Origin of the sequence: Lysinibacillus sp. FSL K6-0102, assembly GCF_038003545.1 — a bacterium.
Classification (GTDB): domain Bacteria; phylum Bacillota; class Bacilli; order Bacillales_A; family Planococcaceae; genus Lysinibacillus; species Lysinibacillus capsici.
In genome coordinates, this window is the sequence record NZ_JBBOPH010000001.1 from 4380164 (window position 1) to 4437834 (window position 57671).

The 57671-nt window shown below is 36.6% G+C and carries 54 protein-coding genes and 1 riboswitch (2 of these 55 running past the window's edge); of the genes, 10 read left to right on the forward strand and 44 right to left on the reverse strand.

Annotated features, from left to right (window positions below):
* The 3 genes from thrC to NYE73_RS22250 form a co-directional block, all read left to right on the forward strand.
* Positions 1 to 760 carry the 3' portion of a threonine synthase gene (thrC, locus tag NYE73_RS22240; protein WP_004231969.1) on the forward strand. 293 nt of this gene lie to the left of the window's left edge, so the window shows 760 of its 1053 coding nt (coding positions 294–1053); its start codon lies off the left edge, out of view; it ends in the stop codon at positions 758 to 760.
* Entirely contained in the window at positions 757 to 1671 is a 915-nt protein-coding gene (gene thrB, locus NYE73_RS22245; RefSeq protein WP_259950578.1) for a homoserine kinase, read from the forward strand. Before thrC ends, thrB begins: the two co-directional genes overlap by 4 nt.
* Positions 1672 to 1770: 99 nt before the next feature.
* Positions 1771 to 2457, forward strand: a complete 687-nt coding sequence (locus NYE73_RS22250) for an MtnX-like HAD-IB family phosphatase (RefSeq protein WP_048394218.1) — start codon at positions 1771 to 1773, stop codon at positions 2455 to 2457.
* Between the two features lie 55 nt (positions 2458 to 2512).
* On the opposite strand, the gene zupT is transcribed toward NYE73_RS22250, so the two are convergent.
* The 8 genes from zupT to NYE73_RS22290 form a co-directional block, all read right to left on the reverse strand.
* Positions 2513 to 3322: a zinc transporter ZupT gene (gene zupT, locus NYE73_RS22255; RefSeq protein WP_016992734.1), complete on the reverse strand. Its 810-nt coding sequence runs from the start codon at positions 3320 to 3322 to the stop codon at positions 2513 to 2515.
* Between the two features lie 158 nt (positions 3323 to 3480).
* Positions 3481 to 4089 carry a phosphatase PAP2 family protein gene (locus NYE73_RS22260; RefSeq protein ID WP_048394216.1) on the reverse strand — a complete coding sequence of 203 codons (609 nt, stop codon included), beginning with the start codon at positions 4087 to 4089 and terminating at the stop codon, positions 3481 to 3483.
* Between the two features lie 85 nt (positions 4090 to 4174).
* Positions 4175 to 4306, reverse strand: a complete 132-nt coding sequence (locus tag NYE73_RS22265; RefSeq protein WP_255349868.1) for a hypothetical protein — start codon at positions 4304 to 4306, stop codon at positions 4175 to 4177.
* Between the two features lie 39 nt (positions 4307 to 4345).
* The gene (locus tag NYE73_RS22270; RefSeq protein ID WP_048394215.1) at positions 4346 to 5245 is read right to left on the reverse strand and encodes a hypothetical protein; all 900 of its coding nucleotides are present in this window, start codon (positions 5243 to 5245) and stop codon (positions 4346 to 4348) included.
* A 422-nt stretch (positions 5246 to 5667) separates the two neighbouring features.
* Positions 5668 to 6297: a response regulator transcription factor gene (locus NYE73_RS22275; RefSeq protein ID WP_254660053.1), complete on the reverse strand. Its 630-nt coding sequence runs from the start codon at positions 6295 to 6297 to the stop codon at positions 5668 to 5670.
* A complete protein-coding gene (locus tag NYE73_RS22280; protein ID WP_254660052.1) occupies positions 6263 to 8566 on the reverse strand; it encodes a sensor histidine kinase in 2304 nt (767 codons plus the stop codon). Before NYE73_RS22280 ends, NYE73_RS22275 begins: the two co-directional genes overlap by 35 nt.
* Positions 8557 to 8715, reverse strand: a complete 159-nt coding sequence (comX, locus tag NYE73_RS22285) for a competence pheromone ComX (RefSeq protein WP_054549612.1) — start codon at positions 8713 to 8715, stop codon at positions 8557 to 8559. The genes NYE73_RS22280 and comX overlap by 10 nt, the downstream gene beginning before the upstream one ends.
* A gap of 12 nt (positions 8716 to 8727) precedes the next feature.
* A complete protein-coding gene (locus tag NYE73_RS22290) occupies positions 8728 to 9630 on the reverse strand; it encodes a polyprenyl synthetase family protein (protein ID WP_066038010.1) in 903 nt (300 codons plus the stop codon).
* A gap of 340 nt (positions 9631 to 9970) precedes the next feature.
* Between NYE73_RS22290 and NYE73_RS22295 the strand changes: the two genes are divergently transcribed.
* Entirely contained in the window at positions 9971 to 10516 is a 546-nt protein-coding gene (locus NYE73_RS22295) for a hypothetical protein (protein ID WP_048394207.1), read from the forward strand.
* Positions 10517 to 10824: 308 nt separating this feature from the next.
* Here the strand turns inward: NYE73_RS22295 and NYE73_RS22300 are convergent, their stop codons facing one another.
* From NYE73_RS22300 to putP, 12 genes are all read right to left on the reverse strand, one after another.
* The gene (locus NYE73_RS22300; protein WP_054549614.1) at positions 10825 to 11139 is read right to left on the reverse strand and encodes an antibiotic biosynthesis monooxygenase family protein; all 315 of its coding nucleotides are present in this window, start codon (positions 11137 to 11139) and stop codon (positions 10825 to 10827) included.
* A gap of 1 nt (position 11140) precedes the next feature.
* Positions 11141 to 12166: a siderophore ABC transporter substrate-binding protein gene (locus tag NYE73_RS22305; RefSeq protein WP_048394203.1), complete on the reverse strand. Its 1026-nt coding sequence runs from the start codon at positions 12164 to 12166 to the stop codon at positions 11141 to 11143.
* A gap of 62 nt (positions 12167 to 12228) precedes the next feature.
* Positions 12229 to 12990 carry an iron ABC transporter ATP-binding protein gene (locus tag NYE73_RS22310; RefSeq protein WP_048394201.1) on the reverse strand — a complete coding sequence of 254 codons (762 nt, stop codon included), beginning with the start codon at positions 12988 to 12990 and terminating at the stop codon, positions 12229 to 12231.
* Entirely contained in the window at positions 12987 to 13940 is a 954-nt protein-coding gene (locus NYE73_RS22315) for an iron chelate uptake ABC transporter family permease subunit (RefSeq protein ID WP_004231949.1), read from the reverse strand. Before NYE73_RS22315 ends, NYE73_RS22310 begins: the two co-directional genes overlap by 4 nt.
* The gene (locus NYE73_RS22320; RefSeq protein WP_048394199.1) at positions 13933 to 14883 is read right to left on the reverse strand and encodes an ABC transporter permease; all 951 of its coding nucleotides are present in this window, start codon (positions 14881 to 14883) and stop codon (positions 13933 to 13935) included. The genes NYE73_RS22315 and NYE73_RS22320 overlap by 8 nt, the downstream gene beginning before the upstream one ends.
* 284 nt (positions 14884 to 15167) lie before the next feature.
* Positions 15168 to 16220 carry a YkvI family membrane protein gene (locus tag NYE73_RS22325; protein WP_259950564.1) on the reverse strand — a complete coding sequence of 351 codons (1053 nt, stop codon included), beginning with the start codon at positions 16218 to 16220 and terminating at the stop codon, positions 15168 to 15170.
* A gap of 50 nt (positions 16221 to 16270) precedes the next feature.
* Positions 16271 to 17377: an o-succinylbenzoate synthase gene (gene menC, locus NYE73_RS22330; protein ID WP_259950563.1), complete on the reverse strand. Its 1107-nt coding sequence runs from the start codon at positions 17375 to 17377 to the stop codon at positions 16271 to 16273.
* A gap of 21 nt (positions 17378 to 17398) precedes the next feature.
* Positions 17399 to 18223 carry a GNAT family N-acetyltransferase gene (locus NYE73_RS22335; RefSeq protein ID WP_048394192.1) on the reverse strand — a complete coding sequence of 275 codons (825 nt, stop codon included), beginning with the start codon at positions 18221 to 18223 and terminating at the stop codon, positions 17399 to 17401.
* A complete protein-coding gene (locus tag NYE73_RS22340) occupies positions 18223 to 19368 on the reverse strand; it encodes a M20 peptidase aminoacylase family protein (RefSeq protein ID WP_259950561.1) in 1146 nt (381 codons plus the stop codon). Before NYE73_RS22340 ends, NYE73_RS22335 begins: the two co-directional genes overlap by 1 nt.
* A 204-nt stretch (positions 19369 to 19572) precedes the next feature.
* The gene (locus NYE73_RS22345) at positions 19573 to 21060 is read right to left on the reverse strand and encodes a peptide MFS transporter (RefSeq protein ID WP_048394189.1); all 1488 of its coding nucleotides are present in this window, start codon (positions 21058 to 21060) and stop codon (positions 19573 to 19575) included.
* 400 nt (positions 21061 to 21460) lie between these two features.
* Complete coding sequence (gene hflX / locus NYE73_RS22350) at positions 21461 to 22747, reverse strand: GTPase HflX (protein ID WP_259950558.1); 1287 nt, start codon at positions 22745 to 22747, stop codon at positions 21461 to 21463.
* Positions 22748 to 22880: 133 nt separating this feature from the next.
* The gene (gene putP, locus NYE73_RS22355; protein ID WP_066038005.1) at positions 22881 to 24368 is read right to left on the reverse strand and encodes a sodium/proline symporter PutP; all 1488 of its coding nucleotides are present in this window, start codon (positions 24366 to 24368) and stop codon (positions 22881 to 22883) included.
* A gap of 198 nt (positions 24369 to 24566) precedes the next feature.
* On the opposite strand from putP, the gene NYE73_RS22360 reads away from it, so the two are divergent.
* On the forward strand, positions 24567 to 25727 hold the full coding sequence (locus tag NYE73_RS22360) for a class I SAM-dependent methyltransferase (protein WP_048394183.1): 1161 nt from the start codon (positions 24567 to 24569) through the stop codon (positions 25725 to 25727).
* 62 nt (positions 25728 to 25789) lie between these two features.
* Here NYE73_RS22360 and NYE73_RS22365 read toward each other — a convergent pair whose 3' ends face one another.
* Positions 25790 to 27109: an ABC transporter permease gene (locus tag NYE73_RS22365; protein ID WP_115673148.1), complete on the reverse strand. Its 1320-nt coding sequence runs from the start codon at positions 27107 to 27109 to the stop codon at positions 25790 to 25792.
* Position 27110: 1 nt separating this feature from the next.
* Positions 27111 to 27797, reverse strand: coding sequence for an ABC transporter ATP-binding protein (locus NYE73_RS22370; protein ID WP_048394180.1), 687 nt, complete (start codon positions 27795 to 27797; stop codon positions 27111 to 27113).
* Positions 27798 to 28222: 425 nt separating this feature from the next.
* Between NYE73_RS22370 and NYE73_RS22375 the strand changes: the two genes are divergently transcribed.
* From NYE73_RS22375 to NYE73_RS22385, 3 genes are all read left to right on the forward strand, one after another.
* Positions 28223 to 28843 carry a DUF47 domain-containing protein gene (locus tag NYE73_RS22375; protein WP_004231927.1) on the forward strand — a complete coding sequence of 207 codons (621 nt, stop codon included), beginning with the start codon at positions 28223 to 28225 and terminating at the stop codon, positions 28841 to 28843.
* A 21-nt stretch (positions 28844 to 28864) separates the two neighbouring features.
* Positions 28865 to 29881 (forward strand): inorganic phosphate transporter, encoded by a 1017-nt coding sequence (locus tag NYE73_RS22380; RefSeq protein ID WP_004231925.1) that lies wholly within the window; start codon positions 28865 to 28867, stop codon positions 29879 to 29881.
* A 105-nt stretch (positions 29882 to 29986) separates the two neighbouring features.
* Positions 29987 to 32098: an MMPL family transporter gene (locus NYE73_RS22385; RefSeq protein ID WP_259950553.1), complete on the forward strand. Its 2112-nt coding sequence runs from the start codon at positions 29987 to 29989 to the stop codon at positions 32096 to 32098.
* A gap of 46 nt (positions 32099 to 32144) precedes the next feature.
* On the opposite strand, the gene NYE73_RS22390 is transcribed toward NYE73_RS22385, so the two are convergent.
* The 20 genes from NYE73_RS22390 to NYE73_RS22485 all read right to left on the reverse strand — a co-directional run bounded on the left by NYE73_RS22390 (position 32145) and on the right by NYE73_RS22485 (position 51644).
* Positions 32145 to 32753, reverse strand: a complete 609-nt coding sequence (locus NYE73_RS22390; protein ID WP_259950552.1) for an alpha/beta hydrolase — start codon at positions 32751 to 32753, stop codon at positions 32145 to 32147.
* Between the two features lie 17 nt (positions 32754 to 32770).
* On the reverse strand, positions 32771 to 32962 hold the full coding sequence (locus NYE73_RS22395; protein WP_004231917.1) for a hypothetical protein: 192 nt from the start codon (positions 32960 to 32962) through the stop codon (positions 32771 to 32773).
* A 22-nt stretch (positions 32963 to 32984) separates the two neighbouring features.
* Positions 32985 to 33449 carry a hypothetical protein gene (locus NYE73_RS22400; RefSeq protein WP_004231915.1) on the reverse strand — a complete coding sequence of 155 codons (465 nt, stop codon included), beginning with the start codon at positions 33447 to 33449 and terminating at the stop codon, positions 32985 to 32987.
* Between the two features lie 134 nt (positions 33450 to 33583).
* Positions 33584 to 34207, reverse strand: coding sequence for an NUDIX hydrolase (locus tag NYE73_RS22405; RefSeq protein WP_036079462.1), 624 nt, complete (start codon positions 34205 to 34207; stop codon positions 33584 to 33586).
* Between the two features lie 11 nt (positions 34208 to 34218).
* Positions 34219 to 35310 carry an AI-2E family transporter gene (locus tag NYE73_RS22410; RefSeq protein WP_048394176.1) on the reverse strand — a complete coding sequence of 364 codons (1092 nt, stop codon included), beginning with the start codon at positions 35308 to 35310 and terminating at the stop codon, positions 34219 to 34221.
* 165 nt (positions 35311 to 35475) lie between these two features.
* Complete coding sequence (locus NYE73_RS22415; RefSeq protein ID WP_048394174.1) at positions 35476 to 37173, reverse strand: M3 family oligoendopeptidase; 1698 nt, start codon at positions 37171 to 37173, stop codon at positions 35476 to 35478.
* Between the two features lie 140 nt (positions 37174 to 37313).
* Complete coding sequence (locus NYE73_RS22420) at positions 37314 to 37889, reverse strand: YdcF family protein (protein WP_259950545.1); 576 nt, start codon at positions 37887 to 37889, stop codon at positions 37314 to 37316.
* A gap of 77 nt (positions 37890 to 37966) precedes the next feature.
* Positions 37967 to 39709: a methyl-accepting chemotaxis protein gene (locus NYE73_RS22425; protein WP_259950543.1), complete on the reverse strand. Its 1743-nt coding sequence runs from the start codon at positions 39707 to 39709 to the stop codon at positions 37967 to 37969.
* Positions 39710 to 39924: 215 nt separating this feature from the next.
* The gene (locus NYE73_RS22430) at positions 39925 to 41673 is read right to left on the reverse strand and encodes a methyl-accepting chemotaxis protein (protein ID WP_054549626.1); all 1749 of its coding nucleotides are present in this window, start codon (positions 41671 to 41673) and stop codon (positions 39925 to 39927) included.
* 82 nt (positions 41674 to 41755) lie between these two features.
* A complete protein-coding gene (locus NYE73_RS22435; RefSeq protein WP_259950541.1) occupies positions 41756 to 43051 on the reverse strand; it encodes an arsenic transporter in 1296 nt (431 codons plus the stop codon).
* Between the two features lie 64 nt (positions 43052 to 43115).
* Positions 43116 to 43835, reverse strand: a complete 720-nt coding sequence (locus tag NYE73_RS22440; protein WP_004231899.1) for a YebC/PmpR family DNA-binding transcriptional regulator — start codon at positions 43833 to 43835, stop codon at positions 43116 to 43118.
* A 201-nt stretch (positions 43836 to 44036) separates the two neighbouring features.
* The gene (locus NYE73_RS22445; RefSeq protein ID WP_066037998.1) at positions 44037 to 44498 is read right to left on the reverse strand and encodes a low molecular weight protein-tyrosine-phosphatase; all 462 of its coding nucleotides are present in this window, start codon (positions 44496 to 44498) and stop codon (positions 44037 to 44039) included.
* Between the two features lie 60 nt (positions 44499 to 44558).
* Positions 44559 to 45161, reverse strand: a complete 603-nt coding sequence (locus NYE73_RS22450) for a lysophospholipid acyltransferase family protein (protein WP_048394163.1) — start codon at positions 45159 to 45161, stop codon at positions 44559 to 44561.
* Positions 45162 to 45240: 79 nt separating this feature from the next.
* A complete protein-coding gene (locus NYE73_RS22455) occupies positions 45241 to 46074 on the reverse strand; it encodes a putative RNA methyltransferase (protein WP_259950540.1) in 834 nt (277 codons plus the stop codon).
* A gap of 2 nt (positions 46075 to 46076) precedes the next feature.
* On the reverse strand, positions 46077 to 47444 hold the full coding sequence (locus NYE73_RS22460; RefSeq protein WP_048394160.1) for an MATE family efflux transporter: 1368 nt from the start codon (positions 47442 to 47444) through the stop codon (positions 46077 to 46079).
* Positions 47445 to 47578: 134 nt separating this feature from the next.
* Positions 47579 to 48346: a tyrosine-protein phosphatase gene (locus tag NYE73_RS22465; protein ID WP_257961895.1), complete on the reverse strand. Its 768-nt coding sequence runs from the start codon at positions 48344 to 48346 to the stop codon at positions 47579 to 47581.
* A gap of 145 nt (positions 48347 to 48491) precedes the next feature.
* The gene (locus NYE73_RS22470) at positions 48492 to 49442 is read right to left on the reverse strand and encodes an ABC transporter substrate-binding protein (protein WP_259950539.1); all 951 of its coding nucleotides are present in this window, start codon (positions 49440 to 49442) and stop codon (positions 48492 to 48494) included.
* Positions 49426 to 49983, reverse strand: coding sequence for a hypothetical protein (locus tag NYE73_RS22475; protein WP_004231886.1), 558 nt, complete (start codon positions 49981 to 49983; stop codon positions 49426 to 49428). The genes NYE73_RS22470 and NYE73_RS22475 overlap by 17 nt, the downstream gene beginning before the upstream one ends.
* Before the next feature lie 158 nt (positions 49984 to 50141).
* Positions 50142 to 50339, reverse strand: a riboswitch (cobalamin riboswitch).
* 124 nt (positions 50340 to 50463) lie between these two features.
* Entirely contained in the window at positions 50464 to 51009 is a 546-nt protein-coding gene (locus NYE73_RS22480; RefSeq protein WP_103118917.1) for a glutathione peroxidase, read from the reverse strand.
* 80 nt (positions 51010 to 51089) lie between these two features.
* Positions 51090 to 51644: a hypothetical protein gene (locus NYE73_RS22485; RefSeq protein WP_054549633.1), complete on the reverse strand. Its 555-nt coding sequence runs from the start codon at positions 51642 to 51644 to the stop codon at positions 51090 to 51092.
* Positions 51645 to 51734: 90 nt separating this feature from the next.
* Here NYE73_RS22485 and ytvI point away from each other — a divergent pair, with 90 nt between their 5' ends.
* Positions 51735 to 52793, forward strand: coding sequence for a sporulation integral membrane protein YtvI (gene ytvI / locus NYE73_RS22490; protein WP_048394150.1), 1059 nt, complete (start codon positions 51735 to 51737; stop codon positions 52791 to 52793).
* A gap of 161 nt (positions 52794 to 52954) precedes the next feature.
* Here the strand turns inward: ytvI and NYE73_RS22495 are convergent, their stop codons facing one another.
* Together NYE73_RS22495 and NYE73_RS22500 are read right to left on the reverse strand one after the other, a co-directional pair.
* On the reverse strand, positions 52955 to 54088 hold the full coding sequence (locus NYE73_RS22495) for a C40 family peptidase (RefSeq protein WP_311199887.1): 1134 nt from the start codon (positions 54086 to 54088) through the stop codon (positions 52955 to 52957).
* A 342-nt stretch (positions 54089 to 54430) separates the two neighbouring features.
* The gene (locus tag NYE73_RS22500) at positions 54431 to 56419 is read right to left on the reverse strand and encodes an ABC1 kinase family protein (RefSeq protein ID WP_259950536.1); all 1989 of its coding nucleotides are present in this window, start codon (positions 56417 to 56419) and stop codon (positions 54431 to 54433) included.
* Positions 56420 to 56668: 249 nt separating this feature from the next.
* Here NYE73_RS22500 and NYE73_RS22505 point away from each other — a divergent pair, with 249 nt between their 5' ends.
* A protein-coding gene (locus tag NYE73_RS22505; RefSeq protein WP_259950535.1) for an FAD-dependent oxidoreductase crosses the window boundary here: on the forward strand, positions 56669 to 57671 show its 5' portion. The gene runs 692 nt beyond the window's last position; the window shows 1003 of its 1695 coding nt (coding positions 1–1003); the start codon lies at positions 56669 to 56671; its stop codon lies off the right edge, out of view.

The window sequence follows — 57671 nt, forward strand, 5'->3', positions numbered from 1 at the left end:
CATCCAATCAATCGTTGTTATTCCAAAAGGTAAAGTTGCTCTTGGAAAGCTAGCACAGGCAACAATGTATGGGGCAAAGATCATTGAAATTGATGGAAACTTTGATGATGCACTCAATATCGTTCGCCAAGTAAGTGAAACGACACCAGTTGCACTTGTTAACTCTGTAAACCCATACCGTATCGAAGGTCAAAAAACGGCTTCGTTTGAAATCGTAGATGCCTTAGGTTCAGCACCTGATTATTTGTGTATTCCAGTTGGGAACGCAGGTAATATTACTGCATATTGGAAAGGGTTTAAAGAATATCACGCTGCAAAAAATTGTGGTCTACCAAAAATGTATGGCTTTGAAGCTGAAGGTGCTGCAGCAATCGTTAAAGGTGAGCCAATTGCTAATCCTGAGACAGTGGCAACTGCCATTCGTATTGGCAATCCTGCGAGCTGGACATTGGCAGAAGCTGCTCGAGATGAATCTGGTGGTATCATTGATTCTGTTACAGATGAAGAAATTGTAGCAGCCTACAAATTAATCGCAAGTACAGAAGGCATTTTTGTTGAGCCTGGCTCTGCTGCTTCTTTAGCTGGTGTTATGAAATCTGTTGCAAATGGAAAAATCCCTCAAGGCGCCAAAGTTGTAACAATCTTTACAGGGAATGGCCTGAAAGATCCTGATACAGCCATGAATGTATCCACTGTAGAGGTCGTATCCCTTAAAAACGATGAAGAAGAAATTCGTGCATATATTGAGGGTGTACTATGAGTAAAATGTGGCAAATCTCAGTTCCTGGAAGCACAGCCAACTTAGGTCCAGGCTTTGATTCAATAGGACTTGGCTTGTCTCTTTACTTACAGCTTTCTGTTACCTTGCAAGAACAATGGGAAATTATTCATCTTGATGATAATGGTCCTAAAGAGTTTGAGCTTGAAGAACACTTACTATACGTCATTGCTAAAAAAACTGCAGATCTAAATGGTCAACAGCTACCGGCTTGTCGTGTGGAGATGGCTAGTGAACTTCCATTGGCACGTGGACTTGGCAGCAGTGCAGCAGTTATTGTTGCAGGTATTGAGCTTGCTAACCAAGTCTGCGAGCTGGAATTAACAATTCAAGATAAACTCAATCTATCTTCACAAATTGAAGGACATCCAGATAACGCAACTGCTTCAGTTTTAGGAGGATTAACGATTTCTTCGATGGATGACAATGGCATAGTCGATACATTCCACATCAATGATATCGATGCCTCCTTTGTGGTATATGTACCAGATGTTGAATTAAAAACAAGCGAATCCCGTTCTGTTTTACCAGAGCAATTTAACCGTTCCTATGCTGTTCATGCCTCAGCAAATGCAAATATGTTAGCCGCTTCTTTAATGACGCGAGATTTTGAACGTGCTGGGCGTTATATGGAGGAAGATTTATTTCATGAACCGTTTCGTGCAAAGCTAATTCCTGCTTATGAAGAAATTCGTATGGCTGCAAAATCGAACGGTGCATACGGTACTGCTCTAAGTGGCGCTGGACCAACAATGATTTCTATTATTCCTTCTGCTATTGCCTCTGACTTCGTTGAATTAATGAAAAAGCAATTCCCAGAGCATCAAATTATTTTAACAAATGCTGATGAACATGGTGTACAAGTCAATGAATGTGTGAAACGTCTACTTTAATAGTAGGCGTTTTTTCTTGAAAGCAAGATTGGATAAAACTAATATTATAGAAGTATAGAATTAAACTTTTTATACGCGCTTTCCTAAGGAGGAATTATTTTGAAACCCATTATATTCTGTGATTTCGATGGCACGATAACAGAAACAGATAACATCTTTTCACTTATGACTGAATTTGTACCAGAAGAATCTGAGAAAATTGCTCAAGCGATGATGGAACAAACCATTTCATTTAAAGATGGGCTATCAGCAATGTTTCACCTACTTTCTACTCATCAAAAAGATGAAGTCATTCAATACCTGATGGAGTCGGCAGTCATACGTGAGGGATTTGGTGATTTTGCCCGCTATGCTCAAAACAACGATATTCCATTTTATATTGTAAGTGGCGGAGTTGATTTTTTCATCGAGCCTTTAGTTGAAAAATTTGGTCCTTTTTCAGGCATTTACTGTAATAGAGCAGATTTCTCTGGTAAACAAATAGAATTGATCTACCCAAATAGCTGCGATGAGGAATGCGCTAAATACAACACACAAGGATGCGGCTGCTGTAAACCAAGCGTAATGCGGAAGGTTGCCAAGGAGGATCATTATAAAATTGTAATTGGTGATTCTCTATCAGATTTTGAGGCAGCTAAACTAGCAGATATTGTTTTAGCTAGAGATCATCTTATCCAACGCTGTGAAGAGCTTCATGTTCCATATAGACCTTTTACCACATTTCATGATTGTCTAAAAATAGTACAAGAGCTAGTGGAGTCAAAAGAAGCTGTTGTTACACGCTAATAGAAAAAAGAAAAAGGAGCCACTTTTACAAAGATGTCTCCCTTTTCCTACTTACTTATGCTAATAATACTAAGCTAATGGCCATGACTGCCATTCCCCCTACTAGACCATACATCGACAAATGTGTTTCATCATATCTTTGTGCAGCCGGTAGCAATTCATCTAGTGAAATAAAGACCATTATCCCTGCAACCCCAGCGAAAACGATCCCAAACATGACATCTGTTAAAAAGGGCATAAGAAGCAAAAAAGCTACTAATGCGCCTACAGGCTCTGCCAATCCTGATAAAAAGGATAATTTAAAGGCTTTCCTTCGATTACCTGTTGCAAAGAAAATAGGAACAGATACAGCAATGCCTTCTGGAATATTATGAATAGCAACTGCAATGGCAATAGCAATTCCTACATTCGGATCATTAATAGCTGACATAAATGTAGCGATCCCCTCAGGAAAATTATGAATGCCAATCGCCAGGGCTGTAAAAACGCCCATCTTCATCAAATGTTCTTCATTAACCTGTGGTTTGATGGCATTAACATCCTCTACCAGCTTTACTTCATGAGGATTAGTTGCCTTCGGAATGAATTTATCAATTAAGGCAATAAACAACATCCCACCGAAAAATCCAAGGATTGTCATCCAATAGCCATTAGTTGTACCTAATGCATTGGTTAAAGCATCTTTAGCTTTCACAAATATTTCTACAAGGGATACATAAATCATCACCCCTGCTGAAAACCCCAATGCTAATGATAAAAATTTTGTATTTGTTCTTGATGTAAAAAATGCTATTAAACTACCTACACCTGTTGCAAGTCCAGCAAACAGAGTTAATCCTAATGCCAGTAAAACATTTCCGTCCATACCCTTCTTCCTTTGCTCTTTTTCTTATTGTACTCATCTTAACGTAGAAGTTTCCTATACGCAATTCTTTTTTATGAGGCAAATATCATTCTTTACAATGTCTCGGTAAAATGTAAAAAAGCAGTATCTATCATAAGAAATAGATACTGCCTGTCTTTTTATTTATGATTAGATTGAAATAAACGTTTACGCCGTTCGTACCAAATGACACAGATGATAAACCAAGTATAGCCGATGCTCCAACCAGCAAGTACATCTGTAGCAAAATGTCGAGCTCCTGCAATACGTGATAAACCAATAAGCACCATTAAAATTGTTGCCCCAAGCCACAGAAGGATTTTACGTCCTTTACTACTATTCTCCGCTAAAATATAAGCAAGTGTAAATAAATAAAGTATACCAGTCATCGAATGTCCAGATGGAAAACTAAAGGATGTCAGTTGATCCTCAATTTCAGGTCGTGGACGCTGCTCCCATTTTTTTAGCAATTGGTTCAGAACATTGCCTGCCGCAAAAGTTAGGACAACAAATAGCATACCTCGATAATTTTTTTCCTTCCAAGCTAAATACACCATTAAAACTACTGCAACAGCAACAACAAATTTAGGCTCACCTATATAATGAAAAATCTCAATAAATCGATTACCAAAAAAAAGCTCTGCCATCTTTGCATCAAATGTATTCATCAGCTGACTTTGATAGGTGGCTCTTAATACAATAAAGACAATTAACGTTAAGACTGCTAATGGATATGCCCATTTTTTCATTTTTTCACCTCAAAAAACATTCATGCTATGTCCTTCACATCATAACACAAATAAATCTTTTCTGAATGAAATATAGGCCATCATTTTAAGAAAGGTATACACCATTGACCTCTTGATAAATAGTGACTGATTCTTCTTCTGGTTTGTTAAAGTAATTGGAAACGGCCAATGCAACAATGAATAAAATGGCTACTATAGGTAGTATTCTTCTAAACATCCTAAACACTCCCTTATTCTTTTACTAGTCCAAATTTGACTACTTAATTAGCACTGGATCAAAAAGCCAATCTTTTGGACCAAAGTTTGCATCCTTTTCTCCTCTAACCTCACGTGAAATACCATATTTTATAATAGTTTCTCTAAATCTTTTACTAAACAAAGTCTTTCTATATAGATATCTTCCATCATGACTACACTCGGCTGAGTAGAAAACATCCCCTTTTAAGTTTTCCAAATCTTCATGATGATAAATATCAGGACCATTAATGACACCATTTAAACCACAACTGCACGGAGGTTGCTCAGTTGCAAAGTATAATTTAACCCTGTCCTTACTACACTCAGGGAGCATTTGTATAGGAATAATTTGATAAGCTGGCTGTTTGCCTTCTTCCGGACCTTGATGGATCACCTCTAAAAGCTCATAGCCTTCTAGTTTTTCTCTTTTCATTAATGATACTAGTTCCTCAGAAGCTACCCAATAACCATTTACATGCACTAAATGACGATCTTTCATCTGCGTAGTATCGATAACTATTGGTGATAACTGCTCTTTATCCATGAGCCCACAACACTTACAATGTGTACTCAAAGAAAATAGTGTCCCCTTATCTTCTAAGAACATTTCTGGTGAATTACCTGTTGAATTTAAAGTAAATAATGGTGCTCGTTCATACTCTAAATCTGAAAATTCAAAATAAAAACGTTCTCCAATTGAAACGATTCCAAATTCACGCTCTAATGACTCATATAAAGCTGTTACCTGCTCGTATGTTACATCTTCATTTAATGTAAAAATAGGATTAAATTTAGTTTTTAAGTTTCTTTTTCTCAATTCAGGCGCACCAATAGCAATACCATGACGATTATAAACGTTAATAACTTGATCTTGACTAGTTTCATCTATGGAAAACAAATTTTCAAGTTCTACTTTCACAATACACGCCTACCTTTATAAAGTTTTATGGTGAAGTATATTGACTAGCTAGTAACATTCTACAATCTACTAACGCTACTTTATTCATAGATAGTCAGGCTGCTTATTTAATAAAATGATTTATATATTACTCACTAAAGCAAATCTACTTAACCACTGTTAATTTAAGCGTACCAGTAGTTATACCGTTATTTCAACTTCGGGTTTACGCCAATTTTCTGGCGTGATTCAGACAAGTTTTTGGCGTGATTTGGCGGTTACAAAAAAACACCGCCACTTTTTTGGCGGTGTCTATCATATTTTATAGGTAATTTAGTACAGGGATATGGTTTTATTTTACTAAGGAAATATATAGGATATTTAATTCCCATAATGCCCCCTATTAATTGAAAAATATACCAACAGTATAACATAGAAATAGTTTAGAGTAAATTCATTCTCTCTGCAAGATTTACAGCTTCTGTTCGTGAATCTACATTTAACAAAGAAAAGAGTTGAGTTAAATATCTTTCCGTTGTACGTTGAGGAATATTTAATTCAATAGCGATAGCTTTATTTGTATGGCCCTCTGCAATGAGTCTTAGAATTTTCTTTTCCTTTTCATTTAAGTGAATATCTTTAGCACCTTGCAGTTTAAATTTATCATCCAGAAAATCTAAGAAATTTTTAGGTAAAACAATTTCACCGTTTGCAATTGCCCTTACTGTTCTTAATATTTGCTCTTTCGAAGCTGTTTTAGCTAAAATACCTTCTATTTTTCTTTCTAAAATGAGTGGATAATAATCCGTAATATCATCACCTGTGTAAAGAATAACTGAAGCATTTGACTGAATAGCCTTGATATTACGGGCTAGGTTAATTCCATTTTCTAATGGCATATTGATATCTATTAGATAGATATCGTACGGTTTATTCTTTATCCTTTGAATGACACAAGTTGCATCACTTTCCGTATCGATGATAATATCTTCATTCTCTTGAAATAAATTTTTAGTTCCCTCTAACACTATAGGGTGATCATCCACTATGAGCATCGTAATCAAGTGTTTCACTCCCTTCTTTCACCATGATTCTAATAAACATCCCTTCATTGATATTCGAGTCAATAGTAAATTGTCCGTTAAACGCTTTTACACGCTCCTGCATACCTTGAATGCCCATTGATTCGGCTACTATAATGTCCTCTACATTACAGCCTACACCATCATCTTTATAAATAATTTCGAAACCATCGTTCATTTCTTTTAAATGAATTTCAACTGATGCTGCATAAGAATGCTTCAACGCATTATTAAGTAACTCTTGGAATAAACGATAAATCATTAAATTCATACGCTCATCCTCTAAATAAAGGCGGTCAATGGTGTAAATAAGCACGAAGTTAGCTCTTTCTTGAACTTTCCGAATCAATTTTTCCAAAGCTGCATTTAAACCTAATGTATCTAATAACGGTGGTTTTAGGTTTTCACAATAAGTACGTAATTCATGTAAGGATGCAACCATTTGTTTATGAATTTTCGCAAGCTTTTCTTGAATATCCGTTGTATTTTTTGCATTTACTAGGACATCCACCTCGCGGGCTATATGAAGTTGCTCCTGTAAATTGGTGTCATGTAACTCTTGAGCTAACTGGTATTTTTCTTCTTCAAATCTTAGCCATAATAGCTTATTCAGCCATGGTAACTGACCATCATCAGCTTGCTTCATATGCTTTAGTTCCTCTAGCAGTTCTTCCACCATCTTGGTATTTTCAATAAAATTATTTACATATAATAAGAGCAGTTCAAGCCATAAAAGCTCCTCATCTTTTAAATGAATCGTATTATTATGCCCTAGCACTAAAGCTCTTTTAAAATGTGCATCCTGATGGAGGAATGCTATATAAACTTTGTCAATTTTGCGTATTTCACCTAATCTGATATCTTCCATTATGTCAGGATCTATCGTAATACTTTCACCAGCTATTGGTATGAATTCATTTTTGTCATAGTTATATGTTAAGACAAAAACATCCTCTAACTCCAGATGCATGGAAACCTCATAAGCAAACTTTTCTAAAAGTTCGTCAATTTTAATTGTTTTCCCAATTTTATCTACGGCTGTATATAGCTGATGAATATAGTCACCCTTTGTGGAAAATAATATTTTCCGCTTGCGATAATCGACCTTCTCTTTTACGTAAAAAAGTATGACTAATGAAGAAAATGTAAAGAAAGATACCCCTGACATAACCGTCATGGTTAAATAACGCCCTGCAATAAAATATAGTCCCACTGTAAACCATACAGTAAAGATTAAAGAGAATATAACATAATAACGTAATCTTGTAATATGGTACTCAATATCAAATAATCTCTCTGCTAATTGCGTAAAAATAAAGCTAAAGGGTATAAGCAATAAAAATAATGAGCTTATCTCAGATGAAAGTATATACGTATGAAAAAAAATTTTAGGGAGTGCATATAAAAAAAGAAATGGTAGAAACGGAATTAATATACTATTTAATAAAATCTTCAACTGAGGTGAGCTGTACTTAAAATAGCTTATTAATAAAATACTAAGGATGATCACTAGGAGAATAAAGAAAATAGCCAATATAACATTGGAAAGAATATCATTTGAAGCAGGATAAATAGTACCCATACATCCTAATACAAAAGCTATGAAAGGAAGTATATAAAAGAGCTTGATATTATTTGTAAACACCCAATTTGTTTTCACAAATGAATAATAATTTCTCAAAAAATGTAACAGTATAACTAAACATAACAGCATACTACTTCGATTTACGATAATGCCAATCGTATCCATTCTACCAGAGACACCACTACTTACATAGGCCAAAGAAACCGTTAACATAAAAAGAATTAGTAAGTCAGCTAATTTTGTATTCCTTTGTTTGAAATGTAAATAAAACGCTATAAATAATGTTAATAAATAATAACAAGCTGGAATGATTAATACATAGATAAATTGTTGAGGGATATCCAAATGCTTAATATGTATATTGATTAGATCTCCATCGGGCTTCAGTATTGTTATTTCATTAGCAGATAAAATTTTAGATTTATATCTCAGTTGATTTAATTCATTGATGGGTTCATGATCTACAGTTAAAATTGCATCACCAACAGAAATATTTTGACCCTCTGCCCAGTCTTTATAATAAAGTTGAGAAATGACCCATTTGTCATTCTCTTCTTCTACACCAATCTGTATATAAGGCTCGCTATAATTCACATAATTTAAATAAAAACCAATAATTAAATAGAAAATTATAGCGGGCCAAAACAACTTACTTCGCAACTTTCTTAGTTCCAAATATCACTTTCTGTATTCATTTCACCGTTAAATGCTTCTAAAATTGCTGTTTGCTCTACAGATGAAACTCCAACTAATGAGGCTTTTTGATCTTTTAATAGTGCAACTAGGCTTGGATTTTGCTCTAAATATTGGATTACATTAATCATTCTTATCTCTCCTCATTTCAATAGTTTTTGTAGGTATTCTCTACCTACCTGATTTATAGCTACATTTTCCAGGTAATTCAATGCTTTAAATTTATAGACGTTTTTTATGGTAATGGCATAACGTATCGCCCCACCATTTGTCAACGCGTCTTCTGTTGCATTATTATCCAAATCTGTAACTATATCATTATTATAATAGCTAGAAACAGATTTTGAAACATCATTTTTCTGTGATAATAGATAAATAATAGGAAGAGAATACCTTTTATTTAGCAGATCATTTTTAGGACCCCACGCCTTTAAGCTTTGAATATCATTTTTAATTTGTTGGATGATCCCTATGTATTTCCCATATTCCTCTACTTCTTGAGATATTTCTCCTTTTGCAAGTACTTCGCCAACCAAGCAACCCATCGCTGTTAATGAGCCGGATTTCAAGGTAATCATTTTTACATAGGAATCTTCATCGCGACAACTATTTAATAAGTCTAATTGCTGTCCATTTATACTTTTTAATGCGTATTCATCAACTAGCTTTATAGCCGCTCTTTTATGTTCAAAAGAGGTTTCATCTATTGTTTTAGATGCCATGACCAGCATAGCTAAAGCAACATTTAATGATAATTCAGGTGTTTTGTTCCAACTATAGTCTGAATCTTTATCCTGCAGATCATCAATAATATCAAAAGACAGTATTAAAAGTTCAATTGCAGCAGCTACCTTGTAGATATCTGGATTTATACTACTTGAAAATGCTTCATAATGCCAAAAACACATTTTACCAAAGGAAAAACCTACTGTTGTTTTTTCTTCTTTAAAGCTTTTTAGCATTAATTTTAGCTCTGGTCCAAGTAATAGCTCATTTTCTATAAGGATGTCTAATGATTCATTGATGCGCACATCTAAATCCTTCAATAGTCCTCTCTCCTATCTAGTGTATTACTAGATATTATATAGATTAGTGGGAATTAATACTAGTCACGCAATTATATAATACATTAAATACCATTAATTCCTTTATAAAGAGAGAGACCGCCAAAAAATGGCGTTATTCATACAAACCACGCCAGATTTTTGCTAATTATTACTAAAAAAATGGCGGTAGAGAACCAAGTACCGCCATTAAAGTGGCGTAAACTTACCATTGAAATGGCGCTCTAACAGATGTTACGCTTAGATTAGCAATAAAATATATTTATAAAGTCAGGATAGATTGATGAACATGAAATCTTTTTGTACTGGGAGTGACTTAAAATTGAATGAAAATGTTTTCATACTTACGGCTACTTTTTCATGTAATATCTCTGTCTCAGCTGAAGAAATTACAATTAAACAGCCTAGCAATGATCAACGACGAATTGAACAAATTATTATTCAATCTGAAGTAAAAGCATATCAAGATACACTGGCTGCATATAAAAATATTTCACCCTATTCAAAATATATTAGTGATATTCCTGGATTTGAGGATACATTTCAACAAAAACGAGATTATTATATTGAGCAATATGGCATTATTAGAATATCAAACGAAAGTATTTCTACTATGTCATTAGTCAATCCTTTCACTTTTGGATTAAATATAGATTCCCCTATAGTATATGTAACGCCACATGACACAATTATTAATGCAAGAGGGCTAGCAATGGCGGCTAATGCATCTAATAATAACAATCATTCTGATAGTTTGGATGAGCTCTGTAATACCAGCATCTCAGGCTTGTCCATTAATGAGAACACCATATCCTTTAATATGGATTCGACATTTAGTAAATGGAGAAAACCATCTATTACACATTAACCTATACACCTAGCTAAGCAGGTCACACTGATTGTGACCTGCTTTTTGAGTAATAAAACGACTTCTTTACATAGTGTTGATAAACAAAGCGATCAATAGCATTTTTATAAAAGATGAAAATGCATTTCCGTTGCAGGCTACTTGCTTTCCTGTAGGAGAGCACCGAATCGCTTCCTCCGCTACTGCTCCGTATAAAGTTTTGCCTGTCTTGCTATTCTATGGTAGTCCAGTAGCCCACCACTATAAGTGACATTCTTTTTTCAACAACAAGAAAAGGTGTCTCAATCTCTTGAGACACCTTTAGATGATTAACCTTTTACATAATAAACTTCTTGTCCGCTTTCAATGATATGATCAGGCTTCGGTTTACCTGCACTTGCCTTATGGCCTGCAATATGCTCAGGACTCTTCTCCCAATTTTTCCATGCTTCTTCTGATTCCCAACGAACCATCACTAGCACTTCTTCATCACCGCGGCGAACTTTCTTTACAAGTACCTGCTTATCAATAAAGCCAGGTTGTTGTTCAAGTAATGAGGGACCGTTTGGCTTAGCACCAAAACGTTCCACAACCTTATCCGAATTCCCTTCCGTCACAACAATACGTTTAATTTGTACAAACATATTAGTTGAACGCCTTTAATACATCTTCAGCTTTTTGTGTTTCTGATTGTAAACCGCCACCTGAAAGGTACCAAATTTCTGGATCTAAGTAGAATACTTTACCGTTTTTCACAGCGTTTGTTGCACTTACAATTTCGTTTTCAATTGCAGCTTTAGTACCTGATTCACCGTTTTCATTTACAACAGCGTCACGGTCAATAACGAATAAGATATCTGGGTTTTTCTCACGCACAAATTCAAAGCTTGCATTATCACCATGTGATTCGATTTTGAAGCCACTAGCTTCAGCTACAGCTTTTACACCATATACATCATGAATCACACCGAAACGTGAACCAGGACCGAATACTGATAATGAACCTTCACTACCTAAAACGATTAACGCTTTTTCTTCTGTTGCAGTAGCCTTAGCTTTTACTTCTTCTACTTTTGCTTCATATGCAGCAATTGCATCTGCCGCTTCTTTTTCTTTACCAAAGATTTTACCAGCTAATTCTGTATTAGCTTTGAATGACTCTAAGAAGTTAGTATTATCTACACCAATGTATACTGTAGGAGCAATTTTAGATAATTCAGCATAAGCTGCTGAAGCACGACCAGAGATGAAAATAATATCTGGGTTAATTTCAGATAATTTTTCATAATCAGGCTCGAATAATGTACCTGCGTTTACATAAGTACTATCTTTAAACTTGCTTAAATATGCTGGTAATGAGTCTTGTACCACTGCTGTAGGATTAACGCCTAAAGCATCTAATGTATCTAAGAAACCATTATCAAAAACGACAACTTTTTCTGGCATTTTATCAAGTGTTACTTCTTCAAATGTTGTACTACCGTCACGACCTTCAACTGTGCTACCTGGAATTGTTAGTGGATATACTGATGATTCTCCATTTTGTTCCTCAGCTGGTTTGTCAGTTGAAGTACCTTTATCATCTTCTTTTGCTTCATCTTTCGAACCGCAAGCAGCTAATACTAATAGCATCATTGCCATTAATACCGTAAGTAATTTCCATTTTTTCATTGTGAAATTTCTCCTTTAATTAAATGATTTGATAGTTAGATGTTCATCATCTGGAACTATTTTTACGAATTAAAATAAACACAAATTCGACAGCCATCCTGCTCTTGAACAGGAATATCCATATCATAAATTTCCTTCAATGCATGTGAGTTAATAATGTCATTTGTAGGACCATTTTTAACAACACGGCCATCTTTTAATGCAACAATATGGTCAGAGTAAACAGAAGCAAAATTAATATCGTGTAAAACGATAACCACTGTTTTGCCTAACTCATCAACCAACTTACGTAAAATCTTCATAATCTGGACAGAATGCTTCATATCTAAATTATTTAATGGTTCGTCCAGTAAGATATATTCAGTATCTTGGGCAATAACCATTGCGATAAATGCACGCTGACGTTGACCACCTGAAAGCTCATCTAAATAATTATGTTGCATATCTTCTAAATTCATATAGCGAATAGCTTCATCCACTTTTTCTTCGTCTTCAGGTTTTAAGTGTCCTTTTGAGTAAGGGAAACGGCCAAAAGATACAAGCTCACGAATCGTTAGACGAACATTCATAAAGTTTGATTGCTTTAAAATCGATACACGTTTAGCGAAATCATCTGATTTCCAGCTACGTACATCTGCCTTATCGAGTAGTACTTCGCCAGTATCTGCATTCAGTAAACGACTCACCATAGAAAGTAGCGTGGACTTCCCTGCACCATTCGGTCCAATAAACGATGTGATTTTTCCTGAAACAATATCAACACTTACATCTTGAACGACAGGTTTTTTACCAAAAAACTTTGTAATTTCTTTGACTTGTATCATCCTGCTGACCTACTTTCTCTTAATAATAAGTAGATGAAGTAAACCCCACCCACAAAATTAATAATGACACTAAGTGTAGTAGTGAAACTAAATAAACGTTCAACCATCCACTGTCCACCGACTAAAGCTACAACACTCATTACACAGGAGCCAGTAATTAAGATGGAATGCTTGTATGTTCTGAAATACTGATATGATAAATTTGCAACGATTAAACCAAAGAACGTGATCGGACCAACAAGCGCTGTTGAAACAGCAATCAAAATTGAAGCTAAAATTAACATACGTTGTACCAGCTTATCGTAAGGTACACCTAAATTTATAGCTGTGTCTCGTCCTAGAGACATGACGTCCAATTGATTCATATGACGAGCACCGTAGATAAATGTTATTAAAATGATAACGCCTGCTAGCCAAACTAAATCTGAATTAACATTATTGAAACTTGCAAACATTTTACTTTGTAAGCCTAAAAACTCATTCGGATCTATTAATACTTGGAAGAACGTTGTAATACTTCCTAAGAACGTACCAACAATCATCCCAACAAGCAGTAAAAAATAAATCGGTCGCTTTCCTTCTTTAAACAATACTCGGTAAAAAATTAAAGCGAATAGAATCATCGCCCCAATTGCAAGCGTAAAATTATAGTAGATATTAATAACTAATATGGATGTAGAGCCAAAGAAGAAGTAGATGCATGTTTGAATTAACATATACAAAGCATCTAAACCCATGACACTTGGGGTTAAAATCCGATTATGTGTAATTGTTTGGAAAACTACTGTTGAATAGGCAATCGCTATACCCGTTAATGCCATTGCCACAACCTTTATGACACGGCGTGGAAAAGCATAGTGATAATTACCATTGAGTTCCCAAAATAAATATAGGACAACTGCTATAACAGCGAGACCTAGTAAAATGAACATTTTTGTACGATTACGCATATGCTCTCCCCCTAAACAACATGAATAGGAAGATGGCACTTCCAATTACACCAACAGTCATACTTATTGGTATTTCATAAGGGAAAATCAGTACTCGTCCTAAAATATCACAGAATAACAAGAATGACATACCAAGTAATGCTGTGTGCGGCAAGGTTTTTGCCAGATTATCACCTTTAAACAGGGAAATAATGTTCGGAATAATCAAACCAAGAAATGGAATGATACCGACTGTTAACACCACTGTCGTGGAGATAAGAGCTACCAACACCAAGCCTAAATTGACTACAAATTTATAGGATAGACCAAGATTTTTTGCAAAATCCTCTCCCATCCCAGCTACTGTAAAACGATTTGCGTAAATGTAAGCTAAAATGAGTATTGGTACACTTACGTATAACAGTTCGTAACGGCCTTTCATGATTAATGAGAAATCTCCTTGTAACCATGCAGAAATGTTTTGGATAATATTCGCCTTATATGCAAAGAATGTTGTAACAGAGGACAAAATATTCCCAAACATTAAGCCAATAAGCGGTATAAAAATCGCATCTTTAAACTTAATTCGGTTTAATATTTGCATAAATAGTAATGTGCCGGCTAAAGCAAATATGAAAGCGAAGGAAATTTTTTGGAAATACGTAACGTTCGTAAAGAACATCATGGAAATCAATACACCCAACCGTGTGGCATCTAATGTACCAGCTGTTGTTGGTGAAACGAATTTATTCCTACTTAAGCTTTGCATAATTAAACCAGCAATACTCATACCTGCACCCGCTAGCAAGATTGCAACAAGTCTAGGTACACGACTAATTAAAAATAGTCTAGCTTCTTCTGATTGGAAGTCTAATAGGTCGCTAGGCTTAATATCTACTACTCCTATAAAGAGCGACACAATAGACAGCAAAACAGTTGCTGTTAAAAGATATCTTATTTTCATAGTAATCCCCGGTAGATTTCATTTTTGTGTGTAACTCACTTATTAGTGAAAATGATTATCATTACTCACGATTTCCATTATAAGCATGATTTTATTCTCAGTCAACCAGCAAATGAGAATTGTTCTCGTTTTATTAATGATTAACTAAAAAATATGCCAAATTAACGAAATATCAGCATTACCGTAAATTAATCAACAGAAATAATTCACTATTTCTACAATATTTTTATCCAAATAAAAAGGTAATTGAGAATAAAATCTATCCCTCAATTACCATTTCTATATTAGATAATTTTTTTAGTGCCTCTTAACCATGCAGAAATAATGAATATGATTAATACTAACCCAACATAGCCCATCACTGCATATAGTTTAGCTACTAGCGTTGTAAACCCTACAAGACTTGCTAGAAAACCGAGACCGCCTATAAATATAACTGCAACCCTAAAGCTTGCTCTACTAGGCTCGAAAAACCTTACCATAAAGGAATATAGCATCCCTACTGCCGTATTATAAATCATTCCCAAAAGAGAAATAGTCATTAATACTCCAACAATCGGATGAATTTCATTCGCTAACGCTAGCATCGGAATGTCTAATCCAACAATGATATTCATCTTTGCTAAAAGGGAGAAATTCACAAGTAAGATTAAAGCACCTAACAAAATCCCACCAATTATACCACCCATGCCAGCTACCTTATGATTGCGTATGGATCCACACATAACAGTCAGTAAAGAGAAGCTAACCCCTACATTGAACGACATGTACAATAAAGCCGTTACCCACCAACTTTTCTCACTTATTTGAGCCTGTTGAGCAATAACAGCTTGCTCTGCAAAGGTAAAATCCATCGTTGCAATAGCATAGATAGCGATGATGGAGACAACGGTTAGTAGATAGGGGGTTGCTAGTGCAATGATATTAATGATGCTTTTCACATCCATCATGACAGTGGCTACTGTAAGCAAGATCATACAAATACTCCCTAGCCAAATAGGCAGTCCAAACATTTGCTGAAATGTTGCACCAGCGCCAGCAAACATGATGACAGCTACACCAAATAAAAAGAGTGATAGCACTAAATCCAAGACAAAGCCCATAGTATTCCCTGAAATTTGATAAATCAAATCCTTATGGGACGATGTGCGAAGCTTAGAGCTCACTTGAGCAACACACATTCCAACAATTGAGAAACCAACCATAGCTAACAATGCTCCATATATTCCTTTAAAGCCATAGCTTGTAAAATAAAGGACAATTTCCTGCCCTGATGCAAATCCTGCTCCAACGATAATCCCCACATAGGCACCACCGATTTGCAAGCTTTTTTTCAATCAGTTCTCTCCTCGTTTTCCTTATACTAAATGATCGACTAAGTACTCCCTTATTGATAGATTTCTTTGCTAATTGTTAATTTATCAATCACAGCCATATTAGGCTTATAACCAATACCTACCGACTGGGGTACCTCAATATAACCATCTTTAACTTTTACTTCAGGATCAATGATATCCTCGTACCAATAATGACTAGAACCTGCTGTATCGCCAGGTAAAATAAATTGACTAAGAGACGTTAAGGCAACATTATGTGCTCGTCCAATTCCAGCCTCTAACATACCACCACACCAAACTGGAATATGGTTTGCTTTACATAGGTCATGGATTCGTATTGCTTCCGTTAAACCACCTACTCGTCCAATCTTGATGTTTATGACACCACAGCTTCCAAGTTCAATTGCTCGTCTGGCATCCTCATATGATGTGATGCTTTCATCTAAGCAAATAGGCGTTTTTAACTTTTTCTGCAATGCTGCATGATCTACAATATCATCAGTAGCTAATGGTTGTTCGATCATTAATAAATTAAAATCATCAAGCTGCTGTAGTATTTCTATATCCTCTAATGTATAAGCAGAGTTTGCATCAACCATCAAGGGTAAATTTGGAAATTCCACACGAATTGCCTGTACTATCTCTACATCCTCTCCAGGCTTTATCTTGATCTTCACCCTTTTGTAGCCTTTTTCAATATGACCTTTTATTAATGCAATTAACTGAGCAATAGAGGGTTGAATACCCACACTGACTCCTACTTCAATACGTTGTTTTTGACCACCTAACGCCTGTGCAAGTGATTGCTTTGTTTGCTGAGCATAGATATCCCATACAGCACCCTCAATTGAAGCTTTCGCCATGCAGTTTCGCCGAATAGGTGCAAATAATGAGGTTACCTCATCTGGATGCCCAATCTTTTTATGTAACAAGATGGGTATCAAAAAATCTTGTAGCATATGCCATGTTGTCTTTAATGTTTCTTCCGTATACCATGGTGCTACAAAAGCAACAGTTTCTCCCCACCCCGTCGTCCCAGATTCATCTTTTGCTTCTATCAGTAACATTTCCTTTTCATCAACTGTGCCAAAACTCGTAGTAAATGGTGCTTTCATAGGCATTTTTAAATGCCTTAATGTAATCTTTTCTAATCTCACATTGTTCACTCCTTATCATTATTATAAAGCTAATAAGGAGCGTCTGACTAACAGATAGCTATGAACATATTCTGGATGTTTCTTCATGCGTACGATGGCATAATCTTGGTTAAATAATGTTGTTAAGATTGTGCGAATTTTATAACGCCAGTCCTCTGCAAGTTTTGGACTTTCCACTTTCATTTTCTGTAGAGATTGAGGGATCGGTAAAAGATAGGCATCTTTATAAAAGGATTGATTTAACTGAAATGTATTTTCTACATCTAGAACTGGTAATCCGTCTACTGTTAATGTCCAAGGTACAATTTCCTGTGCTACTTCTTCTAATTCATCAAGGCTATCTGCCATTTGATCACGCTCGATCCACCATTCAACGACAAGTCTATCTGAAGGTAGTCCTTCATTAAAGTCATCTCGAAGTGGACCATAATAATCATTTTCATATTGATAACTAGTGGCGTTCAGTTTTAGAAATGCTAGATTCGCTAAACGCGCCTCTAATGGGTCAATTAACCAGCGGACAAGTTGAAAACCATGCTCTTTTGCATATTCTTGTTGGGCATGCTTCAATAATTCACCCACACCTTGTTCACGATATGCTTTTTCTACACCAATCATGTGCGAATGTAAGTACATTTCTCTATTCCGATAGCCAACGAAGCAATAGTTAAAGCCAATTAGCTTTTCATCTAAATACGCTCCTAATACGATTCCCCCATTTTGTACAGCAGCTAGTAATTGATGGGAGGGGATTGCTTGACTGCCCCATATTTCAGCATTTAATTTTTGGATCTCTGCAATTTCTTTCGGTGTCGTTACTTTGTGAATTCGCACTTGCTCTAACATTACGCTGACGCCTCCTTTTTATGCCCTGACTCCAAAGCTAATAAAACTGCTCTTGTAAGTATCTCCACTCCCGTGACAAGTCTTGCTTGTTTAAATTTCATTTTCGGATGATGCAAGCCTGGTGTTAATCCACAACCCAAGCCCAGCATGGTTGTTTTTAAATGCGGCCGTTGTACAGCATAATGGTGAAAATCCTCTCCTCCAGGTGTATGAACAGGCTTTCTTAAATTTGATAATCCAGCAGCCTGTATAATTGCCTGCTCCATTAAATATTGAGCACTTGGATCAACTTCAGCAGCTACGATATTGGCCACCGTACGTAATTCAATTTGTACTTTATGCAACAATTTAGAGGAATCGATCACACGCTTTACGCCTTGTGCTAAATCGTCCATCACCTTGTTTTGCTGTGCACGAATATCAATCGTAAATGAGGCATTACCTGGGATAATATTGCCCGAATCTCCCCCAGCATGGAATTTCGTCATCTTTACAGATACAGGAACCATAGGATCTGTATGAATGGTTCGCAAATCTTCGATGATTGTTGCACCTACTTCAATGGCATTAATACCTAGGTGCGGTCTTGCAGCATGAGCATCCTCTCCGATAATTTCGCCTTCAAGTAAACGAGAGGCACCATGATATAAGGCTGCACAATAAGTGCCGTCCTCTAGCTCATGAACAGGTCTTACATGGACACCAAATAAATAATCTAAGTCATCAATAACACCTTCTTCTAATACAGATAACGCTCCAGTTCCTTTTTCTTCAGCAGGTTGGAAAATAACGCGGATTGTACCATTAATAGATTGCTGTAGTTCTTTTAAAAGTAATAGTGTACCAATGGCCATCGTCATATGACCGTCATGTCCACATGAATGATTCGCACGGAAATGACCATCTACTTCTTGCCATAAGGCATCTATGTCTGATCTTAGTCCTACTTTGGGGTTACCTTTGCCTACATCAACATATAATCCTGTGGAATTTTTAAATCGTTTAGGGGAAAAGCCTTCCTGCGTTAATAGCTCCACTATATAATTGGTGGTTTCTACTTCATGCCAGCTGATTTCTGGATTTGCATGTAAATACGTAAAAATCTCCATTAATCTTGGCCTCAAATAATCTAACTCTTCCTTCATAGATTCCAACCCCTTAAATTTTCATATTATTAAAATTATTATAACGAAAATGATAATTTTCTACATAGAAACTTATACCCACATTCAACAAAATAACTACTTACGATAATATATTTCGCTCTCAGCCTCTTAGATAGACTTTTATTTAGATACAAAAAAAGATGCAAGTACAGTTTTTTTAATAACTGTACTTGCATCTTTCATTTAATTAATACCCTTCATCGCTTTTGAAATAATTGGTGAAAGCACCAATATAATAATCCCGACTACAATAGATAAGGTACCTAAGAAACCAAAGTATGTGAATTCGCTTACAACTTCATAGACCTTAACTAATTGCGCATTAATTGCTTGTGCTGCTGCACTTGTTAAAAACCATAAAGACATCGTTTGCGCTGCGAATGCCTGTGGTGCCAATTTCGTTGTGGCAGATAGACCAACTGGTGATAATAATAACTCACCAACAACCACTAAGAAGAATGACAATACTAACCATAAAGGACTCACTAATGTATCTCCACCAGACAGGTGTGCTGGAATCATCATCACTAAGAACGATAGACCCGCAAAGAACAATGCATATGAGAACTTACGTGGTGTTGTTGGCTGCTTGTCTCCCCATTTAAGCCATAGCATCGCAAATAATGGTGCCATTGTAATAACAAATAATGGGTTCAATGACTGGAACCAAGAAGATTGAAGCTGAATACCACCAAAACTTAGCTGTGTACGCTCATCTGCATAAGTCGCTAAAATAGTTGCTCCTTGTTCTTGAATAGCCCAGAACATTACAGCTGATAAAAATAAAGGAATATAAGCAAGTAGACGAGACTTTTCATCCTTTGTTGTTTTTTTACTGCGATACATATAAATAAAGAATGCAGTTGGAATTAATACACCTAGAGCTGTGATGATTAAACTAAATACATTCATTGTTAAAGTACCAGTTTTAATACCGATAGCACCCAAGATGATAATAAGTAAAGCTGCAACTCCGAATTGCGTAAAGACTTTTTTACGTTCTTCAGGCTTTAATGGGTTGTTTACTTGTAAGCCCGCTAAGCCTAAATATTTTTTCTCTGTTAATTTATAAACAATTAAACCAATAAACATACCCAGACCCGCTAAACCAAAGCCAAGGTGGAAGCTATATTTTTGTCCAATTGTTCCGACAATAAAAGGTGCAATAAATGCTCCCATATTAATACCCATATAGAAAATAGAAAAACCTGCATCACGACGGCTATCTGTTTCAGCATAAATGTCCCCAACAATACTTGAAACGTTCGGTTTTAATAAACCAGTACCCATAACGATAAATGCCATGGAAGCAAATAACATGCTCACACCACCAGGCAATGCTAGCAGTAAATGACCAATCATAATTAACACGCCACCATAAAAAATGGTTTTTCGTGTTCCTAAAACTCGGTCGGCAATCCATCCACCTATAATTCCAGACATATAAACAAGTGAGCCGTAGATGGCCATAATAGAGTTTGCTGTTCCGCGGTCTAGACCTAAGCCCCCGTCATGTAATTCGTAATACATAAAGAAGATAAGAATTGCTCGCATACCATAGTACGAGAAACGTTCCCAAAATTCTGTGAAAAACAAAGTAAAGAGCCCTTTAGGGTGTCCAACAAAACCATTTTGAGGGACAGATTTTACAACTTCATCTTTACTAGACATACAATACCCTCTCCCAATAAAAAATTATTCTACAAAAACACAACTACCCTAATATAAGGATAAAAAAACTTTGTTTCATCATACTAAAGCGTTTTATAAACTTTAGCAAGAGTTTTAAAAAATGTTGAAAATTTGTCATTTTTCTATAAATTCTGATTGATTATTAGATAAATTATTAAATCCTTTGATATATCTAAGTTTTCTCACACTTTATACCTAAAAGATTTTTAAATTTACAATGAATTATTCTAAAATATTTAAAATTCAGATTCCTTACTTTACTTGAAAATTAATACAATTTCTTGAGTACACGTTTTACCTTTGTTCTAGATTCTACTATTCCCTCTAATCACAAAAAGCATGCCAAAAATCTTTTGGCATGCTTTGGGAAGTACATTTTTTAATTAATTACATAGTGCTGATACTTTGCGTAATCTGCTGCTTTTACTTCAAGAGACAATAATGTCCCACCCTCTTCATAAGCTGTATTAAAAACAGAGGCATTCTCATTTAAATAAGAAACAACGTTCCCATGATCATAAGGTATTAACATTTCACACGTTACGTAATGCGAGAAGATGTGTTGACGAATTAGCTGTACTAATTCTTCTAAACCAACCCCATGCTTTGCTGAAATCCAAATATTATCTCCACTTACCACAGGATATGGAACATCTGCTATATCTGCTTTATTGTATACATAGATTGTAGGAATGTCCTCAACACCAACTGCTTTAAGTGTTTCGTTCGTCACATCCATCATAAATCCGTGCTCTGTATTCGAAACATCCACCACGTGGAGTAAAAGATCTGCATCTCGCGCCTCTTCCAAAGTGGAGCGAAATGCCTTCACTAAATGGTGAGGTAATTTACTAACAAAGCCTACAGTGTCTGTCAGTAAAAAGGTCTTCTTATCAGGTAGTTCAATCTGACGAACAGAAGTTTCAAGGGTAGCGAAAAGCATATCCTTCTCAAAGACTTGTTTGTGCTCTTCTTGTCCTATTTGTGTAAGCAGTTGATTCATAATCGTTGATTTCCCAGCATTTGTATAGCCTACAATCGATACAACCGGAAGAGCGTTTTTACGACGCTGTTTACGCTGCGTTTCTCTCTGTTCCTTAACGTGCTCTAGATCCTTTTTAATTTTAGCAATTTGATCTTCAATTTTTCGTCGATCCAATTCCAGCTTTGTCTCACCAGCACCACGGTTTTTAAAGCCTCCCCCAGTACCTCCACCCTGACGGCTTAAAGAGGCATGCAAACCCACTAAACGAGGTAGCATATATTGAAGCTGTGCTAATTCCACCTGCATTTGGGCTTCACGTGTTTTTGCGCGCCTTCCAAAAATATCTAAAATAAGCATTGTTCGATCAATGACCTTCGTTGCTAAATCACGCTCCAAATTACGGATTTGCGAAGGAGACAGTTCATCATTAAAAATCACGAGGTTTGCTTGTGCTTCTTCATAAAAATTTTTGATTTCTTCTATTTTACCTGTACCCACATAATGGGAAGGTGTCACACGTTCCAAATTTTGCGTGACAGTCCCAACCACTTCTACATGCAAGGCCTCAGCTAAATTTTGTAACTCTTCCATAGAATAGTCAAAGTGCTCATCATTTCGTAAATTCACGCCAACTAGTATGGCCTTTTCAATTAATACATCAACTTCCTTAATTCTATCCATTAGAAACCTCCCACCAAAGCTTGGTGTCGCTACGACAAATTTTCTTCATCTTACCATAATATACCCTTTTTCGTATTTGAAGATCATCGTTAACTTTCCTAAAAAATGCGCCTCATGGAAAGGCGCATCTCAACTATTTTCTTTCTTCTTTTAGAAGGGCTTCTGAGCGTGTGAACTCTTCTTCAATTTCTTTATTTGGTTTATATGTCAGTATACTGACAACAACCGCAACAATTAAACAAACAATAAAGCCAGGAACAATTTCGTACAACGCACTTGATAAAGCATCTACTTTACCCCAAATAAACGCAGTTGCAGCCCCTGTTACCATTCCGCTAAGTGCTCCGTAGTTTGTTAACTTTCTCCAATATAAAGAAAGTAAAATAACAGGTCCGAAGGCTGCACCGAATCCTGCCCAAGCAAAGCCAACTAAGCTTAAGATAGAACTATCTGGATTCCACGCTAGGATTGCTGCAATAATTGCAACAACTAATACAGCCATACGCCCAACAAAAACGTAATGCTTATCGTCTGCTGTTTTATTAAATAATGCTTTATAAATATCCTCTACAAGTGCTGAAGAAGTTACGATTAATTGAGAAGAAATTGTACTCATAACAGCTGCTAAAATAGCCGCCAGCATAATACCTGCTATAAATGGATGGAATAAAATCTGACCAAGTACAATAAATACTGTTTCAGCGTCTTTTAGCTCACCAGCATTTTGCTGATAATAGGCTACACCAACCAAGGCAGTTCCAATAGCTCCAAATAAGCTTAACATCATCCAGCCAATACCAATGCGTCGTGCTTGCTTCGTTTCTTTAACGGAACTAATCGCCATAAAGCGGACGATAATATGAGGCTGTCCAAAATAGCCTAATCCCCAAGCAACTGAAGAAATGATCCCTGCTGCTGTCGCAGTGGCTGGTAATAAATTTAGAAGATCTGGATCAACAGATTTAATAGATGAAATGGTTTCACCTATACCACCTGTTACAAATAAACCAAATAGCGGTACCATAATAAGTGCTAAAAACATAATAAGACCTTGTAAGAAGTCTGTATAACTTACCGCTAAAAATCCGCCAAAAAGAGTGTATGCTACAACTACAGCTGACACAATTAATAAGCCTGTGTGGTATTCATAACCAAATGAACTATCGAAAAACTTGCCCCCTGCTACCATTCCTGACGATACATAAAATGTAAAGAATATGAGGATGATGATACCTGAAGCAATTCTAATAAGCTTCGTATGATCACGTAATCGATTATCCAAATAACTTGGAATAGTAATGGAATCATTTGTAACCTGTGTATATACCCGTAAACGTGGTGCCACAAGTAGCCAGTTTAGGTAAGCTCCTATTGTTAATCCAATTGCAATCCAAGCTTCCACAAGACCTGATAAAAATATCGCACCTGGTAAGCCCATTAGGAGCCAGCCAGACATATCCGCAGCACCCGCACTTAGCGCAGTAACCGCTGGACCTAAGGAACGACCGCCAAGCATATAATCTGTTAAATTAGATGTTTTAACAAATGCATACCAGCCAATTGCTAGCATGGCGATCATATAAATAACAATCGCTAATAATTGATACATGTTATCCGACATATTTTCTCCTCCTTATTAATCCTTAGTATCACCAATTCAAAAAGAATTACTGTATTTAAGATACCACGAATATACAATTCCACCTATAAATACTCGGAATTTTTATTAAATTTATTCCGAATACCAAAGATGCCATTGTCTTTTATAAAATGTGTTAAACTAGTGCCATCTATAACACAATAAAGTAGGCGAAAATGTATGACATTTGAAGAAATGAAAGCTCTGCTCACTGAGCAAATTTTGCAACAAAAGCTTGTGACAGCTACAATCAGTCAACCACGTATGAAATCAAATGAAATAAAACGTATAAAATTAAAACCATTAATGTTAAAAAATCAGTACCATATACAAATTGAATACCAATATGAACGGATTTTAAAACATGAAAATATTCTATTGGCTCATTTACCTTCCAAGCTTGACGCGTTTTTTGAGGAGTATCGTCAAGCTCATATTGATTTCGTAGATGAAACGGTACAAGTACAATTATCAAAAAAGAACAAAGTCCTTTGGAAATCAGATAAAACAGCTTCACCTAAACAAGTCCATCTAAGCCATAATCGTAAAAAAAATTATTTACTATCTGATGATCAACCCTATCCATTTTTAATTCGACTGGGGGTACAAACAGAAGAAGGAAAGGTTAAGAAACAAAAGTATGATAAATTTAAACAGATTAACCGCTTCATTGAATTTATAGATGATGCCTTAACCTATTTACCTCAGGATCGACAGGTGAGGATTTTAGATTTTGGTTCAGGAAAATCCTACTTAACCTTTGCTTTGTATCATTATTTAAAAATTGAAAAAGGCTTAGACATTCGTGTTACTGGTTTAGATTTAAAAAAAGAGGTTATTGAAGAGTGCTCAAGAATAGCACAGGATCTAGGCTATGATCAGCTAGAATTTCTTGTAGGAGATATCAATGATTATAATGATGAAAGTGCTGTGGATATGGTGGTGACACTCCATGCATGTGATGTAGCGACAGATATGGCCTTGGCTCGTGCTGTGAAATGGGGAGCAAGTGTCATTCTAAGTGTGCCTTGCTGTCAGCATGAGTTAAATCGTCAACTAAATACACCTGCTCTCGATATTATGTTGCAACATGGACTTGTTCGAGAGCGATTTGCGGCACTTGCTACAGATGCTATTCGAGCTGAAATTTTATCGCTTGTTGGCTATGAGGCACAGCTTTTAGAGTTTATCGATATGGAGAATACACCTAAAAACATATTAATTCGAGCCTATCAAACAGGTAAAAAACCAAATGAAGAGCAACGTGCCAGCTATGATGCCTTCTTAAAATTATTGAATGCAACACCATTTTTAGCGAATGAGTTAAAAGAGTATTTATAACATACAGATGTACTTCAATCCAAATAAAAGGCGATCCAATGTTGATTGGACCGCCTTTTTTATTATAACTCTTGTCGTAAAGCTTGAATAACGTCGATTTTTGTTGCTTTACGTGCTGGGCGATAACCTGAAATCATCGCTACACCAACACTAATGGCTGCTGCAATAATGACTAGTTGCCATGGAATAAGAGAAAATGTTATATCATTTGTTGCAAAAGCTTCCTCCCCTGTTGCCGCCTTAAGAATTAATGGTAATGCTGCATTAGCCGCAAAGCTAATAGCATACGAGATGACAACCGCAATTAGCGTACCAAAAATACCGATAAATGTGCTTTCCATTAAAAATAACCGTTGTATAAGCTTCGGACTTGCCCCAATTGCCTTTAATACACCAATTTCACGTGTTCGCTCTGTGACAGCCATTGTCATTGTATTAAAAATACCAATGGAAGCAATCAACACAGCAATTGTACCAACAAAGATTAAGCCAATTTTTAAGACAAGGAAAAATACATTCATTTGATCTAGTTGCTCTGTTACTGAATATACGCTATAGCCCTTATCTTTTAACTTCTCTAAAATCGGCTTTACGTTTTCTAATGTATCCGCATAAATATTAAATTCAGAGTAAAACAGCTCATCCTCTGCCATGTTACTATCTGTAGATAAATTTTCAACCCATACTGCTTTTTGCTCTTTGTCCATATGAATAGCGTTATCAACCATCCAATCATAAGAAGGTTTCTCCATTACGCCAACAATTGTATAGCTCATTTTTTGCTTTTCATCATTTGTACCCGTGTGAGGAACTAAGGACAGATCTATGTTCTTTCCAATCAATGATTCTTTATAGCCCTCTTCACTACCATCATAATACGTACCCTCAGCTTCAGCCTTTTTACTTTTTTCCGCAATGACATCACGTTCTCTTTCATTCAATAATGTTTGAGCAAAATGATACCCTACAACAATTTCATTAGATTTCGTTGGATAACGCCCTTTTGCAAGCTTTCCATTTACCTGTTCAAAGTCCTGCATATCTGACAATATTAAATTAGAAGTAGTATCACGATCTTCAAAAAATGATTGTGCGGTAGCATTGACACTAATTGTTTCAAGCACCGTTTCTACATGTTCCATTTTTTTAATTTCTTGTACTTGTTCTTCAGTTAATTGCTTATCGCCATATACTTGAATTTTTGTAACTGTTTCGTTTGAAAGAATTTCATTACGTAAAGATTCCTGTAAACCAAAACCAACGGATGCTAGCACGATTAAAAAGGCACAGCCCATCGTTGCAGCTAGTATCGTCATAAACACACGCAGCTTATTTTTCTTGATATGCTGTGTTACAAAATCTAATTGATCCTTAAATAACATGTTAAGCTTCCTCCTTTACAAGTTCTCCATCGTACATGCGGAAGCGTCTATGTGCGATAGTAGCTACTTCTTCATCGTGCGTGATAATGACAAAAGTTAGCCCTAATTCACGATTTAAACTTTGAATAAGCAATAAGATATCCTGCTCGGTTTCTGAATCGAGACTCCCTGTTGGCTCATCAGCAAGTAATATAGGAGGATTCGTAATAAGGGCTCGTGCAATGCTGACACGCTGTTGCTGTCCACCTGACAATTCATTGGGATAATGGTCTGCTACTTCTGTCAAACCAACCTTGTCCATTAATTTCTTCACTTTTTCTTTGCGCATAGCCTTACGCAAACCCTGTAGCTTTAAAGGTAATTCGATATTTTCAAAAGCAGTTAAACCAGGCATTAATTGAAAGTTTTGAAAAATAAAACCGAATTGACGTAAACGGAAGGCAGCACTTTCTGTTTCAGTTAGATGGGCTGTTTCCTTTCCATTTACTTTAATAGAGCCCTGTTCAGCCTTCATAAAACCAGCTAGAACTTGTAATAAGGTCGATTTTCCTGAGCCACTTTTACCTACAATGGCCACAATTTCTCCTTTATGGACCTCGAAGTTCACACCTTTCAATACCGGCACTTGCTTTTCCTTCCCTCGTTTTCCAATTAAAAATGTATGTTGTAAGTTTTCAACCTGAATCATTAGTTAATAAACGCTCCTTTCCTATTCATTTTCCATTGTAGTAAACAATTCTTAATAAAGAGGGAGGATAAAAATGAAGATATTCTTAAGAATAAGAAGGTACTCTTCTGGTTATCAAATGAATTTACAATACCTTTACAATTCGAATGCGCTATTTTTATTACCTTCTATTATCTTTCGTGTCTTAATCTGTACTAATAAGTCACCATTACAGAAGAATAGCCATTTATAACAAGGTTTTATCTGTACTCATAAAAATAAATACAGCTGGATTACCTTATATTTTGTGAACGAATTGTATATTACAGCAATGTAAATTTTCATGTCGATTAGTAAATTTTTATGTAGATAAATTAAAGATTTTGTTATGATAGTAAAGTTTAGAGGTCGATTAATTTATTTATATCCAGGAGGATTCGATTCACATGCTTAACTCAAAAAAACAAGACCCTTTCTTTATTGCATTGCATAAAATTGCTGAAAATATGAGAGAGGCTGTACATTACGCAAATGATTTTCGTATTAACAGTGTAGCTGACCTAAAAGAGATTAGCATTACAATGAAAAATTATGAAACTGCTGGTGATAAGCTTATTCATGAACTGATTGTCATGTTAAACAAATCATTCATGACACCTATTGAACGTGAGGATATTTTAGAGCTCGCCATTCGTATGGATGATGTTTTAGATGGAACAGAACACTGTATTGCACACTTTGAAATGTTTTCGCTCACTGAGATTGATGAATCTATGCGCATTTTCTTAGGGTTTATTTCAAAAAGTGCTGATGAAATAGTCAAAGCGACAGAAGAGTTAAAGAAAAAGAATCTAATTGGCATGCGTCCACACGCAATTCTTATTAAAGACTATGAACGTGAATGTGATGAGGTACAACGTACTTCTATTAAGAAGTTATTTTTAAATGAAAAAGATCCAATCCGCCTCATTAAATTTAAGGATATTTATGAACAACTTGAAGATATCGCTGATCATTGTCAAAACGTAGCAAATACTATGGAAACAATTATCATGCGTAACGCATAATTAGGAGATGGGCACTTTACAATGAACACAATCATTATATTAACCGTACTGGTCGTCATCTTTGCCCTAACATTTGACTTTATCAATGGCTTCCATGATACAGCAAATGCTATTGCAACTTCGGTTTCTACTAGAGCATTGCCGCCACGCACGGCAATCATTATGGCGGCAACTATGAACTTTATTGGTGCTATCACCTTTGTAGGGGTTGCAAAAGCTCTAACAAAAGATATTGTAGATCCTTTTGCATTAAATGCTTTTGAAGGAGACACAACTGGCTCAGTCGTTATTTTAGCTGCATTAATTTCAGCTATAATTTGGAATTTATTGACATGGTATTTCGGTATTCCGTCAAGTTCTTCACACACATTGATCGGGTCTATTGCCGGTGCTGCAATCGCATCCGCTGGTTTTAATGTGTTAAACTATGGCGGCTTTACTAAAATCATCATGGCTTTAGTGTTTTCACCTTTACTTGCTATTTGTGCAGGCTTTATTATGATGACTCTTTTTAAACTATGGTTTAAAAATTTAAATTTATATCGGACGAATAAAGGTTTCCGTACAATGCAAATTTTTACTGCTGCCATCCAATCGTTCACCCATGGTACAAACGATGCACAAAAAGCGATGGGGATTATGACGATGGCGTTAATCGCTGGTGGCTTGCACACTGGAGATGAAATACCTTTCTGGGTGCGTGCTGCTGCAGCTACAGCAATGGGGCTAGGTACGTCAATTGGTGGTTATAAAATCATTAAAACGGTTGGCGGTAAGATTATGAAAATCCGCCCTGTTAATGGTGTTGCGGCAGATTTAGCATCTGCTACTGTTATTTTTGGCGCTACGCTAATCCACTTACCAGTTTCAACAACACATGTCATTTCTTCATCCATTATGGGTGTTGGTTCAGCACAGCGTGTGCGTGGTGTAAACTGGGGTATGGCTCGAAAGATTGTTACTACTTGGGTGATTACAATGCCAATTTCTGCCGTTATGGCATCTGTTATTTATTTCATATTATCATTATTCTTTTAATAGTAAGACTCCTGTCCAAAAAGTGGATGGGAGTCTTTACTTTGTCACACGACAAAATGTGACACATCCTTTACACTAATTGAAAAGGGGGATGTATAAACAACTATGAAAACTTTTTCAGCTTTTATTACAGCACATGCGAAAGCAATCGTAGTCATATGGCTTATTATTTTTCTAGCAATGGCGTACTTTGCTTTACAGCTTCCAGGCAAACTTCAAGGTGATGGTTTCTTTGTCGAAGCAGATCATACCTATGTTACCAACGAGCTAGCAGAAAAATTTGATTTACCATCTAATACGATTTTGGTTGTCTTTGATCCAGCTGAAGATCAGAAAATTGAAGACACTTTAAAAAAATTAGATAGCATAAAAGAGATTCATTCTATTCAATCACCTTTAGAAGACTCCTCTTTACGGAAAGATGGTATTGCCTATGCTATGGTTCACATAAAGAACGATGTAGAAAACCTGCCTGACATTGTTGAGGAATTCCGTTCATTAATTGAAAAAGACGGAATTAGTATCACTGGAGGGCCTGTTATTTCTGCTGACATAAATACTGCTAGTCAAAAGGATTTGGCATCAGCTGAGGCCATTGGATTGCCAATTGCCATCGTGGTTCTCTTATTAGCGTTCGGTACAGTTGTTGCTTCTATTTTGCCAATCGTCATTGGTGTTGTGACAGTGGTTACCGCCTTTGGTATGATGACACTGCTCAGTACTAATGTAAATCTATCTATTTTCGTCTTAAATATTGTTCCAATGCTTGGGCTGGCTTTAAGTATTGATTTTGCATTGCTGTTTATTAATCGTTACAGAGAAGAACGCACACATACTTCTATTGCTCAAGCCATTCAAACTGCTATTCAGACAGCAGGTCGTTCTATCATTTTCTCCGCAGTCTGTGTCATGATTGGCTTAGGTGCGATGATTGTCATTGATGTAGAAATTTTTCATAATATCGCCCTAGGAGGCACTATAGTCGTCCTGTTAGCCGTTCTTTCTGGTTTAACATTACTTCCTGCCACTATGATGCTATTAGGAGATAGACTTAATAAATGGCGCTTAATACGCGTTAAACCAGGTGGGGCAAATCGTTGGCGTGGCTTTGCAGGTTTTGTCATGAAACATCCAGTAGCTATAGTGATTTCAGCATTATTATTACTAGGCATCGGCATGATCCCTTTAAAGGATATCCAATTAACCATTCCACAGGTGGACTCCTTACCTACGAAATATGATGCTCGTGCAGCATACGATAAATTAGATGAAACGTTTGGACTAGGTGAATCTTCTACATTATATTTGTTGGCTGAACGAAAAGATGGCTGGGAGGATACTGAGGGTAGAGAGCTAATTTATACTATTCAAGAAAAGCTATTAAAGGACCCATTAGTGACTAATGTTTCAACTATTTATACAGCTGCTAACATTCAAACACCAGAGGAGCTTTCTGCTTCTTTAGCTATTCCACAGGTTGCTGAACAATTAAAACCTGTTATTAATTCATTTTCAAAGGATACACAGCTCTTTGTTCCAATTACAATTGATGCAGCAGGTTCTTCCTCTACAGCTCAAAAATTTGCCCGAACATGGATGGACAAAGACCTGGGCGTGGATTTTGCACTTGGTGGACCAGCTAAATTCAACCAAGAAATCTTTGATGAAATTGCTAATAAAATTGTTTTAGCTATAGCAATTATTATCGTTTCTACATTCTTTATTTTAATGTTGGCATTCCGTTCTATCTTAATTCCGTTAAAGGCAATAATCATGAACATTATTGGGCTTTCATCTGCATTCGGGATACTCGTTTATATTTTCCAATATGGTCATTTTGGTATTGAAGCAAGCTCCATCGTGCTAATCATTCCAGTTATTGTTTTTTGTCTTGTATTTGGCTTAAGTATGGACTACGAAGTCTTTTTAATTTCTCGTATCCAAGAGGAATATTTAAAGGGCTCCGATAATACGCGTGCAACAATTGATGGCTTAACATCCACTAGCCGAATAATTACATCTGCAGCGCTTATCATGATTGTTATTACAGGTGCATTTGCCTTCACAGATGTAATGCCTGTAAAGCAAATTGGTGTGGGTATCGCTATTGCTGTTGCCATTGATGCAACAATTATTCGTCTTATGCTTGTGCCTAGTCTCATGAAGCTGTTTGGTGATTGGAACTGGTGGCTTCCTTTCTCAAAGAAAAGTAAATAACATAAAGAAAATCCGCCTCCCTTATAAAAGGAGGTGGATTTTTCAATTAAGCGTAGATGCTTTTATACCATTCTTTTGCAGCTTGTACTTCAGGCATTGTTAGTTGATGACCAAAATTAAACCATTTCGTCGTTACTGTTGCACCTGCAGCACTTAAAAGAGTTTCTAAATCCTCAGACTCCTGTGCTGTACACATCGGATCATTCGTACCAGCACCGATAAACACAGGTGTTGGAGAAAGTTGCGGTAATTCAATACCACGTCTTGGTACCATTGGGTGATGCAAAATAGCTCCGGCTAACGCATCATCGTAGTGGAATAATAAGCTTGCTGCAATATTAGCACCATTCGAATACCCTATTGCTACAATTCGTTGACGATCAAAGCCATATTGCTGTGCTGACGTCTGTAAAAATTCATGAAGCTCCTTTGTACGAAAGATTAAATCCTCAATATCAAAGACACCTTCGGCTAATCGGCGGAAAAATCGTGGCATTCCATGCTCAAGTACATTTCCGCGAACACTTAAAATATTGGCTGTTTCATCTATTTCTTTTGCCAGCCCAATAAGACTTTCCTCATTACCACCTGTACCATGTAGCAATAATAATGTCGGCTTCGTTTCGTCTGTACCTTTATAATAAATATGTTGCACTGACAGTCACCTCTCAATTATCTTGAATTCGAGATAATTGTAGCCTGTGGCAAAATTAAATTCAAGCTCTTTGACTTATTAATTTCACGATTTTCACGATTTGGCTGTTCTTCGTGATTTTTATAAAAATTAGTAATGGTATAAACTGAAAATAAACATGCCGCAATCACAACAACAATAACAATTCCCACTAATTTTTTTCCGTTCATCTATCATGATCCCCCGTATTTCTTATTTCTTTGTACGAAAGCCTTCTTCTAGTAAATATTCCTTTGCTGCCTCATACGTACCAAATGCCTCTTCCAGATTGTCTCCATGATACACGTTCCACGAACGTTGCTCAAAAGCTAGCTGTAACTGACTACCATCGCGACTATGCCAAATCTCTACAATTGGCTCCTGCTCTTCTACTTCTTCAGATAAATATTGGATTGCGTCTTCAATAATTTCACGAAGTTGTTGTTCATCGTAATCGCGGATATTTACTAATCCTTTATCATTAGCCTCATTCTCATAACGTAATAAATCTCCTACAAAGACAAAGCCATTGCCGTTTGGATGTAATTTCTCAACTACAATCGTCTTTTCGTAAAGACTGTCCATGTAATGATAATTTAGGCGCTTTAAAGAAATTTCTTTTTTTGTTAGCTCAGAAAACGATTCAATAATCGCTTGTTTTTGTTCAAATGTTAGCATATAAAAAATGCTCCTTTTCTTTACAATCTATCTAACAGTATAACTCATTTTTTCCTATTATATCGTGTCGTTTCTAAATCATTTTTGCGCAAGAAAATAGGACAAGCTAATATTATAGCTTATCCTATTTAAACTTATGAGGTTTGATTAAATATTTTTTCACGTGTGAATTTTATCACCTGTGCAACATACAATTCCCGATAAGGAACAAATTGTGCAGTACCTACTGGTCTGACAATTCTCACACGTTGACCATCAGGGAAATATTCATACCCTTCAATATTAAGTGTCGTCGTTTCTCCCAAGAAGAAAGCCTCCGCCTCATTTAGCCTCGCTCTAACTACACCCGATACTTCTTCATACTGCAAAGCAAAGGAATCCCAATCATGCTTGAAAGGATATATGTAGACATGGCAAAATTCATTGTCGATCATATTTTCAGAAACGATACTACAAGATGTCATGCCCATTTTAACAACTTCATGGACATCAATATTAAGTCCCAATTCTTCTTTTACTTCTCGAATGCCTGACTCTACTGTCTCAATCGCTAAAAGATGTCCTGCTGCTGTAATATCGAGTAACCCTGGATAATCCTTTTTCTGTGAACTACGTACTTGAAAATAAATATAGTCTTCATTTACAAGCCAGCAATGAAAAGTCTCATGCCAAAGCCCCTTTTCATGCACTTCCGCTCTCGTAGCTGTCCCAATTTGCTCATGCTGTTCATTAAATACCTTTACAATTTCTTGTTCCATTGTTTCGACTCCTATACTGACTTCGTCGCTTTTTTCTTAATTGCATTACGTTGATCATAAATATTGGATACGATAACCTTTAAGACTGCATAAAATGGTACAGCGATAATAATACCAATAAAACCTGCTATATTACCTGCCGCTAAAATAATTGTAATAACGGTAAGGGGGTGGATATCAAGTGATTTCCCCATGACATTAGGTGTAATAAAGTTGCTGTCTATTTGCTGAGCAACCAGCGTCACAACCGAAACCCACACCACTAAAATTGGATCTTGAATAACTGCCACAATCAGGGCTGGCGCAAAGGCAATCCAAGGCCCGATAAATGGAATCATATTCATAAAGAATGCAAAAATCACTAGTAATAACGAATAGTCTAATCCGATAATTAAATAGCCTACATACATTATTAGTGCTAATAAAAAACTAATTTGCAGTTGGCCCTGAATGTAGGTACGTAATACATCATCAATTTCACTTAACGTTTTCTTTACCCATTGCTGACGTTCACCACTGAAATATTTATAGATGGATGGAGCAAACTTCTCATGATCCTTCAGCATAAAAATAAAGAAGAACGGAATTAAAATGGCTAATAACGACACAGATACAATGGATTGTAAAAAGGACACAAAACCTTTACTCGCCACTACTGCAATATCTTGTACCGAATTCGCCATTTTTTCGATAACATCATTTAATTGCTCAGGGAAGTTATCCTTATTTTGCGTTACATAGTCTGTTAATTGCTGGATGCTCGTACTAATACTCGTACTAATCATAGGGGCATTTTTCACTAATTTATTGACCTGCTCGGCAATCGGGTTACCAATAATCCAGCCAAAAATACCTACCATTGCTATTAGTCCGAACACAATCGTCAATATACTTCCCCATCGAGGAAATCTACGTTTTTCTAAAAATCTCTGAATTGGTTCCGTCACATAATAGAGAACACCACCAAGTAGTAAAGGCACAAAAATGGCTTTTAATATGATGACAAGCGGTGAAAAAATCCAATGAATTTCTATAAAATATTTAATGATTAATAGTGTAAGTAGTATCCCTACCCCTACTTGAAACCAAACTTTCCTTGTCACTTTCTTTCACTTCCTTTAATAGCAGTTACTGAAAATACTACTGATATATTAACCATTTCGCAAGTATCCTAGTATTTTTTTACAGAACTCCTCTGACAAACTAAAAAATTCGCTCACTTCCCCAATAATAGTTATCGTGGAAGTGAAACGAATTTAAGTCATCAATTATAGAGAAGAATCATCTATGGAATTTAAGAATGTCTCAATTTCTCCAATAACCGATTCAACACAGCCATCCTCAAATGGCGAGATTAAACCTGCCTCTTTTACAAGCTTTGTAAAGGACATAGAGCCACCTAAACCACAAAGATGAATATAGTCTTTCCAAGCCGCTTCAAATTCTTCACGTGAACGTTTCCAGAATTGGAAGGCACAAATTTGCGCTAACGTGTAATCAATGTAGTAGAATGGACTTGCATAGATGTGAGCTTGACGTTGCCAAATGCCCCCAGCCTCTAGGTAGCTGTTATGATCATAGTCACGGTGTGGTAAATACGTTTCCTCAATTTTTTTCCATGCAGCTTTACGTTCAGCAGGAGTCATTGTTGGATTTTCATAAATAACATGCTGGAACTCATCTACTGCCACACCATATGGTAAGAATAAAAGACCACTACTTAAATGTGTAAATTTATATTTCTCTGTATCACCTTCAAAGAACAGCTCCATCCAAGGCCAAGTAAAGAATTCCATACTCATCGAGTGAATTTCACAAGATTCGTAGGTTGGCCATAAATACTCAGGAATGCCAATGTTACGACTTGAATAAACTTGGAAAGCATGTCCAGCTTCATGTGTTAATACATCGATGTCACCTGAAGTACCGTTAAAATTTGAGAAAATGAATGGGGAATGATAGTTTTCAATAAACGTACAATAACCGCCACTTTCTTTCCCTTTCTTCGCTACAAGATCCATTAAGTCATGGTCAATCATGAAATTAAAGAACTCTCCTGTTTCAGGTGAAAGTTCCTCATACATTTTTTTACCGTTTGCTACAATCCACTCAGGATTCCCTTTTGGTGTAGCATTACCTGATAAGAAGTTAAGTGCTTCATCATAAAATTTGAAATCTTCAATGCCAATTCGCTTTGCCTGACGCTCGTAAAGCTTCGTTGCAACAGGCACAATTAAATCACGTACCTGATCACGGAATTTTTTAACCATATCAGCATTGTAATCAATCCGATTCATACGAATATAGCCTAGTTCAACATAGTTGTTATAGCCAAGTTTAATCGCAATTTCATGGCGTACCTTGACAAGTTCATCATATAAACGATCGAATTCATCTTCATGCTGTGCAAAGAAGCCAAAGCGAGCATCCGTTGCTGCCTTACGTGTTTCTCGATCCGTTGACTCTGCAAACGGACCAAGCTGAGCGAGTGTTAATGTTTCCCCATTAAAGTCAATTTGTGCAGATGCAACAAGCTTATTGTACTCAGAAACAAGTCTGTTTTCTTTTTGCATCAAATCAATAACTTCTGGTGAGAAGCCTTTAATTTGATAAGTTGCTAGATCAAATAATTGTTGACCCCATTTTTCTTCTAATTGCTCACGAAATGGTGAATCAATTAAAGCTTTATAGTATTCTGTCGTTACTTCTTCTAACTCAGGACCTACTTCATCGAAATAATCACGTTCTGCTTGATAAAATTCATCGTTCGTATCGATTGAAGCACGAATATATACTAAATTAGCCATTGTCGCAAAGTCATTACTAATTGCATTGTGCTTTTCAATGATATTACTTTGCTCGTCCATCGATTGTGCTTGTTTAAATTGCTCAATGAGTGCTAACTGCTGCTCTTTCATTGATGCCACATTTGGACGGCTGTATTGATATTCTTTAAACGTTGTCATAAAAGTCCCCTCTTTCTGTCCTATACCCCGTAATATTTCTATTATATGCCAAATAGAATCTATTAAGAAACAATTATCTCTTTTCTGTTCCATGATTTTTTGAGAAAGAAGCAGTTCCTAAATATAATGGCGTTGTTGTTTTAATAGCCCACAATATATGTTTTTAATAACGCCGCCCTTTCTCTTATTCTTAATTTTGCTTCTACTGATTTTGGTGTTCTTGCTGATAGAACATCTACTTCAAAATCTAACGATTCAGCAAGATATTTTGCACGTTTCAAATGGAAGTCATTTGAAACGATGGTAATTTTCTTTGTCTCTTTTGGTAATAATTCTTTAGAGAATACTAAATTTTCATAAGTAGATGTAGATTGATCTTCTATGATAATTCTCGCGGCATCGATGCCATGCTGTTCCAAATAGTCTTGCATTACAGATGCCTCTGTACGATCTTCATCAGGTCCTTGTCCACCTGACACAATGACCTTAATATGTGGGTATTTTGTTAAGTATGGAACAGCCACCTCTAATCTACTTTTTAATGAAAGCGATGGTACACCACCTGGCCTAACTTTTGCTCCCAATATAATCATATAATCAGCTGAACCATTGGCCTTCGGTTCCATACCCTGATCAATTTCTTTTCCCAGCCAAATATAAAGAACGATTCCAATACCGATTAAAATAACACCAATTGTCATCAGCCACCTTCTCACAAATCATTCCTCCTTTACCTTTTATTAACGATGATAAAAAGAAAAGGATGCTTGTTAAGCAAGCACCCTGAAAGATATTATCTCAATATAAATCGTTTAATAGACTCCTGTAAGGCAGATATTTCATCAGTTAAATCATTGGAAGATTCGCTAACGAGTTGTATTGCGCGTTGTTGCTCATCTACAGATGCTGTTACCTCCTCAGACGCAGCAGCATTCTTTTCACTAATCATCGCAATGCTTTCAATCGATTGCATAATCGTATTCTTAGAGCTATTTAAATATTCTACGCTATCTGTTGTATCGCCTATAATGGCTATGATTTTTTCAACAGCTAATTTGATTTCTTTAAAGGATGATTCTGTTACCATGACAGAATCATTTTGTTGACTTACAATGATATGGGTTTTCTGCATTTCTCCATTGACTAAGTTTGTTTCACTTTCAATGCCTTTTAGCGTCGTGCGTACTAGCTCAGTTGCTACAGAGGTTTGATCAGCAAGTTTACGTACCTCTTCCGCGACAACTGCGAATCCTTTACCATGTTCACCCGCTCTTGCTGCTTCAATAGAGGCATTAAGTGCAAGTAAATTCGTTTGATCTGAAATCTCCGTAATCGTCCCCACGATGCCTTCAATTTCACGTACCTTGACAATTAGACTACCAAATACAGACTGAATATTCTGAACGAGAGTTGAAGACTCCCGCGACTTATCCTTTAAGCTTTCTAAATTGACTAGGCCTTCTTCATTTGATTTTTTCATATGCTGTGAGGCATCTAACATTAATTCATTTTTATCATGCAATCCTTCTATTTGCTGCGCAAACTCGATAGCCGTTCGGTTTGTATCCTCTGCATCAGATGCTTGCTTGACTGCACCCTGGGATACTTCATTGATTGCTTTGACGATTTCATCACCATAGGCATTTGTCTCTTCAGCTACTGCGGTTAAATTTGCTGAAGTTGATTGTATTTCTACAATCGCTTCCTCCACATCTGAAATAAGTGTTTTAAGTTGTTGTACCATTTCATTAAAGCCATCATTTAACTGTCCTATTTCATCCGAGCGCTGTAAATGCTCAATTTCAACCGTTAAATTCCCTTTTGCTACTTCACGTACACGTTTAGATAATTTTTGAACTGGTAATGCCAGGTGTCTTGATACAAGAATGACAACGATTGTCCCAATAATTATGGCACCTACTAATGTCAAACCAATTACTAGCAATAAAGAATTCGCCTCTGCATTAAAATCCTGCATATATGTACCTGATGCAATAATCCATCCCCAATGTGGATCTTTCTCAGAATAAATAATTTTATCCGCTAAGACATCCTGACCTGGTAGTTCAAATTCATATTGTGTAAAACCACCACCATCAAGTGCCTTTTCAGTTACTTCTCGAATAAAGTAATTGCCACTGCTATCTTGGTCATTCCAAAGATTATCTCCTTCTCGTGTTGGATGTGTTGTTAATGTTCCCTTATCATCCAACACATAGATATAGCCATATTCCCCTAAATCACCCGGATAATTAATAGGCCGTTTTCCTTCGCTATCTTTCGGACCAAGAAATGCTTCACGTACTCGTTCCTGCGCAACCTCTAAGGGAATGTCACCCTTTTCAACACTCTCGTTTGCGAGCTCGATTAATTGCAAAGCAGATTCAACACTATTGTAAAGTACCTGTTCTCCTATATCCTCCATCCCATTCTTAGCCTTACCATAACTAACTATACCAATTATTAAACTTGGAATAATTAGTAGTGCCAATGAAATAATAATCAATTTCCCCTGTATTGAACGTAAAAACTTCATACTTTAGCCCCCCTATTTTCTTCGTTCAACAATATATTACTTTATATTATGTTATGGTTTGAAAGTTTTCACAATGGGTAAAGCACAAATTATTTTCTTATTTCCCTTAATATGGTTTGTTTTATGCTAATCTCCAGTTAAATTTTAAATGCCAAAAATAAAAAGAACTATTTCTCCACAAGACATAAGCTTATAGAGAAATAGTTCTAAACTAATCATAATTTAAATGTATTAATCGTTTCTATAACCTCTTTAGATGTTTGATCTAATATTGTTACAACTTCATTTAATTCAGAAACCATCGTTACTTGTAAATCTGAGGCAGTTGCTACTTCCTTTGTTCCTAGGACACTATGCTTCGCAATAGCATTCATCTGTTCGGTAGTAGCTAATACTTCCTCAGAGCCTGCTGACATTTCTTCAATGACAGCAGAGTCATCTTGAATTTTATTATTCACCTCAAGGACAGATTGCAATATTTTCTCTAGACTTTCACCTATGTGTTGCACTGCTTTATTGCCTGCCTGTACATCTATGGTACTACTAGCCATCTCTTGTAACGCTCGATCAGTAATTTTCTTAAAGCTTTCTAAATGCATGTGTATTTCGTCAGCAGATGCTTTAGACATCTCTGCAAGTTTACGAACTTCATCTGCCACGACCGCAAATCCTTTACCAGCTTCTCCTGCTCTAGCTGCTTCTATTGCAGCGTTTAAAGCTAGTAGGTTGGTTTGATCCGCAATACTCGTAATGATGGTCACCATCTCTTCAATTGATCGGAACTTATCACCCATTTCCTCGACATGATTAGCCGTACGTAAAACAGAAGATTCTACGTTTTGAATTTGAGATACAACTTCTTGAGAATGACTAACACTTGTTTCCACAAGTCCCGTCATTGCTGATGATGACTCCGCAATTTCTGAAGTTGTATCAGCCAGTCGTTGAATACCAATTGACATCTCATTCATAGTTAATACAACCTCTTGATTATTTTGCTGCTGTTGCTCACTACCAGCAGCAATTTCAATAATTCGATCTGCAATTTGAGCGTTTGATTCTTCCACATGCTGAGAAGTCTCATCAATTTTTTGAACAACATTTTGTAAAGCAAATGTGCGTTGTTGAATCGTATGGAAAGTTTCTTTTAATTTTTGTAGTGATTCTCTGAAGGATTGTGCAAATATTGTGATTTCATTTGCTCCTTTTAGCTGGATTTTCTCCACTGCTATCGTTGCCTTAGCAATATCGCCTTGAGCAAAACTTTGTGCTGCATCACCTAAATGTGCAAGAGGTTTTAATGCTCCATTAATATAACGATATAGGATGAACATAACAATACCTGTTAAAGCTAATATGACAATAATTAATGCAGGTAAAATAGCCGTTAATACGGCATTCGCAACATTGCTTACCTCTGTTGCTTCTATATCGACCCCAACAAAGGCAACAGTATTCCCTGCCTCATCCTTTAATGGAACAGTACCAGATAAATAATCTCCAAAATCACTATGTAAAATAGCAGAATAATAACTTCCTGTATTCTTTACCTTTTCAATATCCTTGTAGTATGTGGTGGAGGACTCATCTCCTATAGCTCCAGCATTTTCTTGATCATCTGCTGGCATACCGTCCACTAAAAAACGTACCTTTTTATCTTCCTGTGGTACTGCGAAAGTATAGGCATAGAGAACACCATTTATTTCACGTAATTCGTTGAGCTCTTCTCGAAGTCGCCAATATAACTCAGATTCTTTTGGTTCCTTTGAGAGTTGCTCATATTCAGCAGCATTTAGATGTTTTGCAATATTCTCAGCAACTGCAACTGCCTGTGTTCCCATGGTTTTATTAACAGATGATTTTGCTGTGTAGATTGTTGTTATAACGAAAAAAGATAACAAAGCCACTAACATTACTAATGACATTAACACTATTTTATTGCTTAATTTGCCTGTCGCTCGCATACTTTCCTCCTTTAATATACTGATATACTAATATCTTAATAGTTCCTATTGTACTATTTTTTCAACTATTTCGACAATAAATCTATGATATTAAGCATATCCAAATAATTAATGCAATTAAAGTGGCGAACAGTGTCGGAATGGTAAGAATAACACCGATTTTAAAATATTGTCCCCAGCTAATTTTAATGCCTTTCTGGGCTAATATATGAAGCCATAGTAATGTTGCCAGTGAACCAATCGGTGTCATTTTTGGACCTAAATTCGTACCAATTATATTTGCATAAATCAGTCCCTCTTTCATCATGCCCGATGCGCTTGTTTCTGAAATCGCCAAAGCATCTATCATAACAGTAGGTAAATTGTTCATGAAAGCAGACAAAATGGCAGCGACAAATCCCATTGTCATCGTTGCTACTACGAAGCCCTGTTGTATAGCTAGTTCAAATAAATTTGCTAACATTCCTGTCATCCCTACATTTTTTAACCCATAGACAACCACATACATGCCAATTGAGAAGAACACAATATTCCATGGCGCTCCTTTTACAACTCTTTTTGTATCTACCACAGAGCTACGCTGTGCTAGCCATAAGAATATTGCAGCGACCCCACATAAAATAAAAGATACAGGGATGTGTAAAACCTCACCAGCTACGAAGCCCACTAATAGAATCCCAATTACATACCAAGCGATCGAAAATAATTTGGGATCTCGGATTGCCTGACTTGGTTGCTCAACGGCCTCAAGAGAATAATGTTGTGGTATGGAACGGCGAAAAACAATGTAAAGTACTACTATACTTGCCACTAACGAAAAGAAATTCGGTACAAGCATATGAACTGCATAATCTATAAAGCCTATATCGAAAAAGTCAGCTGATACGATATTCGTTAAATTGCTAATAACGAACGGTAACGAGGTTGTATCTGCTATAAATCCACTTGCAATAATAAATGGAAAGATCATTTTTTCACTCAAGTTCAGTTTTCTCACCATCGCTAAAACGATCGGCGTTAGAATTAAAGCACCCCCATCGTTCGCAAACAAAGCCGATACAACAGCTCCAAGGCAACTAATATAAACAAATAAGCGAATTCCACTTCCCTTTGCAAGTCGTGCCATATGTAGAGCAGCCCATTCGAAAAAGCCAATTTCATCTAAGATGAGTGAAATTAAAATAATACCAATAAATGATAGCGTTGCATTCCAAACAATCCCCGTTACCTCTAACACATCATGCCAGGTTACTACACCTATTAATAGCGCAATAGCTGCTCCTATACAGGCTGACCAGCCAATTGATAGTTTTCGTGGTTGCACTATGACAAAAAATAATGTGACTAAAAATAAAATAATGGCTAAAGCAGTCTGCATCGTTTTCCTCCCTAATTAAAAACCAGTAGCTTAAATGCTACTGGTTTACTCATTTTGTTAATATTTATTCGCCTAAATCTGCATTGTGGAAAACATTCTGTACATCTTCTAAATCTTCTAATGCATCAATTAGTTTTTCAAACTTCGCTACATCGTCGCCAGTTAAAGTCACTTCTGTTTGAGGCAACATAGAAAGCTCTGCTACTGTAAATTCTTCTACGCCCGCAGCCTTTAATGCTTCTTGTGTCGCAAAGAATTGGTCTGGCTCTGCATAAATAATTACCGCTTCTTCCTCTTCTAGAATATCGCGAGCATCAATATCAGCTTCCATTAAAATCTCTAGTACTTCATCAGCAGTTTTACCTTCTAAGCCAATAACTGCTGTTGAATCGAACATATAAGCTACAGATCCACTGACACCCATATTGCCGTTATTTTTACCAAATGCTGCACGTACATCTGATGCTGTACGATTTACATTGTTTGTTAAAGCATCCACGATAATCATTGTGCCGGCTGGTCCAAAGCCTTCATAACGTAATTCATCAAAGCTTTCATCACCGCCACCTTTTGCTTTATCAATGGCTTTTTCTATAATATGTTTTGGAACACTGTATGTTTTTGCGCGTTCAAGCACTACTTTAAGTGCACGGTTTGACTCTGGATCTGGTTCGCCTGATTTAGCTGCCACATAAATTTCTCGCCCAAATTTTGCATTAATACGGCTTGTGCTTTGATCTTTAGACGCTTTCTTTTCTTTAATATTGTTCCACTTACGACCCATTGTTTCCACTCTCTTTCAAAAGATAAATTTATAAAAATAATAGATACACAGTTGTATATCTGTAAATGGTAATTAAATACTTATCGTATCTTTACTCTGCAAATAATAACACAATGATGCTTACAAAGCTAGATATACCAATGTTTAAGGTAGCATTTTTCTAAAAAAATGGCTGTTAAAATTTACGATTTTAGCGCCATCTTACAACAGCTCTTGTTTAATTTTTGCTAGCAATGCCCGACAGCCTTCTTGCACCAATTCATAGGTTTCCTGAAAATCACCTGTATAATAAGGATCCGGGACATCCTTACGATGCGCTGTTAAATCTAAAAAACGAAAAATCTTTGGCGAGTTTGGATTGCCTAGTATTGTGCGGATATTACGAATATTGCTTTCATCCATTCCAATAATATAAGCAAACTTTTCAAAATCAGACTTTTGTAATTGTCGACCTTGCATATCTATTGTAGAAATACCATATTCCCTAAGCTTATCCTGTGTACCTCTATGTGGAGGTTCGCCAATATGCCATGAGCTAGTAGCAGCGGAATCCACTTCAATTTTATCTTCTAAATGCTCTTTCTTCACCATGTCGCGCATGACCGCCTCAGCCATGGGTGAGCGACAGATATTACCTAAACATACGAAAAGTACTCGAATCATTTTATTTTCCTCCTACAACAAAGCACTCAAAATCAATTTGATTCTGAGTGCCGTTTGCTTTTATTTTACGGGAATACGTTTCTGTAGTTCTTCTGTTAGAGCAACTAATTCATGCTCAAGGTGTTGAGTAAACTGCTCACGACCTTCTTTACCCTTGCCTGTTACATAAAAAGGCTCACCATAAATTAAATAGCCTTTGCCTCGCTTCATTACATCACCCACATTACGTGCACCAACATAAGCAGCTGGAACAATTTGCGCCTTTGCCAACTGTGCAATGGTAATAGCCCCTTGTTTTAAATCTGTTCCTTCTGCACTACGTGTCCCAGAGGGGAAAATCCCTACAATTTTACCTTCCTTCAATAACTGCGAAGGAATTTTAATCACGCTTGGTCCAGGATTATCACGGTCTACCGGAAAAGCATTTAAATGCTTAACAAGCCAGCCAAGCCCTTTCATTTCAAATAATTGCTTCTTCGCCATAAAGTGAATTTCACGAGGGTACATGGCTACACCAAGGTTTAAAATATCCACATAGCCAGTATGTGTGCAAGCTATAATAAACCCACCCTCTTTCGGCAAGTTTTCTTCTCCGTATACACGAGCCTTTGAACCCATTAATTTTAATATTACTTTGACAACATTTGCTGCTAGTTTATACACTGTTACATTCCTACCTTATTCAATAGTTATTCCCATTGTAATCGAAAAGACCAGTATACTGCAATTGCAGGTGACCAACTTAAACCTTCCCTACTAATAGATCCACATCAATCGTGATTTCATTTAGTTCAACGGCTGTTTGTTCTGCTTTATGCCAACCCATTGGTGTCATCTCTAATAGCGCGGGTACTAGCTCTTCTGAAAGCGGTAAAGTATAAGTTACACGTTCTACGTTTACCTCACGAAAACTATCTTGAAAACGAGCTACAATTTGTTCATTAGAGTAAGTTTCCCTGTTTGAATCTGCATATAATTGAGCTCGCAGTTCCCGCAAATAACCACTTTGTGGTACAACCTTCACAAGATAGCCATTCGGTTTAAGAAGTCGTTTAAACTCCTCATAATTTGCTGGTGATAGTATATTTAAAATGGCATCGAAACTCGCTTGAGCAAATGGACTTTTAGCTAAATCCCCTACACACCAAATTTGTTGAGGATAATGACGTGCTGCAGCCAAAATGCCCTCCTTCGCTATGTCAATTCCAACGCCAATACCATGATCTCTATCATTCATAATGCGAGCTAAATGTGAGCCCTCTCCACAACCAGTATCGAGCACCGTTTTTGCAGAGCTTATAAGCTCACCGATTCGGGCTTCTACAGCATCATAAATCCCACTATCAATAACAGCCTTGCGGGATTCAAAAAGGCTCTTACTATATTTAGAAGCGGCGTTATGTGTCAGCATATTGACATAGCCTTGTTTCGCAATATCAAAGGAATGGTTAGAAGTACAAACCAATCTCCCCTGCTCATAGACATACATTGATTGCTGACAGATTGGACAAGCAAAAAGGGTGATATGTTGATCCATTAATGCCGCCCCGATAGCACGTTTCGATAATGCGCCCATTTCTATGCCTCCTTTTTGTCGTTCGGTGATACAAGAGCATAACGCTCCCATTTACGACTTTTCCATCTAAAGTATACGATAATTGCCCGCACCCATTCATCTGCTGAAATGGCTAGCCAAATTCCGACCAAGCCCCAATCCAATACAAAGACAAATAAATAGCCAAGCGGCAGGCTCATGCAAACCATTGATAGAAAACCAATTTTCACAGGGAATCTAGCATCCCCAGAAGCGCGTAAAGAGTTAATGACAACGATATTCATTGTGCGACCAGTCTCTAGCAAAATACTTAATGCTAACACGGATGCCCCAATCTTAATAACTTCTGGATTATCAGTAAATACCTGCATAAGTGGCTTACGGAATAGCGTAACGACTGCGACCATAATAATCGTAAAAGCAAATGCTGCACGAACACTTTTCCATAGCTGATGATACGCCTCATCTTTTTCTCCTGCACCTACATGACGACCAATAATAATGGCTGTTCCTGTACCAATGGCAATTGCAAATAAATACGTAAACATCGAAATATTCATAGCATATTGTCGTGCTGCTAGTGTTTCTGCTCCTAAGTAAGTCGCATAATATAAAAAGATGATTTGGCAAAATTGATAAAGTACCTGTTCAAACGCAGATGGTAAACCAATGTTTAGTATTTTTCTCACATATTCCTTTGAATACTCAAAATAATATTGTAACTTTACGCGCACTTCCATTACCTGATACAGCAACCAGAAAAATACTAGGACGGCTAATCCGCGACTAATGACAGAGGAAATAGCCGCTCCTTTCACACCAAGCTCTGGTAAACCTAAATTCCCAAAAATAAGGCCGTAGTTTAGCACAACATGTAAGACGTTCATGCCAAGCGAAACGTACATAGTTTGTTTTGTCCAACCATGTACACGAATAATTGCAGCGAGTGCATTAATAATAGCCTGTAGGAAAATAAAACTCCCAATGATGGCTAAGTAACTTTGTGCATAGTGGAGTACTTCTCCCTGCAAGTTCATCATTGTCATTAAATGTCTCGCAAAGAAGAAAAATAAAATACTCATTAAAAGCCCAACGACCAAATTCATCGTGACCGCTAACGCCGAGATCTTGGCCGCTTCAAAAAAGCGTTTGGAGCCTAAATACTGAGAAACAACAATAGATGCACCATTGCCCACTACCTCCAGAATCAAGATGGCAATATGGATATATTGATTGGCTGCACCTACTCCTGATACAGCATTATCTGATAAAGCACTGAGCATAAAAGTATCGGCTAGTCCCATCAACATAAATAGAAAAACTTCTAAGAAGATTGGCCATGTTAAATGGAATAGACTTAACTTATTTGTCTCTTTAATTGTGTCTGCCAATACTTTCACTTCTCCTATTTTTTCTTAAAAATCTATTGTATCTTATCACAAATATTCAGACTGTAAAGAGATTTATAGGAAGACAGCGCTTCCACATAAAAAATCCCTTTCACATCGTGTGAAAGGGCTCATTTTTAAATTAAGCAATAAGATTGTAATTGCTCTCGTTTTTCAATTGTTAGGCCAAATTCCTGCTCTAAAAACCCAGTCTTAGAACCATAGCGACGATCCATCGCATCCAATGCTGCTTGTAAATAGTCTTCACGGGCGGACATTAATGCATAAAATTGCTGTAGTTCTTGCTCATTATACTGATGCTGAATAGCCTGAGCCATTCGTTCTACCATTGGACGTAAATGTATATTAGTATCTAAATAATCCTCCATGATAGTCTCCTCAGGTACATCTAAAGCTAGTAAAATAAGTGCTCCTCCAATACCCGTTCGGTCCTTACCAACTGCGCAATGATGTACAAGACCTAGATTATTAGGATTTTGAATCGTTTGCATTAACTCTTTAAATGAAAGATTGTTAAAAGGCATTTGTGCATAAAAATCCCGAAACATCTCAGGGCTTACCACTTTATAGAAATCTCTACCACCAGCATTGGTTGGCATTTCAAAACCATGATTACCCTTCGCTGGGATTTGTATATATTGAGCATGCGAGAACACTGGGTTAGGATTATGATACGCCTCATTGTTATCGCGATAATCAAAAATGGTTTTAATCCCTAACGTTTCAAATAGCTCTTTATCCGCCAGTGTCATTTTTCCAAGGGCAGCTGAGCGGTAAAATAAACCGTTCTTTACCCTACGCCCATCTTTTGTTTTATATCCACCCATGTCTCGGAAATTATAGACTGCTTCAAATGGAATTACCTTTGTCTCTAATTGCTCCAATCACTACACCTCCTAAGATTATCAAGCATACTTACTTTTATTTTAAAGAACAAACTACATTAATTCCAATTTTCACGCTAGGTAATAATTTAAACCACATAAAAAATGCTAGCTGAATGGCTGACAGCTAGCATGGAAACATTTCTTATTTAAATAACTCTGGGTACACAGCCTTCGCTACTAATTCTACAGCTTCACCAATACGCGGACCAGGTCGATTAGAGATATCTGTATCAATGGACAATACCGCTTTGTTTTGAATAGCTTTCACAGTATTCCAACCATCTCGTCCAAGAATTTCTCCTATTGGATCTTCTGTATAGTTTACTGTTGTTAAAATAACATCTGGATTTTTCGCAATAACATCTTCCTCATTCACTTTTGCCCAGCTATTCAAGTCAGAAAAAACATTATTAACATTAGCTGCATCTAATATTTCTTGCTGGAAAGTGCTAGAGCCTGCTGTATATATGTCTGGCTTAGGGCTAACCTCTAAATAAACATTTTTCGGCGTTTTTACATCCTTCACCTTCGTTTGTACTTCAGCAATTTTCGCTTTAATCTCTTCGTTTAATTTATTTCCTTTATCAGGAACATCCATCACAGCAGCAATTTGTTCGATATCTCCATAAACATCGTCGAAAGTAGTCGCAGATTGAATAACAAACACTTTAATTCCTGCGTCCTCAAGCGGCTTTAGGGCATCCTTATCACCTATTGTATAAGCAATGACAACATCTGGCTTTAACGCTATAATTCTTTCACTGTTAAAGTTCATAGTATCAGAGACACGTTCAATTTTTTGTGCTTCCTCTGGGTAAGTATCGTACTCAGTTGCTCCTACAATTTTATCGCCAACACCTAAAGCAAACAAAATTTCAGTATTACTTGGTTGTAAAGATACAACTGTTTTTGGTACTTCTTTAAACTCTATTTCCACTCCACGGTCATCTGTCACTTTATAGCTTGTTTTCTCTGCTTGTTGTGTATCTTGCGAAGCATCTTTATTTTTTGTATCTTCAGCAGTGCCACAGCCTGCTAATACCAGTGCAAGTAAGAGCACTGATAGCCATTGGAAATTAAATACTTTTTTCATTGTTATTCTCCTTTTTCTTTTTCATTGGGTAGGATTTACTAATAAACGGTATTTCCGCTATTCCAGCTTGCTGATTCATAAAAACAGCCATGACAAAACATACATTAGCTAATAAACCAAGGTAATCGAAAAGAATAGCTGGAACCTCTCGTTCTTCTGATACTTTGTGTAAAGTACGATATGATTTTTTTGCCTCACTGCGACAAAGATGTAAGGCTGCAGCAGCCTCTGTTCCTTGAGGTAAAACAAAACTTTGAATCTCTTCCTTCACATGGCGAACGTAAAAATCATAACGTTCACTTAACCAAGATAAATCCTCTTCAGTTACTGCTAATTTCCCACGTACTGAGCCATTCACATGATAAGCCATAGGTAACATAAGCAATAAATCCTCAGCAACAACTTGAACATCCTCTTTTTTTACCGCAGCTAATGCAACTCCTAGATGTGTTGTCAGACTATCTGTTCGAATTTCAAAATCGACCGTTGAAGCTTTCTCACGCATAAATGGATAACAAGAATAACGGGCATCTTTTTTCACTTGCTTCCCCCCTATTTTCTATAATGAAAAATTCTTATTTGAAAGGCATAAAAAAGTCGCTCCTTTTTGCAAAGGAACGACAAAAATAACATAATGAGCCATCAAACTGGACAAAGCCTATGTATTTGCCGTATATCCTCCTAGCTTCCGAGAAGTTTTTATACGTTCAAATAAAGGTCGGTCTCCTGGCTTGTACAGTTCGTCACATGAAACGAATGTGTTATAAAGGACCTTCCCATCTTCTTTGAGACAGTGGTAAATCTTTATAATGGCTGCACTTACAGTTGCGGAAACAGCTCCGGTTTTTCACCGGATTCCCGATTATGCTAATTAGCACCTTTATTCTGCAAGAATATTTCATTTGTAAAGCAGTTTATCATATATGCTTCAGAAAAAATAGCTGTACACAGTTTTAAAATATAGCATTATTTCTACTTGAAGAGAAAACCCTAACAAATTTTTACATTATTAAGAAATTTACTATAATAGTGTTTCAATTGCTTTTTCAATATCGAGCTGTGAATCTGTTGGTTCAAAGCGTGCGACGGTCTTACCATTAGCATCTACTAGAAATTTTGTAAAGTTCCAGCGAATATTACGACCATCTAAAAAGCTTGGGGCAAGTTGAACAATTGCTTCTGCCAACATTTTCTCCTGCATACTTGCCTTCCCAAACTCTCGGTAATCCACTTCATGCTTTAAATAATTAAAGAGTGGATGGGTAGCCTCTCCATTTACCTGTACAAGCTCAAAAATCGGGAATGTGACCCCATAGTTTACCTTGCATAGATGCTTAGTTTCCTCCCCATCTTCAGGATTTTGATGGCCAAATTGATCACAAGGGAATCCAAGAACTACAAAATTCTCTTTTCCATATCTATCATACATTTTCTGTAAGTCTTCAAATTGATATGTAAATCGGCATTGGTTTGCCGTGTTAACAATTAACATTGTTTTTCCACGATATGTTTCCATCGATAAAATTTCGCCATTAGGCTTCCGAACTAGATAATTATAAATGCTCATGCATAATCCCCTTTTTTCATTCATTATAGTTGACTATTCTATCGTTCATCAAAGAATTTGCACAAAAAAACACCACCTCGCTACTTTGAACGGATGGCTGACTTATACTTCTTTTTATATTTAGCATCTTGTTCTTCATTAATTAAACGATGGGCAATATCTAATAATTTCGAGTCATTTGTTTGATCATATAACTTTTTAAATGACATTATAATATCCTGACGAATAAGAGATGGCTGTTTTTCATCTATACATGTTTGAAATCTTTTAGCTAGATACGATACAACCAAATCTCTTTGTACTGGACCCGCCTGTCCAATTTTCCAAATTGCTTGTAATGCATGCCTTGCCGTAGCAGATTGTTCATCGTAAGTCACAGCCCAAATCTTTAAAAAATCCTCCAAGACCCTTTCTTCTGGATCACTTTTTGCAGCTAAAGCGCATAAAATTTGTGCAGCACGTGCACGAGAATAACCATTATTGTATGTAAGAGCTTTTATTAGCTGTTCCCAAACTGCATATGTCCAATCTACGGGTTCTTGCATAATTTTTATTAATTCCTCGTAAGATTCATATTGAATATCGCGATCATGCTCTGTTAGATTACTAAAAAGTTGCAAAATCTCTTTTTCCATAATTCATCCCTACCTTTATTGTTTCAGAACGTAATAAAATTTGATTTATGGTACACTTAACTTAATTTTTTTCGCAAAGAAGGTGAGTTTATGAATAAATTTAATGCTAGGAAATTGATTTTTCGGTTGATTGTGATAATATCACTACTTCTAGCTGCCTATTTTGTTATCCCAGTGTCCATGCCTTTAATACTTGCTGGGATTAGTGCATTTTTCTTAGAACCAATTGTCATGTTCTTTAAACGGAAATGGAAAATGTCACGGAAAATAGCAGTTGCTTTTATTTACATAGTGAGTGTTATTGTTATATCTATTATTTGTTATCTTTCTATTACACAAATAATGACACAAATAATTTTACTATCTAAGCAAGCTCCCTATTATATTTCCAAGCTATCAGATATGTGGCTTCATATGCAAGAAAATATTTCTAAATACACAGAAGACTTTCCACCTGAAGTAAGTGCTTCGCTTCAAAAAACCACTATGGATTTCATAAAGAAAGTCGAAGAATCCTTTTTAAGCTTCTTTAATTATAGCAAAGTTTCTGCCTTCTTTTCAGAGATACCCAGCCTATTTATCAGTCTTCTCGTTTATATGATTGCGCTATTCCTATTTATGCTTGATTTGCCTAAGTTAAAGCAAATCACTTATAAATATTTAAAGCCCAATACAGCAAAGAAGATAAAAATTATTTTAAATCGCTTAAAAGATGCAACATTTGGCTATATGAAGGCTCACTTATTTGTAAGCTTTATTATTGGAGGCGTCACACTCATTGGACTGCTATTAATCCAACCGAAATATGCAGTAACAATGACGATTATTATCTGGTTAATAGATATTGTACCATTCCTAGGCTCTATCATTATTCTAGCGCCATGGGGACTTTACCACCTGTTGATGGGAAACACCTCTATAGCTGTAAAATTATTCATCTTAGCTGCTATTTTACTTATTATTCGTCGAGTAGTCGAGCCTAAATTAATGGGAGACCATATCGGTTTATCCACTTTACCAACATTAATTTCCATGTTCATAGGTCTACAGTTATTTGGTATTATCGGTTTACTTGTCGGCCCATTCGTTATTATTTTCTTTATTGCCTTGAAAGAGACAGGTGTCATCAAAGTAAATTTTAAAATTTAATATCAATTTAGTATGCAGGAAAGTCTCTTTTCAAGAATAGAAGTAGTCGTCTTGTTTCTTTGAAAGAATAGCATTCCAAAAACAAAAAAGGTCATCTTTGTATATTTTTCTCTACAAAGATGACCTTTTTCTTATCTCAACCGTCTATATATTAGTGAGGCCTATTGAATACGTCCAAAGCCTACTAAGTATTGATTCCACCAATCAAGTGATTCAATTACGACACCATTGTTTTGAGCGTCGATCATTGTGTTATTACCTAAATAAATACCTACGTGTGCTACTCCTGAACCATAGCTGAAGAACACTAAGTCCCCAACGCGTGCTTCACCTGCTGAAATGCGTTGTGTTGCTAAATATTGTTGTGATGCTGTACGAGGTAAAGAAACACCCGCTTGCTTATATGACCATTGTACAAGACCTGAACAGTCAAAACCTGTTGATGGGTTGCTACCACCCCAAACATAAGGACGTCCTAGGAATTGTTTAGCTGTTGAAATGGCATCTCCTGAAGAAACAGTGCCAGCTCCTGAACCAACAATAATTTTTTGTGGTTCGCCTCCACCATTATTTTGAGTTGCTTGTACAACTGGTGTAGCAGCTTGAAGTGCACGTAAACGAGCTGCCTCTTCTTCAGCTGCTTTACGCTCCGCTTCTAAACGTTCTTCTTCTTGTTTCGTTGCAATTTCAGCTTTTAATGCAAGTGATTTTGCTTCGTTCTCAGCTTTCTTCACTTCCATTTCGCTTTCTTTTTGCTGAAGCTCTTGGAATTGTTTTTGAAGTTCCTTTTGTTTTTCATCTAATGTAGCTTTTTGTTGCTCTAAGCTTGCTTTATCTGCTTCCTGTTGATCCACTAATTCTTGGTCAGCATCCATTAATGTTTTCACCGCTACGACACGATCCATTAAATCTGCAAAGCTTTTTGCCTCAAGCACTACGTTTAAATAAACACCTACCGTGTTGTCTTGCGCTTGGTATGCAGCCATACGTTCACTTAAAATTTTTGAACGTTGTTCGATGCGTTTTTGTGTTTCAACAATACTAGCATCCACTTCTTTAATATCTGCTTGTACTTGTTTAAATACCTTTACTTTTGCGTCGATCTCTTGTTGTAGTTTCGTTAGTTCTTCTTGTAATTTTTTAATTTGTGCATCTATTTCAGCCTTTTTCTCAATCATTTGTTGAGAAGTTTCTTCGGCATGTACTTCTGTTGGTTGAATTGTATTAAATAATAAGCCGCCAGCTAGTGCTAATGCTAGCACCATCGACTTACGCCATTTGTTACGCTTAGCCACGTTACCTTCATTTCCCTTCATCTATCAATTTCGCTCTCGATATTCTATGTAATCACTTGAACGATTTCTATTTTAATTAAATGTTCTTATATTTATTTTAGCCTTTTAAAGTTTAGCATTTTCTACATAACTTTTATACTATTTCATGTCTATTTAATACATTAGTAAAACTCGAAATATTTCTGTAACATTCGCACTCAAACTACATTATTCTACATAATACATTTTTCTTCTACACAGAGAAACTATTAGCTAATTCGACATTAGACCTAACAGATCTTTTGTAATGTTTTTGTAATATTTGAGGGTGCCAAAGAAAAAGGTAGGGAAAAAATTCCCTACCTATTGCTTCATCGACCTTAATGCTTGTATAGATAATCTCACTAACAAAATAGCACATAAAAATAAACCTAAATATGCCGCTGTGTTCAAATAGACCGCATAAGAATCGTGGATAAATTGTGAAATAGCTAAAAGAGCGACAGATATAATACCAAAAGTTATACCCACCAGCAGCAAAACAAATTGAGAAAACAAATGTGTAATAAAACGTGAATTATGTTCATCCGAAAAGACATCATGATGTAAAATGATTTTTCCGCTCTCAACTCGCTGAATGAGCTGATCGACTCTTCTAGGCATTTTACGCAAAGTCGGTATTAGCATAGATAATTCTTCTTGCAGCCGCTCCTTAGTTGCCATCGGTTCTTTAAAAGGCTTAAGGAAAGAGGCACGCATATATGTAGCAGAAAAATCCTTTGCCTCAGTAAAGATATCAAAACGTGGATCTATTACCCGTAATGTGCCATCTAACGTCACTAAGGAACGGAGAGCTAATCCCACTGCTGGATAGAATGCAAGTCCAAAATCTCTTACCACTGTAAATAGCGCGTGAATTAATTCTTCAGTAGGTATACGGTCAACATAGGAAATTTTCAGTAAAATTTGGTCGATTGCCTGCTCCATTCTCCCACGTTCTGCATGATCAGCATTTTCCACTAATAATGTTAAACCATCATATAAAACGCTTGAATCATTTAGTTGAATGCCCATCAAAAATAACTTTAAGCCTTCTTGCTGTGTTGCACCTAAACGTCCTACTGCGCCAAAGTCAAGCAAGACTGGTGTTCCATCTGTTTCATCGATATGGATATTTCCTGGATGTGGGTCTGCATGAAAAATACCAGAGAATAGCATCTGCTCAAAAAATGAGTAGAGTACGGTTCTTGCAAATTGCCTACGATCAATCGACAAACGATTAAATTCAGATGCCCCATCTGCCACACTTTGTCCACGAATATACTCCATCACAATAACATTTTCATTACTGTAAGGCGTAAATATTTTAGGAATTCGAACCTTGTAATCGCTTTTCGCCAGTGCATTCTTCACCTGTAGCGTATTACGTACTTCAATATCTAAATGAATCTCCTCACGTAGCCCCTCTGCAAATCCCCCAGCCAACTCTCGAAAGCCTAATGATTCTGCCCAGGTTGATTTTGTGGATAGCCAATTAGCAAATTCCTCTAAAATTTCAAGGTCATCGCGCATAATTCCCTTTACTTCTGGACGCAATAGCTTGACTACCACCTCTTCATAATTTTTAAGCCTTGCTTTATGCACTTGGCCAATAGAGGCTGCTGCAATGGGTTCCATTTGAAATTGGCTAAATATTTCGTCCATTGATTGCGGAAGAGATCTCTCTAAAATTTGTTTCACTTGCTCCTCTGATAAAGGCCTTACTCGGTGTTGAAGCCTTTCTAATTCATCAATAAAAATAGGTGAAAAAAGCTCTTTTCGTGTGGAAAGTACCTGGCCAAATTTGATGAAAATCCCACCACATTGTTCTAACGTTGCGCGCAAAGCAATTGCAAGTTCTTTTTCATTTTCTCGTTGCCTCGCATATTTAATCGTTTGTACGACACCGTTTGTAACAGCAATTTTTAATACCTGACGCAGGCGTTTCTGCTGTCGCCAATAGCTACGCAATCGCAATAGTAAAGATTTTTGGCCGTGACGGCGATCTCCATTCGTAATGCCACTAGGGTCAAAAAGTTCAAATACCAAATAAAGCAACATCGAAATTAGTAGCATACTACCGATCCAAATCAGTGTGCTTACCTCAGTTACTGTTTGCATCATCGTTTCTGATAAAAAATCTGTGTGGCGTAGATAAGAATACCAGTACACAAATGAGGTTAATGTCACACTAATAACGACTGACAGCACTCTTCGCACAAAATTAATATTCGAGCCAATTAATCGTCCACTCACAATATAAATCAAACCCGATACTATGAGGATTTGGGTTAAAAATTTCAAAAAGATCAACAGTGTCACCCCCTGTGCCATTTCCATTTCCTACTACCGTTAGTATAGCAAATTTGTGCATCAACTTTCTTGAACGAGGAACACCACAGAAAATTTATTAATTTGGCACCTTGATATAATACCCTTTAGGGTATATTATTTATTTGTAGTATTCAAACTACATAATTCTCCTACTTTTAGAAATAAAACCTTTATTTAAGAGACTCTAAATACCCCATTATGTATTTACTATGAAAAGGAGTGTTTACATTGAGTAAAAAATTTTTAATAGTCGGCGGCGTTGCAGGTGGTGCATCCACAGCGGCTCGTCTTCGTCGTCTAGATGAAAAAGCAGAAATTATTATATTTGAAAAGGGGCCGAATGTTTCATTCTCTAATTGTTCTCTCCCCTTCCATTTAAGCGGGATTGTTGAAAATAGCGACAAATTAATTTTAATGACGCCTCAAGGCTTCCAAACAAAATACAATATAGAGGCTCGTGTTCAGCAAGAAGTTGTACGTATTAACAGAGAGCAAAAAACCATCACCATTAAGGATTTAAAAACGAATAGAGATTATGAGGAAAGTTACGATACGTTAATTTTATCCCCAGGAGCAAGTCCTATCGTCCCTGACTTAGAGGGCATTCATTCTAAGCACGTCTTTACCATTAGAAACGTGGCTGATATTGACCGTTTAAATTGGTATCTACAAACAGATAATGTACAGGATATTGCTGTGGTCGGCGGAGGCTTCATTGGTGTAGAGGTAGCAGAAAATTTGAAGCTAGCAGGCTATAATGTATCTCTAGTTGAATTCGGCCAACAAATTATGGCCCCTTTTGATTATGATATGGCTCAGATCTTACACAAGGAAATGACTGATAAAGGGGTTCAAATTATTGTCAATGACGGTCTTGCAAAGGTTACACCAAATAATGTGACGTTGAACTCAGGCAAACAATTGAAAGCCCAAGCAGTAGTATTAGCAATTGGCGTTCGACCTGAAATCCGCTTAGCCAAAGAGGCCGGGCTAACAATTGGTGAACTCGGAGGTATTCAAGTTGATGCAAATTACGTGACGTCTGATCCTTCCATATATGCTGTGGGAGATGCGATTGAAGTATTCCATCAGCTTACCCATAAACAGACGCGCCTTGCTTTAGCCGGTCCCGCTCAACGACAAGCACGTGCAGCAGCTAATCATATGTATAACATCCCTCATCACAACAAAGGAGTCATTGGATCTTCAAGCGTACAAATTTTCGATCTCG

What these genes read in the sequence shown, in the direction of transcription:
- thrB (WP_259950578.1), top strand. Translation starts at nt 757, where the DNA reads ATGAGTAAAATGTGGCAAATCTCAGTTCCTGGAAGCACAGCCAACTTA.
- zupT (WP_016992734.1), bottom strand. Translation starts at nt 3,322, where the DNA reads ATGGACGGAAATGTTTTACTGGCATTAGGATTAACTCTGTTTGCTGGA.
- NYE73_RS22260 (WP_048394216.1), bottom strand. Translation starts at nt 4,089, where the DNA reads ATGAAAAAATGGGCATATCCATTAGCAGTCTTAACGTTAATTGTCTTT.
- NYE73_RS22265 (WP_255349868.1), bottom strand. Translation starts at nt 4,306, where the DNA reads ATGTTTAGAAGAATACTACCTATAGTAGCCATTTTATTCATTGTTGCA.
- comX (WP_054549612.1), bottom strand. Translation starts at nt 8,715, where the DNA reads ATGATTAATGTAATCCAATATTTAGAGCAAAATCCAAGCCTAGTTGCA.
- NYE73_RS22300 (WP_054549614.1), bottom strand. Translation starts at nt 11,139, where the DNA reads ATGTTTGTACAAATTAAACGTATTGTTGTGACGGAAGGGAATTCGGAT.
- NYE73_RS22305 (WP_048394203.1), bottom strand. Translation starts at nt 12,166, where the DNA reads ATGAAAAAATGGAAATTACTTACGGTATTAATGGCAATGATGCTATTA.
- NYE73_RS22310 (WP_048394201.1), bottom strand. Translation starts at nt 12,990, where the DNA reads ATGATACAAGTCAAAGAAATTACAAAGTTTTTTGGTAAAAAACCTGTC.
- NYE73_RS22315 (WP_004231949.1), bottom strand. Translation starts at nt 13,940, where the DNA reads ATGCGTAATCGTACAAAAATGTTCATTTTACTAGGTCTCGCTGTTATA.
- NYE73_RS22320 (WP_048394199.1), bottom strand. Translation starts at nt 14,883, where the DNA reads ATGAAAATAAGATATCTTTTAACAGCAACTGTTTTGCTGTCTATTGTG.
- NYE73_RS22335 (WP_048394192.1), bottom strand. Translation starts at nt 18,223, where the DNA reads ATGTTAGAGCAAGTGCGAATTCACAAAGTAACGACACCGAAAGAAATT.
- NYE73_RS22340 (WP_259950561.1), bottom strand. Translation starts at nt 19,368, where the DNA reads ATGAAGGAAGAGTTAGATTATTTGAGGCCAAGATTAATGGAGATTTTT.
- NYE73_RS22345 (WP_048394189.1), bottom strand. Translation starts at nt 21,060, where the DNA reads ATGTCTAGTAAAGATGAAGTTGTAAAATCTGTCCCTCAAAATGGTTTT.
- hflX (WP_259950558.1), bottom strand. Translation starts at nt 22,747, where the DNA reads ATGGATAGAATTAAGGAAGTTGATGTATTAATTGAAAAGGCCATACTA.
- putP (WP_066038005.1), bottom strand. Translation starts at nt 24,368, where the DNA reads ATGTCGGATAACATGTATCAATTATTAGCGATTGTTATTTATATGATC.
- NYE73_RS22360 (WP_048394183.1), top strand. Translation starts at nt 24,567, where the DNA reads ATGACATTTGAAGAAATGAAAGCTCTGCTCACTGAGCAAATTTTGCAA.
- NYE73_RS22365 (WP_115673148.1), bottom strand. Translation starts at nt 27,109, where the DNA reads ATGTTATTTAAGGATCAATTAGATTTTGTAACACAGCATATCAAGAAA.
- NYE73_RS22370 (WP_048394180.1), bottom strand. Translation starts at nt 27,797, where the DNA reads ATGATTCAGGTTGAAAACTTACAACATACATTTTTAATTGGAAAACGA.
- NYE73_RS22375 (WP_004231927.1), top strand. Translation starts at nt 28,223, where the DNA reads ATGCTTAACTCAAAAAAACAAGACCCTTTCTTTATTGCATTGCATAAA.
- NYE73_RS22380 (WP_004231925.1), top strand. Translation starts at nt 28,865, where the DNA reads ATGAACACAATCATTATATTAACCGTACTGGTCGTCATCTTTGCCCTA.
- NYE73_RS22385 (WP_259950553.1), top strand. Translation starts at nt 29,987, where the DNA reads ATGAAAACTTTTTCAGCTTTTATTACAGCACATGCGAAAGCAATCGTA.
- NYE73_RS22395 (WP_004231917.1), bottom strand. Translation starts at nt 32,962, where the DNA reads ATGAACGGAAAAAAATTAGTGGGAATTGTTATTGTTGTTGTGATTGCG.
- NYE73_RS22400 (WP_004231915.1), bottom strand. Translation starts at nt 33,449, where the DNA reads ATGCTAACATTTGAACAAAAACAAGCGATTATTGAATCGTTTTCTGAG.
- NYE73_RS22405 (WP_036079462.1), bottom strand. Translation starts at nt 34,207, where the DNA reads ATGGAACAAGAAATTGTAAAGGTATTTAATGAACAGCATGAGCAAATT.
- NYE73_RS22415 (WP_048394174.1), bottom strand. Translation starts at nt 37,173, where the DNA reads ATGACAACGTTTAAAGAATATCAATACAGCCGTCCAAATGTGGCATCA.
- NYE73_RS22425 (WP_259950543.1), bottom strand. Translation starts at nt 39,709, where the DNA reads ATGAAGTTTTTACGTTCAATACAGGGGAAATTGATTATTATTTCATTG.
- NYE73_RS22430 (WP_054549626.1), bottom strand. Translation starts at nt 41,673, where the DNA reads ATGCGAGCGACAGGCAAATTAAGCAATAAAATAGTGTTAATGTCATTA.
- NYE73_RS22435 (WP_259950541.1), bottom strand. Translation starts at nt 43,051, where the DNA reads ATGCAGACTGCTTTAGCCATTATTTTATTTTTAGTCACATTATTTTTT.
- NYE73_RS22440 (WP_004231899.1), bottom strand. Translation starts at nt 43,835, where the DNA reads ATGGGTCGTAAGTGGAACAATATTAAAGAAAAGAAAGCGTCTAAAGAT.
- NYE73_RS22445 (WP_066037998.1), bottom strand. Translation starts at nt 44,498, where the DNA reads ATGATTCGAGTACTTTTCGTATGTTTAGGTAATATCTGTCGCTCACCC.
- NYE73_RS22455 (WP_259950540.1), bottom strand. Translation starts at nt 46,074, where the DNA reads ATGGGCGCATTATCGAAACGTGCTATCGGGGCGGCATTAATGGATCAA.
- NYE73_RS22470 (WP_259950539.1), bottom strand. Translation starts at nt 49,442, where the DNA reads ATGAAAAAAGTATTTAATTTCCAATGGCTATCAGTGCTCTTACTTGCA.
- NYE73_RS22480 (WP_103118917.1), bottom strand. Translation starts at nt 51,009, where the DNA reads ATGAGCATTTATAATTATCTAGTTCGGAAGCCTAATGGCGAAATTTTA.
- NYE73_RS22485 (WP_054549633.1), bottom strand. Translation starts at nt 51,644, where the DNA reads ATGGAAAAAGAGATTTTGCAACTTTTTAGTAATCTAACAGAGCATGAT.
- ytvI (WP_048394150.1), top strand. Translation starts at nt 51,735, where the DNA reads ATGAATAAATTTAATGCTAGGAAATTGATTTTTCGGTTGATTGTGATA.